The organism is Devosia equisanguinis (assembly GCF_900631955.1).
GTDB lineage: Bacteria > Pseudomonadota > Alphaproteobacteria > Rhizobiales > Devosiaceae > Devosia > Devosia equisanguinis.
On sequence record NZ_UZWD01000018.1, the window covers coordinates 1 to 57,671 of the forward strand.

At 61.8% G+C, this 57,671-nt stretch carries 48 protein-coding genes and 2 tRNA genes (1 of these 50 running past the window's edge); 32 read left to right on the forward strand and 18 right to left on the reverse strand.

What is annotated here, in order from left to right:
- The 3 genes from DEVEQU_RS05490 to DEVEQU_RS05500 form a co-directional block, all read right to left on the reverse strand.
- Positions 1-271: hypothetical protein (locus DEVEQU_RS05490; protein WP_164550267.1), on the reverse strand; the 271-nt coding region annotated here is incomplete at its 3' end.
- Positions 272-359: 88 nt separating this feature from the next.
- On the reverse strand, positions 360-1,163 hold the full coding sequence (locus DEVEQU_RS05495; RefSeq protein ID WP_126149580.1) for a SapC family protein: 804 nt from the start codon (positions 1,161-1,163) through the stop codon (positions 360-362).
- A gap of 112 nt (positions 1,164-1,275) precedes the next feature.
- Positions 1,276-4,185: a DUF4214 domain-containing protein gene (locus DEVEQU_RS05500; RefSeq protein ID WP_126149581.1), complete on the reverse strand. Its 2,910-nt coding sequence runs from the start codon at positions 4,183-4,185 to the stop codon at positions 1,276-1,278.
- A gap of 393 nt (positions 4,186-4,578) precedes the next feature.
- Here DEVEQU_RS05500 and DEVEQU_RS05505 point away from each other — a divergent pair, with 393 nt between their 5' ends.
- The 18 genes from DEVEQU_RS05505 (at position 4,579) to DEVEQU_RS05590 (ending at position 31,860) form a co-directional block, all read left to right on the forward strand.
- Positions 4,579-4,905: a helix-turn-helix domain-containing protein gene (locus DEVEQU_RS05505; RefSeq protein ID WP_126149582.1), complete on the forward strand. Its 327-nt coding sequence runs from the start codon at positions 4,579-4,581 to the stop codon at positions 4,903-4,905.
- Complete coding sequence (locus DEVEQU_RS05510; RefSeq protein ID WP_126149583.1) at positions 4,905-6,599, forward strand: hypothetical protein; 1,695 nt, start codon at positions 4,905-4,907, stop codon at positions 6,597-6,599. Before DEVEQU_RS05505 ends, DEVEQU_RS05510 begins: the two co-directional genes overlap by 1 nt.
- Before the next feature lie 94 nt (positions 6,600-6,693).
- Positions 6,694-8,313, forward strand: a complete 1,620-nt coding sequence (locus tag DEVEQU_RS05515) for a DUF6311 domain-containing protein (RefSeq protein ID WP_164550268.1) — start codon at positions 6,694-6,696, stop codon at positions 8,311-8,313.
- A complete protein-coding gene (locus DEVEQU_RS05520; protein WP_126149585.1) occupies positions 8,310-9,245 on the forward strand; it encodes a glycosyltransferase family 2 protein in 936 nt (311 codons plus the stop codon). Before DEVEQU_RS05515 ends, DEVEQU_RS05520 begins: the two co-directional genes overlap by 4 nt.
- Before the next feature lies 1 nt (position 9,246).
- A complete protein-coding gene (locus DEVEQU_RS05525; protein WP_126149586.1) occupies positions 9,247-9,672 on the forward strand; it encodes a GtrA family protein in 426 nt (141 codons plus the stop codon).
- Positions 9,673-10,011: 339 nt separating this feature from the next.
- Positions 10,012-11,733, forward strand: coding sequence for a type I secretion system permease/ATPase (locus DEVEQU_RS05530; RefSeq protein ID WP_126149587.1), 1,722 nt, complete (start codon positions 10,012-10,014; stop codon positions 11,731-11,733).
- Positions 11,734-11,742: 9 nt separating this feature from the next.
- Positions 11,743-13,095, forward strand: coding sequence for an HlyD family type I secretion periplasmic adaptor subunit (locus tag DEVEQU_RS05535; protein ID WP_126149588.1), 1,353 nt, complete (start codon positions 11,743-11,745; stop codon positions 13,093-13,095).
- A gap of 201 nt (positions 13,096-13,296) precedes the next feature.
- Positions 13,297-14,721, forward strand: a complete 1,425-nt coding sequence (locus tag DEVEQU_RS05540) for a mannose-1-phosphate guanylyltransferase/mannose-6-phosphate isomerase (protein ID WP_126149589.1) — start codon at positions 13,297-13,299, stop codon at positions 14,719-14,721.
- 58 nt (positions 14,722-14,779) lie between these two features.
- Positions 14,780-15,871 carry a glycosyltransferase gene (locus DEVEQU_RS05545; RefSeq protein WP_126149590.1) on the forward strand — a complete coding sequence of 364 codons (1,092 nt, stop codon included), beginning with the start codon at positions 14,780-14,782 and terminating at the stop codon, positions 15,869-15,871.
- 71 nt (positions 15,872-15,942) lie between these two features.
- Positions 15,943-16,737 carry an ABC transporter permease gene (locus DEVEQU_RS05550; RefSeq protein ID WP_126149591.1) on the forward strand — a complete coding sequence of 265 codons (795 nt, stop codon included), beginning with the start codon at positions 15,943-15,945 and terminating at the stop codon, positions 16,735-16,737.
- Positions 16,734-17,951 (forward strand): ABC transporter ATP-binding protein, encoded by a 1,218-nt coding sequence (locus tag DEVEQU_RS05555; protein ID WP_126149592.1) that lies wholly within the window; start codon positions 16,734-16,736, stop codon positions 17,949-17,951. The genes DEVEQU_RS05550 and DEVEQU_RS05555 overlap by 4 nt, the downstream gene beginning before the upstream one ends.
- Positions 17,948-19,207, forward strand: a complete 1,260-nt coding sequence (locus DEVEQU_RS05560; RefSeq protein ID WP_164550269.1) for a class I SAM-dependent methyltransferase — start codon at positions 17,948-17,950, stop codon at positions 19,205-19,207. The genes DEVEQU_RS05555 and DEVEQU_RS05560 overlap by 4 nt, the downstream gene beginning before the upstream one ends.
- The gene (locus tag DEVEQU_RS05565) at positions 19,204-22,842 is read left to right on the forward strand and encodes a glycosyltransferase (protein ID WP_126149594.1); all 3,639 of its coding nucleotides are present in this window, start codon (positions 19,204-19,206) and stop codon (positions 22,840-22,842) included. The genes DEVEQU_RS05560 and DEVEQU_RS05565 overlap by 4 nt, the downstream gene beginning before the upstream one ends.
- The gene (locus DEVEQU_RS05570; RefSeq protein WP_164550270.1) at positions 22,842-23,966 is read left to right on the forward strand and encodes a glycosyltransferase; all 1,125 of its coding nucleotides are present in this window, start codon (positions 22,842-22,844) and stop codon (positions 23,964-23,966) included. The genes DEVEQU_RS05565 and DEVEQU_RS05570 overlap by 1 nt, the downstream gene beginning before the upstream one ends.
- A 426-nt stretch (positions 23,967-24,392) precedes the next feature.
- A complete protein-coding gene (locus DEVEQU_RS05575; protein WP_126149596.1) occupies positions 24,393-26,528 on the forward strand; it encodes a DUF4214 domain-containing protein in 2,136 nt (711 codons plus the stop codon).
- Between the two features lie 173 nt (positions 26,529-26,701).
- On the forward strand, positions 26,702-27,991 hold the full coding sequence (locus DEVEQU_RS05580) for a sugar transferase (RefSeq protein WP_126149597.1): 1,290 nt from the start codon (positions 26,702-26,704) through the stop codon (positions 27,989-27,991).
- Positions 27,992-28,079: 88 nt separating this feature from the next.
- Entirely contained in the window at positions 28,080-29,444 is a 1,365-nt protein-coding gene (locus DEVEQU_RS05585; protein WP_164550271.1) for a DUF4214 domain-containing protein, read from the forward strand.
- A gap of 526 nt (positions 29,445-29,970) precedes the next feature.
- Positions 29,971-31,860 carry a DUF4214 domain-containing protein gene (locus DEVEQU_RS05590; protein WP_126149599.1) on the forward strand — a complete coding sequence of 630 codons (1,890 nt, stop codon included), beginning with the start codon at positions 29,971-29,973 and terminating at the stop codon, positions 31,858-31,860.
- 58 nt (positions 31,861-31,918) lie between these two features.
- On the opposite strand, the gene DEVEQU_RS05595 is transcribed toward DEVEQU_RS05590, so the two are convergent.
- A tRNA-Pro gene (locus tag DEVEQU_RS05595) sits at positions 31,919-31,995 on the reverse strand.
- A 171-nt stretch (positions 31,996-32,166) separates the two neighbouring features.
- Here DEVEQU_RS05595 and DEVEQU_RS05600 point away from each other — a divergent pair.
- Positions 32,167-32,241: transfer RNA gene (locus tag DEVEQU_RS05600), tRNA-Gln, on the forward strand.
- 27 nt (positions 32,242-32,268) lie between these two features.
- Here the strand turns inward: DEVEQU_RS05600 and DEVEQU_RS05605 are convergent.
- From DEVEQU_RS05605 to DEVEQU_RS05625, 5 genes are all read right to left on the reverse strand, one after another.
- Entirely contained in the window at positions 32,269-33,081 is an 813-nt protein-coding gene (locus DEVEQU_RS05605) for an ABC transporter ATP-binding protein (protein WP_126149600.1), read from the reverse strand.
- On the reverse strand, positions 33,078-34,079 hold the full coding sequence (locus DEVEQU_RS05610; protein WP_126149601.1) for a FecCD family ABC transporter permease: 1,002 nt from the start codon (positions 34,077-34,079) through the stop codon (positions 33,078-33,080). The genes DEVEQU_RS05605 and DEVEQU_RS05610 overlap by 4 nt, the downstream gene beginning before the upstream one ends.
- Before the next feature lie 2 nt (positions 34,080-34,081).
- Complete coding sequence (locus DEVEQU_RS05615; RefSeq protein ID WP_126149602.1) at positions 34,082-35,068, reverse strand: FecCD family ABC transporter permease; 987 nt, start codon at positions 35,066-35,068, stop codon at positions 34,082-34,084.
- 3 nt (positions 35,069-35,071) lie between these two features.
- The gene (locus DEVEQU_RS05620; RefSeq protein WP_164550272.1) at positions 35,072-35,968 is read right to left on the reverse strand and encodes an ABC transporter substrate-binding protein; all 897 of its coding nucleotides are present in this window, start codon (positions 35,966-35,968) and stop codon (positions 35,072-35,074) included.
- A gap of 193 nt (positions 35,969-36,161) precedes the next feature.
- Positions 36,162-36,776, reverse strand: a complete 615-nt coding sequence (locus DEVEQU_RS05625; protein WP_126149604.1) for a biotin transporter BioY — start codon at positions 36,774-36,776, stop codon at positions 36,162-36,164.
- 150 nt (positions 36,777-36,926) lie between these two features.
- Here DEVEQU_RS05625 and DEVEQU_RS05630 point away from each other — a divergent pair, with 150 nt between their 5' ends.
- Complete coding sequence (locus DEVEQU_RS05630) at positions 36,927-37,790, forward strand: MBL fold metallo-hydrolase (RefSeq protein WP_164550273.1); 864 nt, start codon at positions 36,927-36,929, stop codon at positions 37,788-37,790.
- A 3-nt stretch (positions 37,791-37,793) separates the two neighbouring features.
- Here the strand turns inward: DEVEQU_RS05630 and DEVEQU_RS05635 are convergent, their stop codons facing one another.
- Positions 37,794-39,353, reverse strand: coding sequence for a methyltransferase regulatory domain-containing protein (locus DEVEQU_RS05635; RefSeq protein WP_126149606.1), 1,560 nt, complete (start codon positions 39,351-39,353; stop codon positions 37,794-37,796).
- Positions 39,354-39,723: 370 nt separating this feature from the next.
- Here DEVEQU_RS05635 and DEVEQU_RS05640 point away from each other — a divergent pair, with 370 nt between their 5' ends.
- Complete coding sequence (locus tag DEVEQU_RS05640; protein WP_126149607.1) at positions 39,724-40,821, forward strand: cell wall hydrolase; 1,098 nt, start codon at positions 39,724-39,726, stop codon at positions 40,819-40,821.
- A 4-nt stretch (positions 40,822-40,825) separates the two neighbouring features.
- On the opposite strand, the gene DEVEQU_RS05645 is transcribed toward DEVEQU_RS05640, so the two are convergent.
- The 3 genes from DEVEQU_RS05645 to DEVEQU_RS05655 form a co-directional block, all read right to left on the reverse strand.
- Positions 40,826-41,275: a hypothetical protein gene (locus tag DEVEQU_RS05645; protein ID WP_126149608.1), complete on the reverse strand. Its 450-nt coding sequence runs from the start codon at positions 41,273-41,275 to the stop codon at positions 40,826-40,828.
- Between the two features lie 111 nt (positions 41,276-41,386).
- Positions 41,387-42,001: an HD domain-containing protein gene (locus DEVEQU_RS05650; protein ID WP_126149609.1), complete on the reverse strand. Its 615-nt coding sequence runs from the start codon at positions 41,999-42,001 to the stop codon at positions 41,387-41,389.
- Between the two features lie 170 nt (positions 42,002-42,171).
- Positions 42,172-42,900 (reverse strand): SOS response-associated peptidase, encoded by a 729-nt coding sequence (locus tag DEVEQU_RS05655; RefSeq protein ID WP_126149610.1) that lies wholly within the window; start codon positions 42,898-42,900, stop codon positions 42,172-42,174.
- Between the two features lie 67 nt (positions 42,901-42,967).
- Between DEVEQU_RS05655 and DEVEQU_RS05660 the strand changes: the two genes are divergently transcribed.
- The 5 genes from DEVEQU_RS05660 to DEVEQU_RS05680 all read left to right on the forward strand — a co-directional run bounded on the left by DEVEQU_RS05660 (position 42,968) and on the right by DEVEQU_RS05680 (position 45,531).
- The gene (locus DEVEQU_RS05660) at positions 42,968-43,369 is read left to right on the forward strand and encodes an NUDIX hydrolase (protein ID WP_164550274.1); all 402 of its coding nucleotides are present in this window, start codon (positions 42,968-42,970) and stop codon (positions 43,367-43,369) included.
- A 279-nt stretch (positions 43,370-43,648) separates the two neighbouring features.
- Positions 43,649-44,050, forward strand: a complete 402-nt coding sequence (locus DEVEQU_RS19845; protein ID WP_164550275.1) for a TIGR02301 family protein — start codon at positions 43,649-43,651, stop codon at positions 44,048-44,050.
- A gap of 73 nt (positions 44,051-44,123) precedes the next feature.
- On the forward strand, positions 44,124-44,423 hold the full coding sequence (locus DEVEQU_RS05670) for a hypothetical protein (RefSeq protein WP_223214112.1): 300 nt from the start codon (positions 44,124-44,126) through the stop codon (positions 44,421-44,423).
- A gap of 65 nt (positions 44,424-44,488) precedes the next feature.
- Positions 44,489-45,037: a hypothetical protein gene (locus tag DEVEQU_RS05675; RefSeq protein ID WP_126149613.1), complete on the forward strand. Its 549-nt coding sequence runs from the start codon at positions 44,489-44,491 to the stop codon at positions 45,035-45,037.
- Between the two features lie 80 nt (positions 45,038-45,117).
- The gene (locus DEVEQU_RS05680) at positions 45,118-45,531 is read left to right on the forward strand and encodes a lysozyme inhibitor LprI family protein (protein WP_126149614.1); all 414 of its coding nucleotides are present in this window, start codon (positions 45,118-45,120) and stop codon (positions 45,529-45,531) included.
- A gap of 65 nt (positions 45,532-45,596) precedes the next feature.
- Here DEVEQU_RS05680 and DEVEQU_RS05685 read toward each other — a convergent pair whose 3' ends face one another.
- On the reverse strand, positions 45,597-46,925 hold the full coding sequence (locus DEVEQU_RS05685) for a dihydroorotase (protein ID WP_126149615.1): 1,329 nt from the start codon (positions 46,923-46,925) through the stop codon (positions 45,597-45,599).
- Between the two features lie 65 nt (positions 46,926-46,990).
- Here DEVEQU_RS05685 and ygfZ point away from each other — a divergent pair, with 65 nt between their 5' ends.
- The gene (gene ygfZ / locus DEVEQU_RS05690; protein WP_126149616.1) at positions 46,991-47,818 is read left to right on the forward strand and encodes a CAF17-like 4Fe-4S cluster assembly/insertion protein YgfZ; all 828 of its coding nucleotides are present in this window, start codon (positions 46,991-46,993) and stop codon (positions 47,816-47,818) included.
- An 85-nt stretch (positions 47,819-47,903) separates the two neighbouring features.
- Here the strand turns inward: ygfZ and DEVEQU_RS05695 are convergent, their stop codons facing one another.
- A complete protein-coding gene (locus DEVEQU_RS05695) occupies positions 47,904-48,467 on the reverse strand; it encodes a hemerythrin domain-containing protein (protein WP_126149617.1) in 564 nt (187 codons plus the stop codon).
- A gap of 142 nt (positions 48,468-48,609) precedes the next feature.
- Positions 48,610-50,034, reverse strand: a complete 1,425-nt coding sequence (locus DEVEQU_RS05700) for an FAD-binding oxidoreductase (RefSeq protein WP_126149618.1) — start codon at positions 50,032-50,034, stop codon at positions 48,610-48,612.
- Between the two features lie 103 nt (positions 50,035-50,137).
- On the opposite strand from DEVEQU_RS05700, the gene DEVEQU_RS05705 reads away from it, so the two are divergent.
- From DEVEQU_RS05705 to aroC, 4 genes are all read left to right on the forward strand, one after another.
- Entirely contained in the window at positions 50,138-50,947 is an 810-nt protein-coding gene (locus tag DEVEQU_RS05705; protein WP_126149619.1) for an enoyl-ACP reductase FabI, read from the forward strand.
- A 54-nt stretch (positions 50,948-51,001) separates the two neighbouring features.
- A complete protein-coding gene (locus DEVEQU_RS05710; RefSeq protein ID WP_223214117.1) occupies positions 51,002-51,622 on the forward strand; it encodes a histidine phosphatase family protein in 621 nt (206 codons plus the stop codon).
- 146 nt (positions 51,623-51,768) lie between these two features.
- Complete coding sequence (locus tag DEVEQU_RS05715; RefSeq protein ID WP_126149621.1) at positions 51,769-52,665, forward strand: hypothetical protein; 897 nt, start codon at positions 51,769-51,771, stop codon at positions 52,663-52,665.
- Positions 52,666-52,739: 74 nt separating this feature from the next.
- On the forward strand, positions 52,740-53,855 hold the full coding sequence (gene aroC, locus DEVEQU_RS05720) for a chorismate synthase (protein WP_126149622.1): 1,116 nt from the start codon (positions 52,740-52,742) through the stop codon (positions 53,853-53,855).
- Positions 53,856-53,943: 88 nt separating this feature from the next.
- Here aroC and DEVEQU_RS05725 read toward each other — a convergent pair whose 3' ends face one another.
- A complete protein-coding gene (locus DEVEQU_RS05725) occupies positions 53,944-54,492 on the reverse strand; it encodes a hypothetical protein (protein WP_126149623.1) in 549 nt (182 codons plus the stop codon).
- 85 nt (positions 54,493-54,577) lie between these two features.
- Entirely contained in the window at positions 54,578-56,848 is a 2,271-nt protein-coding gene (locus tag DEVEQU_RS05730) for a putative PEP-binding protein (protein ID WP_126149624.1), read from the reverse strand.
- Positions 56,849-56,966: 118 nt separating this feature from the next.
- Between DEVEQU_RS05730 and ispH the strand changes: the two genes are divergently transcribed.
- A protein-coding gene (gene ispH, locus DEVEQU_RS05735) for a 4-hydroxy-3-methylbut-2-enyl diphosphate reductase (protein ID WP_126149625.1) crosses the window boundary here: on the forward strand, positions 56,967-57,671 show its 5' portion. It continues 267 nt past the right edge of the window; 705 of the gene's 972 nt are visible here — the first part of the coding sequence; its start codon is at positions 56,967-56,969; the stop codon falls past the right edge of the window.

Below are 57,671 nucleotides of genomic sequence, written 5' to 3' on the forward strand. Positions count from 1 at the left end.
GGGCGGCGTCGGGGGTGGGCGCGGCGGATTGGGCCATGGCCCCCTGATGCTCCATGAGGATGACATCATCGCGCAAAGCGGCCGGCGCCTGGGCGGCGGCGGGGCTCGACCGGGCGAGAATGCCCGCCAAACCATTGATCAACAAGGCAGAAAGCCGACGGGTGAAGAGCAGCGGCACCAGCTGCTGCTCCTGCCCGCGCAGCCAGACGACCAGGCGATCCTCAACCGCGCTATAGGCAATGGTGAGCCCGGATACAGGCAGAATCGGCACCGAATCAGTCAAAAGTCTCTTGCCTCATTTCGAACACAAGCCCTGCCGCGATATGAACGGAGTATGAATGGATGTTCATGTCGCCGGTTCAGTCGGTCTTAAGAACCTCATCCCAATCGATATCGTCGTCCGCTTTAGCCGATGCAAACATCGACGCAACATCTTCATGCTGCGACCTGCTTCTCTCCGCATACTGGGCATGGGCATTTGCCAGGCGCCCCAGCTTTGCCAAATTGGCCATAGAGATAAGCTGAGCGTATGCCACAGCCAAGGTACCACCCTCGCGCAAAGCTGCGAATGATACCGCGTCCAATTGTGTCAGCGCGCTTTCACTGACGCGCAACAGGCCATTTATGGGCACCTTGTTCTCACCGTCCTGTATCACAAGCGGCCAAGGTTCAAGAAGTCCCCGTTCCTTTAGGCGTCCTATGGCTTCGTTCGTGGTGCGAATTCCTCTATGCAGATTCACCAGAAACTGCAGAATTTTGCTAACTCGCTCCGTGGGCCTTTCCTGATCATCGAAAAAGGCCTCTGCCTCTCCCGCTGATGCCAGGAGGCCGCTGCCTTCGTCGAAGGCGAGCGCAAATTCACCTGATTCAGCTGGGATGAGCTTGAAAGGATAGCTGCGCATTACCGCGGGCACATAGTCACCCAACCAGCGGCCATCAGGTCCGACAAAAAGGTTTGTGCCAGGGGTCAGCGACAGCAGAGCCACCATCGATGGTATTTCGCCATCTATCACGCCGAGCACGTACTGCGTTGCCATAAGGCCCAACTCTTCGCCAGCGATCTGAGTGACGTTGGAGGTGGAGGCAAATGCGTAGCCCGAACTTGGCTTCCAGGCCAATTCGCGATGAGTAGCCAGACGTACAGGCCGAATTTCGCTATGCATTTTTACCCCTTCATCAAATTACATCTAGCGACACATAGCAAAACTGGTCGTCGTAAAAAACAAAAAACCCCCGGCGAGGTGCCGGGGGTTCGATACGTCAGATGATGACGTCTTAGGCGGTAAAGACGCCCCAAGTAGCGGAAAAGTCCACGAGACCAACGATCTTGGCAGCATGATCGTTAGCGTCAAGAACATTATTGGCAGTGGCGTTGGAGAAGAGATACGTGTTGCCTTCGAACTGGAAGAACTTGGTACCTGCGCCAGTAGCCGCAGCTTCAACGAAAGCCAGATCAAGCGTGGTGGCGCTTGCGGTCAAGGCTACCTTCACCGCCTGATTAGCAACCAGACCGTTAAGGGCGACACCGTTGAAGTTAAGAACGTCAGTCGTAGACTTGGCGTCGTTCGTCTCCTTCACCGCATCGAAACCAATGATAGTATCGAGCTTATCGTAGGTGGAACGAATGTTCACGGTGTCCTTGCCAGCACCGAGGGTGATGGACTCGACCAGATCAGCTTTACCGGTATAGGTCAGACCATTGCCAATTTCACCGGCATTGGCACCAAAGGACTGTACGTTGGTCAAGCCAGACGCATCAACAGTCGTCAGCTTGCTGCCAAGAGTATTGTCAATGGTAGCCGAACCATTACCCGAGAGCGTAACACTGTTCAGGTAGGCATTACCAACCACCGGAGAGACTGCAACGTCGGCCGTTGTAATAGATACAGACGCAAGCTGATCGTCGTTGGCAGCATTACCACCGCTCTTCAGTACGATATTGGCCGTAAGTACGTCACCGGACAAGACCACAGCAGTCGGAGCAGTATTCGAAGCGTTAACGTTCAGCGTCAAATCGGCGCCAAAAGCCTTAACGCTGCCGGAACCAGTCGAAGTGAGGTTGAGGTTGCCGCCCTGCGCATCAGCTTCAGTGCCTGCATCCGCACCATCGGCCTTGTAGCCAGTGGCGTATGCCTCGATGCTTGCCTTAGTGGTGACGGCAACAGCAGATGCTTCGGTGATCTTGTCTCCGGCATTACCAGCAAAGGTATAAGCAGTGAAAGCAAGCTTTGACGCATCAACAACCGCATCAGAGTTGCCGGTAAACTCGACTTGCTCAACATTTTTGATGGCATTGTTGAACAGGACATAGTCTTCAGCAATCAGAGACTTGCCAGCCAGAGACAGCGTGTCAACGCCTTCGCCACCATCGATGGAGGTGCGAGTGTTCAAAGTGCCAGTGAAGATGATCTTGTCATCACCAGCACCTGCGTTGATAGTAGTCGTACCGGTGCCCGTGGTCTGCACCGTGATCTCGTCATTGCCTGCGCCAGTATTGACGAGAGCAGAGACGGTTGCACTTGTAACTGTGTTGATCGTCACCTTGTCTGCACCGGACCCGGTAGTGACAGTTTTCACATTCGTACCAGCGGTGGTGAAAGTTACAGCACCAGTGCTTGCAGCTGCTTCAATTGCGGTAACATTCTTCGTGCTGGCACCATCCTGAGTAAACGTCAAAGTAGTGGTGACGGCAGAATTAACGGAGATGGTTTCCACGTCCTTACCAGCGGCAACAGCAAGAGCCAGCGACTGATCCGGGACAGCCACACCCTGCTGCGTGATAGCGACGACAGGAGCTGCAACGGCACCAGTAACCGCAAAATTAGCAGCGGTCACATCCGGCACGCTGGTATTAGCGGACTTCGACACAAAAGTAACAACCCCGCCTGGACCAGCAGTTGCGGTCCAGTTTGCTGCCGCTCCGTTATAAGCGGTAACAAATGCAGCAGCTTGGGCGTCGGCATTCGCCAGTGGCGCACTGGCTACCGTGTAAACGCGACCATCAAACGTAACAGTATCGCCATCCGCACCGGCTGCAGTGAAAGTAGCAGTAAAAGTCTCTGTCGCACCGGCTGCGCCAGCGACGGATGCGTTCGCAACAGCACCCGAAACGATCACAGAAGAAACGGCCTTACCGCCAACACTGAGGTTAACGACGTTATCTGTCGCGTCCTTGACGCCGTCAAGATTCACAGCGACTGAGGCGGCGGCATCAGCAGCAGTGACGGACAAAGTACCGCTGGTATCAATGTTCTTGAAACCAGCCGTGGAAGTATCTGCAAGCTTGGTAACAGCAGACGCCTTACCAATCTGGTTCACAACTTCAACGCCAGCAAACTTGGACGCATCGACAGCAGAACCAGCACCCGCGTGACCAGCAGCAGAAGCGGCAACGGTGTTGTCGATGTTGATGGTTTCGATATTCGACGTGCTGTACAGCGTCTGATTAAAGCCAGTCTTGACTTCAACATTCAGCGTATCACGACCACCAGCACCATCGAAGGAATCCGAGGAATTCCAAGTGGTAGCATCAGCGCCCGACACATTGTTAGTTGCAATGACCTTGAACAGATCATTAGCAGAGGTGCCGATAAAATTGTCGATACCAACAGTGGTTTCGAAGGTGTCGCCGGTGACGACGTTGTCGAAGAAGGTGTCGACCTTTGCATTGGCCGCGACAACCGATGCATCAGACGCATCGACATTAGCAAGCACGCTGCCAGCAGACGACTTGGCGGCAGCATTGAACTCGAAGCTCGGCGTATTGGCGGCCTGATCAACCCAGTTGGACGCAACAGCAACCTTGTTAGCCAGAACCTGGCCATCGGTGTTGTTGGGGTTGGTGTTGGCGTTTGCCTGGATCTCGGCAATGATCTGACCCGGGGTGGTTGCACCCGAAGCGAGCTTGCCAGCGTAGTAAGCAAGGCCTTCAGCATCCGGAGCGCGATTGAACAGGTTCTGGTAAACCTGGTTCAGGAAGTTCTGAGCGCTGGCGACGTTCGGCAGGGCCAGGTAGGGATAGGCGGCCAGGGCTTCCGGGGAAGCAGCAAAGGAGTCAGCGATGTCAGCGAGCGAAACGCCAGCGTTGACACGGCCGATCCAGTAGTTCAGGCCTTCCGGATCGGGGGCGCGGTTGTAGTAACCAACATAGAGCTGAGTGATCAGCTGTGCTGTGGTGAGTGCCATTGGATCGATATCCTCTTTATCAATGACGGTTGCTCAAACGCGCGGGACGCCCCGACACGCAGATTCCTTCTCACCGACCTAGCTTAAGGTTCTCTAAAGAACAATGCCAAGTCGATGTATTTCCCCTGAAAGACCGAAGTAACCTCCCCCAGTCCCCAAGCCGCAAATGACAGTACCGACATGAATCACAGATCAGCCCGGCATTTGACATGGCGAATTGTGTACTCGCTCAATCGAGCCGCCGCAAGAGGGGTGTGCAGTAAAATTCATACCAAGGGGAATTGACGGAAAAGCTGGGGTTTGAGAGAACGGGGGCACGAAATAAATGTGACCCCCAGGCCACAGGCGAGAGACAATCATTTCGCCACCGGCCAGAGAGCGGAGAGCGGCGCCATGTTGGCGAAGATGGGCCAGGCCCAGAGCAGCGAAACCACTGAACTGCGGCAGGCCGCCGGCGCGTGGATGCGCGAGGCGCGCGAGGCGCGCGGCATTTCGCAGCGCGAATTGGCCAAACTCTTGCAGCTGGACTATTATACCTTCATCTCGCAGCTGGAAAACGGTCGCGGCCGCATTCCGCCGAACCGCTATCGCGACTGGGCGGAAGCGCTGGGGATGGACCACAAAATATTCGCCAAGCAATTGCTGATGTATTACGATCCCGTCACGTACGAGATCCTGTTCGCTGACGATGTGACCGCGGCGGGCCATCAGGAGGGCTGATGTCCACAGTGCTGAGCTTTCCGGCGGCGGGTGAGGCCCGGTCCGGTTCCGGCGGCGATTGGAGCCGGCAGGAACTGGCCGATCTTTATCGCGTCGAGGCTCTGCTCATCCAGGCAAATATGCGCATCGAGACCGAGCGCGGCACATCCGACGAGGGTGAGCCGTGGTTCGTGTTTTGCCGCCCGGATGGCGACGTGTTCGTGCACCTCTGCCGAATCGACGGGCTGTACCTGCTCGATAGCCCGGGGCTCGACACGCCGCTGCGCGGGAGCGATTTCGCGGGGCTGATCGATCAGTTCGTGCGCGGGGTGGCGGCGCGGGCGGCCACCAGCAATGTGGTGCAGCTGCGCAAGGCGCGGCATGACAGCGTGGTGCGGTTGCATCCGGGCGTGATGATGGCGGCGCTGATCTGGTCGCTGTATCTGGCCAGCGATCACCTGATGGAAGCCGCGCATGCGGCGGAGGCGTCGCTGGATGGTGTCGACGATGCGCCGATGGGGCCGGTGGCGCTGAGCGATACCGACGCATTGCAGATCATTCAGGCCATCGAGGCGCAGCTGCGGGCCGAAGAGGCCGGGGAACAGCCGTCCGGGGATGGCGCAGCGCATGGCGTGCAGGCGCGGGCCGGCGTCGAGGTGGCGCGCGATCACCATGGCGAAAGCGGGCGCAGCGGTTTTGGCGGGCATGTGGCCACGGGCAGCCTGGCGGCGACGCTGACGGCGATTGCGGCTACCTATGGATTGCACCTGGCGACACAGACCGATGGCGAGAGCGAAAAGTCGAGCGAGGTTGCGCAGGCCGAAACGATCCGCCTGGCAGTCTTGCCGGAGCATGAGGTCGTGGTTGCCGCAGTGGTGCGCGAAGAGAGCACCGAGCCGGTGCGGTTCGTGCACGAGGCGGCAGACCGGGTGGTGGTGAGCGGGCCGCAGGTGGCGAGCGTCGCGGATCTGGTCGTGGTTTCGCACTATGTGCCGATCGAAGAGCCGAATTTCGAGCATTGGGCCGGAAATGTACTGGCGGCTCCCACAAAATTCGCGCCGGCGGCACCGGTATTCGTGGCGATGCCCGAACAGGTGGCGGTAGCGGCGCGGAGCACGAGCGAGTCGGTGGGCAATCAGAAGAGCGCCGACGTCAAGGCGCTGCTGGCGGCGGCCGAGCAGCATCTGGGTGTGCTCAAGACGTTTTCGCTTGGCGGAACGGTGGTTTCGGCGACGTTTGAACTGCTGACGCCGATCGTTGCGAGCAAGGATGGGACCGGACTGCTGACGGCGACCGACCTGGTGGCGGCCATCAATGCGGAAGCCCCCCCTGCCCCCTATGATGCGCCCTCGCTGGCCCCCAAGGACAGCGACATCATCATGCTGCCCAGCCTGCCGGTTCCGGTGGTTGGCGGCACGTCGCCGAATGGCGGGGGAGGCACGACACAGCCGAACAAGCCCTCGGTCAATGGCAATAATAGCGGCTTTGCGGACTATGATGCCCGCGCGCAGTCGTTCATCCTCGATTTCATGATGAAGTCTGACAAGATCGAGATGATCAAGATGGACACGGCATTGGTGCTGATCGACCTGACGGCGATCGACCAGCCGACGGACCGCTATGTGTCCAAGAGCTGGGTGGTGGACGACATCATGACCATCACCGCTATCGGCCATTACGCCGATTTCTACGCCAGCGGCATGCTTTTCGCGTGATATCGGCCGCTGGCCGTTGCGAAAGGTGAAGGACGGGGATAGAGCCGTCCGCCTCCGCTCAACAACCGGCGATAGAGCTATGAATAGAATTTCCATGAGTTCCGTGCGCGCGCACTGGCTCAACATTGCCGGTTTTGTCGCGTCCTGCCTCGTCGGCGCGCTGTTTCTCTGGATTATTACGCCCGATGATTTCATCAAGGGCTATTCCAGCTACTGGCAGTCCCAGGTCGAGGACGTATCCCAGTACATATCCGGCTATCGGGCCTATCTCGCGGCGCCATGGCAGTGGCCGCTGCTCGGCATTCCGTCGCTGAACTGGCCGCATGGCACGACATTGACTTTCGTCGATGCGATTCCCGCCTTTTCCTTCGTGCTCAAGCTGCTCAACACGGTCATCCATGTCCCGCTCAATCCGCTCGGGTACTGGATGCTGGTCTGTTATGGCATGCAGGGCGGGGCGGCCTGGCTGCTCGGGCGGCAGCTGGCCGGCTCGGACCTGCTGCGCGTCGGGCTGGTCGTCGCGCTCTGCATCCTCATGCCGTCGCTGACGGCACGCATGGGTCATTCCAGCCTGCAGGCGCATTTCCTGCTGCTGCTGGCGCTGACCCTCTACTTCCGCGGACGCGCGGCGGCCCGGCCCGACATCGTCTTGTGGACCGTGCTGCTGCTGGTTTCGTTCTACGTCAATTTCTACATTACCGCGATGGTCGCGGCGGTGATGGTGGCAAGCACCGGCGACCGCTGGCTCAAGACGCGCAAGGCTGGGGAAGTGCTGGCGAGCGTCGTGCCTGTCATTGCGGTTGTGGCCAGCGTGCCAATCATGTTGGGCACGGCGTTCGGTCAGGCGGTGCCCGATACCGGCTTCGGCTTCTACTCGATGAATGTCCTGTCGCCGATCGGCCACGGCTTCCTGGTCCGGCTGCCCTTCTACGTGCCCGGCACGGGCGGACAATATGAAGGCTATAACTATCTCGGTCTTGGACTGATCGCGCTCCTTGCCCTCAGTGTCTGGCTGCGACAGCGGCAGGGCAAGACCGAGCCAGCCGGGGCTGCTTCATACTTCGGACCGGTGCTGGTCTGCATTTTGGCGCTCTGCGTCATCTATGCGCTGTCCAATCATGTCTATGTCAGCGACGTGCAGGTGCTCGAGTGGCAAATTCCGTCATTCCTGACCGGATTGTTCGAAGCCTTCCGGTCTTCGGGTCGATTCTTCTGGGTGGTCTCCTATGCCCTTGTTGCCGTTGCGGCGCTTAGCCTTGGTCGTGTCGCGCTGCCGCTCCGCGCGATATTGGTGGTTGTCGCCCTGGTCATCCAGCTGGCAGACATGATCCCGACCTATCGCGAGGTGGGACATAGTCTGGAGCGCGAGCCGCATATTCTTGCCGATATGGATGAGTGGCGGGCGGAACTGGCGGGGGTAACCACCATTCATGCTTTCCCGAAGTTCAAATGCCCCGGGGGCTATGCGCGGGAAGTGCTACCCCTGCAGTCGGTGGCGGCCGAGGGTGGCTATAATCTGACTACCGGCTTTATTTCGCGCTATGGCGCCGATTGCGAGGCCATTGCATCCGAGATCGATGCCTCTGACCCGGCGACATCGGCTTATGTCTTTGCGACGACGCATTTCACGCCAGAGCAGATTGCCAGTTACATGCCGGAAAATGCCCAGTGCAAGACGCTGGAGATCTGGTCGATTTGCAGAGTCACGCCATGACCGAGGATATCGAATTTTCCATTGTCGTGCCCTGCTACAACGAGGCGGACGGTATCGCCGCTTTCTGGGCACGGCTGCAGGACGTGATGGCGACGACGGGGTCGCGGTGGGAAGCCATATTCGTCAATGACGGCAGCGGCGACGAAACATTGACGCGCCTCAACGCGCTCAGCACCGAAGCAGCCCATATCCGCATCGTCGATTTCAGCCGCAATTTCGGCAAGGAGGCGGCCATCACCGCTGGGCTCGACAATGTGCGCGGCAAGGCGTGCATCGTCATAGACGCCGACCTGCAGCATCCGCCCGAGACCATCCTGTTGATGATCAAGTTGTGGCGCGACGGCGCGGAGGTGGTGCTGGGCAAGCGCAAGACGCGTGATACCGATTCTGCCCTGCGCAAATGGTTCAGCAGCCGTTTCTACGACCTGGCCGCCAGGCTGTTCGAAGTGCCTATTCCCAAGGACGTGGGTGATTTTCGACTGATGGACCGCAAGGTGGTCGAGGCGCTCAAGCAGGTGCGCGAGAACCAGCGCTTCATGAAAGGGCTGTTTGCCTGGGTGGGTTTTCGGACCCAGGTGGTCGAGTTCGAAGTGGCGGAGCGAGAGTTCGGCACGTCGAGCTTCAACCTGTGGCGGCTGATGAACTTTGCCGTCGATGGCATAACCAGCTTCACCACAGCCCCACTGCGCCTCTGGTTCTATGTAGGTTCGACCATCTCGCTGTGTGCCCTGCTCTACGGCCTCTATATCGTGGTCACCGCCATCGCCTTCGGCAATTCGGTGGCGGGCTATCCTTCGCTGGCCGCCTTGCTGTCCTTCATCGGCGGCGTACAACTGATCGGCATCGGCGTGCTTGGCGAGTATATCGGGCGCATCTACAAGGAAGCCAAATATCGACCGATCTATATCGTCCGCGACATCATCGACAAATAGCATGATGGACAACTGGATCGCCCGGACACTGCGCAAGTACCGGAAATTCCTGATTTTCGGGACTATTGGCGCCGCCAATACGGTCGTGCATGCCGGCGGGGTGATCCTGCTGGTCGAGCTGTTCCACGCCAATCCCACAGTGGCCAATTTCTGCGCCTTCATGGTGGCGAACGTGTCTTCCTACGTGCTCAATTCGCTGATCACCTTCAAGGCATCACTGCATGTCTATCGCTACGTAAAATTCTTCTTCTCGTCTTTGTTCACGCTTGGCATGACATTGACGATTTCTCAGATCGGACAGTTTTTCAACGTCCACTATCTGTATTCGCTGGCCGCGATCATTGTGCTGACGCCCGTGGTCAGCTTTCTTATTTTAAACAAATTCGTCTTCAACAAACCTGCCCCAATTCGGAGCGAGGCGGAGTGATTTGCCGGCGGCCGGATGCTCCGCTACGTGGATGCCCGACCCAGATGCGCCCCTGCCCAAGCAATGACCCAAATGGCCGGAACAAGACCGCTACGCGCAGCGCGCCATTGCGCTCCCCGCCGCCTGCCAATTGCGCCGCCGGAGGCGCTGCGAACAGGCTGCAGAAGACGTCACCAAACAGTGTGATGAGGTCGCACCAATTGGCGATGTTTCTGCCTGCAATTTCCGATAATGGGCTGTTATATGTTGGCGTGGCACTGTATTGGAGACTGCCGTTCATGACCGGCATTTTTCCGCGGCGACCTTTTGCGCCCTCAGGGAATGAGTGAAAGCAACATTATGGCGACACAGAATCCGTTCAAAGCGGCTCTTCAGACCTATCGTACGATCCTGGTGGCAACGATCGTGTTCAGCGTTGCCATCAATCTGCTGATGTTCGTGTCGCCCTTGTATATGCTGCAGGTCTACGATCGCGTGCTGCACAGCCGCAGCGAGACGACGCTGTTGATGATCACTTTCATCGCACTGGCGCTGCTCGGCATTTACGCCATTCTCGAATGGATCCGCTCGCGCGTGCTGGTTCGCGCCGGCATGCGGTTCGACGAAATGATCGCCAAGGCGCTGTTCAACCGCGTGGTGACCAGCACGATCCGCCAGCCCAACGGCAAATCCGAATTCGTGCTCGCCGACGTCGACCGGCTGCGCGAGTTCCTTACCGGCTCGGGCCTGATTGCCTTGTGCGACGTGCCGTGGGTGCCGATCTTCCTGCTCGTCTGCTTCCTCTTCCATCCTATGGTGGGCTGGGTGGCTCTTTGTGGTGCAGTCATTGTGCTGGCGCTGGCGCTGGCCAACGAATTCTTGACCAAGAAGACGCTGAATGAGGCTTCGGGCATGGGCCAGTCGGCCCAGCACTTCGCCAATACTACGCTGCAGAATGTGGAAGCCATCCGTGCCCTTGGCATGGAAGGCAGCCTGCGCAGCCGCTGGCACGACATGCATCGGGGCATGTTGGTCAAGCAGGCGATCGCCAGCGATCGGGCGGGCGCCATCCAGTCTCTCTCCAAATTCGTACGCATGGGCCTGCAGACGGCGATCCTGGGCGTCGGCGCCTACTTGGTGCTCGAGGGCGAAATCTCGCCCGGCTCGATGATCGCCTGTTCGATCCTCATGGGCCGCGCGCTACAGCCGGTTGATCAGGTCGTCGGCCAGTGGAAGCAGTTCGTTGGCGCTCGCCAGGCCTATGGCCGTTTGTCGAACCTGTTCAAGCAGATGCCCGAACAGGAAGAAAAAACCGCCCTGCCCGCGCCGTCCGGTCGGCTTTCGATCAATGGCCTGGCGGTAGTGGCACCCGGCGCCCGCACCGCCCTCTTGCAGGGCGTCACTTTCGACGTGCAGCCTGGCGAGGCCGTGGCCCTGGTGGGCCCGAGCGGCGCAGGCAAGTCGAGCCTGATGCGCGCCCTGGTCGGCATCTGGCCGGCCTTTTCCGGCAGCATCCGCCTCGACGGCGCCGAGTTGCAGCACTGGGATCCGGACGTGCTGGGCAAGCATCTGGGCTATCTGCCGCAGTCGGTTGAGCTGTTCAACGGCACAGTGGCCGAGAACATTGCCCGCTTCCAGGCTGACGCCGACGACAAGGACGTGCTGGCTGCCGCCACCCAGGCGCGCGTGCACCAGATGATCCAGAACCTGCCGGACGGCTACAACACCCAGATCGGCATTGGCGGTCGCTCGCTTTCGGGCGGGCAGCGGCAGCGTATCGGTCTGGCCCGCGCGCTCTATGGCAACCCTTCGCTGATCATTCTGGACGAACCCAACGCCAATCTCGACAGTGAAGGCGAAGAGTCGCTATTCCAGATCGTCCAGGAGCTCAAAGCCCAGGGCAAGGCAATCCTGTTCGTCAGCCACAAGATGAGCCTCGTAAGTCTGGCCGAAAAGGCGCTGATCCTGGCCGAAGGCCGCATGCGCTCCTTCGGCCCGACGCAGGAACTGCTCAAGATCAAGCCGGCACTGAAACCCGTGCAGCCACCGACCGACCCCACTCCGACCCGCAGCATTGCTTAAGGAACGGCCATGTCCCTCGCTACCCTCTCAGGCGACGACTCCCAGGACCTTGCCTATGGCAAGAGCGTGCGCAATCAGGAGTTTTCTCCGCGCCGCTATGTGGTCCTCGGCTATATCACGCTGGTATTGACCTTTGGCGTGTTCGGCGTCTGGGCCTTCACCGCTCCGCTGGCCAGCGGCGTGGTGGCCGGTGGCACGGTGTCGGTGGAATCGAGCCGCAAGACCGTTCAGCATCTTGAGGGCGGTATCGTCGCTGAGATCCTGGCGCGCGAAGGCGAGATCGTGGAGGCCGGCCAGGCGGTTTTGCGGCTGGAATCGACCCAGGCGCAGAGCAATTACGCCTTCCTCAGCTCGCGGCTTTCCATGCTGCAGGCACAGGAAGCCCGGCTGATCGCGGAAAGCACCAATGCGCCGACGCTGGTCATTCCCGATGCACTGCGCAATTCCACGAGCCCGGAAGTGCAGCAGCAGGTGGCGTTGCAGGAAACGCTGTTCGAGGATCGCACCACAAGCCGCGACGGGCAGATCGCCATCTTCACTTCGCGTGTCGGGCAGGTGAACGAGGCCATCAACGGGCTGCTGCTGCAGCGCGACGCCATCGAAGGGCAGATGACGTCTCTGACCGACGAAATCACCCGCATGACGCGGGGCCAGGAAAGCGGCATCGTTGCCACCAACCAATTGTCGTCGATGAACCGCTCGCGCCTCGAATTGCAGGGTGAGCTGGGCCGACTGACCTCGGAAATCGCCAAGCTGCGGCAGACAATCTCGGAGACGGAACTGCAGATCGTGCAGTTGCGGCAGGAATTCGTGGAGCGCGCCAGCGGCGAATTGCGCGATCTGCGCGAAATGCTGAACGAAACCACCGAGCGGGCCAATGTGGCGCGGGACGTGCTGGACCGCACCGTGGTGCGGGCGCCGGTGCGCGGCAAGCTGCAGAACATCCGCGTGCACACGGTAGGCGGCGTGATCCGTCCCGCCGAGCCGGTGATGGACATCATCCCGCTCGACGACGACCTGATCATCTCGGCGCAGGTGCGCCCGATCGACATCGACAGCGTCTCGGTGGGCCAGCAGGCGGAAGTCCGCTTCCCGGCTTTTTCGTCCAAAACCACGCCGGCGATCTTCGGCACCATTTCGGTGGTGTCGCAGGACGTAATCGAGCCGACCAATCCCAATATGGCGCCCTATTACAGCGCCCGTATCGAGGTGCGGGATTCGGAAGTGCCGCAGGATATTCGCGAGCGGCTGTTGCCGGGCATGCCGGTGGACGTGATCGTCTCCACTGGCGAGCGCACCCTGGCCGAATATTTCATCCGCCCGATGTCGGACATGTTCCACAAGGGCATGCGAGAGAAATAGGCGCCCGTTGCTGCGATCAAGCCGCCGGACCCGGGTCCGGCGGTTTTTCATTTGGGCATGCGCTTTCCATCTCGCCCGGTAGGGGTGAGAACGATTGGTGCGGCGCGGCTCCCTACCCCGTTCAAAACAATGCCTCGCCACGGTGACAAAGCGCGGATGACCGGCTATCACCCGAGGCAAGACAATCAACATTCGACGCAGATGACCCAGACAATCGTTCCCGTGATCCTCGCCGGTGGCCAAGGCACCCGTCTTTGGCCCATGTCCCGCTCGGCCCGGCCGAAGCAGTTCATCGATCTGGTGGGAGACAAGTCGCTGTTTCAGCAGACTCTGGATCGGATTTCGGACACCTCGCGCTATAGCGCGCCGATCGTGCTGACCAATACCGACTACCGGTTCCTGGTGGCCGAACAGGCGCAGGAAGGCGGCGTCGCGCTGGCATCGATCCTGCTCGAGCCAGTGGCGCGCAACACAGCTGTCGCCATCGCGGCAGCTGCCGTCGTGGCCATGGCCGATGACGCTGATGCCGTGCTGCATATTCTGGCTTCCGATCACGCCATTACCGCCGACAGCAGTTATTTCAGCGCTGTCGACGCCGCTGCTGCTGCCGCGCGCGAAGGGAAGCTCGTGACGTTCGGCATCAAGCCGAGCCATCCGGAAACCGGCTATGGCTATATCGCGGTGGGCGAAGGGCTGTCCCATGGCGTGCGCAAGGTCGAGCGTTTCGTAGAAAAGCCAGACCTGGCCGGTGCGGAAGCCATGCTGGCCCAGGGCGGGTTCGTCTGGAATTCGGGCATGTTCATGTTCTCGGCCAAGGCTTTCCTGGCCGAATGCGAGCGACTGGCCCCCGAGACCTACGCCGCAGCCCGCGGTGCGGTGGAACAGGGCCATAGCGACCTCGACTTCACACGTCTCGATGCCGCCGCTTTCGAGACGGCACCCAATATCTCGGTCGACTATGCCATTTTCGAAAAGACCGACAAGGCGGCAGTGCTGCCGGTCGACTTCAAGTGGTCGGACCTGGGCGCCTGGGATGCGGTGTGGAATGCCCACGAGGCCGACAGTGCCGGCAATGTGGTGATCGGCCCGGCCATGATGTCGAATACACGCAACAGCATGGTGATGTCGGACAAGGCCCATGTGGTGGTGGACGGGCTGGAAGACGTTGCCGTGATCGTCAGCGAGGACGCGGTATTCGTGGGTCGGCTGTCGCAGGCCCAGAATGTCGGCAAGCTGGTCAAGGCGCTCAAGGCTGACGAGACGACGCGCAGCCTGACCGAAATCCACAAGACCGCCTATCGCCCCTGGGGCGGCTATTCCTCGGTGCTGAGCGGAGAGCGTTTCCAGGTGAAGCGCCTGTTCGTGCAGCCGGGCAAGAAGCTGTCGCTGCAAAAGCACCATCACCGCTCCGAACACTGGGTGGTGGTGAGCGGCACGGCCGAGGTAACCGTCGATGGCAAGGTGACGATGCTCACCGAAAACCAGTCGATCTACCTGCCGCTGGGTTGCGTGCATCGACTCGCCAATCCCGGCAAGATCCTGTTGGAACTGGTGGAGGTCCAGACGGGGTCGTATCTGGGCGAAGACGACATCATCCGCATCGAGGACGAATTCGGGCGCGCATGATGCGCCCGCTTGCTTGCTCCGGCACAATGAACGCGGCCATTGCCCGCGAGGCGGCGCAATGAACGTCCTGCATGTCTATAAAACCTATTTGCCGGAGGACTTTACCGGTGTGCCGCGCGTGATCCACGCGCTGGCCGAGGGCATGGCGGAACAGGGCGTGCGCTCACAGGTGCTGGCTCTGGGCCCCGGCAAGACCGGCACCGAGATCCCAATCGACCACCATACGGTGCATATCGCACATCGTGATCTCGACATCGCCTCGACCGGCATGTCGTTTTCGGCCCTCGGACTGTTTCGCAGACTCAGCAAAAGCGCGGATGTGGTGCACTACCACTTTCCCTGGCCGTTTGCGGACCTGCTGCACTTTTCGGCACGGCCGAATTGCCCGACCGTGGTCACCTACCACTCTGACATCGTCAAGCAGAAGCGGCTGCTGGCGGCCTATGCGCCGCTGCGCGACCGCTTCCTGCGCGACTTGGATGCGGTGGTGGCAACCTCGCCCAATTATGTGCAATCGAGCGCCGTGCTGAAGGCTCTGGATGATGTGCAGGTCATTCCCATCGGCATTCCCGACGTGCCTGAGCCGCAACCAGATCTCGTGGCGCAATGGCGCGAACGGGTGGGGCAGGACTTTTTTCTCTTTGTCGGGGCGCTGCGCTATTACAAGGGCCTGTCGTTCCTCGCGGATGCCGCAGGCAAGACGCAGGCGCGTATCGTGGTCGCCGGAGCCGGAGACAGCAGCGAATGGCCGGGGCTCGACCGTGACAATGTCAGCTATGTCGGGCCGATTTCGGACGAGGACAAAATCGCGCTTTTGAGCCTCTGCCGCGCCTTCGTCTTTCCCTCGCATCTGCGCTCCGAAGCTTTCGGCATCGCGCTTCTGGAAGCCGCGCGCGCCGGCAAGGCGATGATCTCGTGCGAGATGGGCACGGGGACTACCTATATCAATCTCGACAATGTGACCGGCCTGACCGTGCCGCCTGCGGACGCCATGGCACTGGCCGCGGCGATCGATACGCTGGAGGCAGCGCCCGAGCGCGCCGCAGCCATGGGCGCAGCGGCCCGGCAACGCTATCTGTCGCTGTTTCGCGCAGAAATGCAGACAGCCGCCTATCTTGAGCTTTATCGCCAAGTCGGGGTTGGCTCGTAGCCGGACCGCGACTTGCAAGTTAGGCCTTTGGGGCCTAGAAACCGGGCTCGATTGCGCCCCTGGAGACCTGCATGCAGGGCATTTTCCGCAGCCTCTGGCTCTATAGGTTCTTTATCTGGACCTCGATCAAGAACGACTTTCGGGCGCGGTTCGTCCGCAGCAAGCTGGGTGGCCTATGGGTTATCCTGCAACCGCTGTCGCAAGTGATGATCTATGCCTTCATTCTCTCCAACCTATTGTCCAACCGCCTGCCGGGTATAGACAGCACCTATGGCTATGCGGTGTACCTGATGGCGGGCCTGCTGGCATGGAACCTGTTCACCGAGATCGTCGACAGGTGCCTCAAGATCTTCATCAACAACGCCAATACTCTGAAGAAAGTGAATTTCCCGCGCATCACCCTGCCGGTGATCGCCATCGGTTCGGCGCTGGTCAACAATCTGGCGCTGTTCCTGGTGATGAACGTCATCTTTCTGCTGCTGGGCCACTGGGTGAGCGGATACCTGCTCTACTACTTCCTCCTGGCGCCCATCGTGGCGGCATTTGCCGCGGGGATCGGGCTTCTGCTGGGCGTGATAAACGTCTTCGTGCGCGACACCGAACAGGTGGTGCCCATCGTTTTGCAGGTGCTGTTCTGGTTCACGCCCATCGTCTACCCGGCCAATGTGGTGCCGGAAGCCTATCAGGGACTTCTGGGATTGAGCCCGCTCTATGTGCTGGTGGAGGCCTACCACAATATCGTGCTCTATCATCAGCCACCGCATCTGATGCCGATTGCCGTCATCGCGGTAATGTCGGCGCTGCTCTGCGGCTTTGCCCTGGTGCTGTTCCGCAAGGCCGGTCCTGACATGGTGGATGCGCTATGAGTGCCATCAGCGTACAGAACGTCCACAAGAGCTTTTATACCTATAGCAGCGAATGGGCGCGCTTTGCCGCCTGGTTCGGCGCGCCCCCAAAGCTCAAGAGCCAGACCGATATTCTCAAGGGGATCGACTTTTCCATCGCGCCGGGCGAGGCCGTTGGCCTGGTCGGGCAGAACGGCGCCGGCAAGAGCACGCTGCTCAAGATCATCACCGGCACCATGCAGCCGACCAAGGGCAGCGTAACGGTCAATGGCCGCATCGCCGCCCTGCTCGAATTGGGCATGGGGTTCAATCCCGACATGACGGGCCGACAGAATGTCTACAATTCCGCCGGCCTGATGGGGTTCACCCAGGACGATATCGATGGGCTGATCAAAAGCATCGAGGACTTTGCCGAGATCGGCGCCTATTTTGACCAGCCGATCCGGGTCTATTCGAGCGGCATGCAGGTGCGCCTGGCCTTTGCAGTGGCCACCGCAGTGCGCCCGGAAATCCTGATCGTCGACGAGGCGCTGTCAGTGGGCGACGCCTATTTCCAGCACAAGAGTTTCAGCCGCATCCGCGAATTCCGCGAGGCAGGCACGACCCTGCTGCTGGTGTCGCATGATCGCTCTTCGATCATCGCCATCTGCGACCGGGCGATCCTGCTCGACGACGGCCATGTGCGCAAGGATGGGGCGCCCGAAGAGGTGCTCGATCTCTACAATGCGCTGATCGCTGAAAAGGAAGGGCATCTGCTCGAGCAGATCACCGATGCCAGCGGAAGGGTGCAGACGCGCTCGGGCTCGGGCGAGGCGACACTGGAAACGGTGCGCCTGCTCGATGAAACCGGCAAACCCACCGAACTGGTGCGGGTTGGAAGCCGCGTCACACTCGAGATCGTAGCCAAGGTCAACACGGACATCGACCAGCTGGTGGCCGGCTACATGATCAAGGATCGCCTGGGCCAGGCGGTTTTCGGCACCAATACGCATCAGCTCGGGCAGGTGCAGCAGGGGCTCAAAGCCGGCGACATCGTGCGCTTCCGTTTCGCCTTCGACGCCAATATCGGCTATGGCAATTTTTCGATTGCGGCAGCGCTGCATGGGCACGAAACCCATGTGGAGCAGAATTACGAGTGGCGCGACCTCGCGGTGACCTTCAGCGTGGTCAATGCCGACCACCCCGAATTCGTCGGCATGGCATGGGTGCCGCCGGTGCTCGAGGTAGAGCGATGAGCGACGCGAACTTCTACCACGAATTCGAGCGCAATTTCCGCGGCAGCCGCGAGGAAATCCATGGCCGGCTGGAGCGCGGCTATGCCGATTTCCTGTCGGTGCTGGTGCGCCACATGCCCGAGCCCAAGGCGCTCGACCTGGGCTGCGGGCGCGGCGAATGGCTGGAACTGGCACAATCCATGGGCTTTTCTGCCCATGGCGTCGATCTCGATGCGGGCATGCTGGCGGACTGCATCGAGCGGGGCCTGTCGGTGACCCATGGCGATGCCATCGATTATCTTGCCAACGAGCCCGATAACAGCCTGGCGGTGGTGTCGGGCTTTCACATCGCCGAGCATCTGCCGTTCGATGTGTTGCAGAAGCTGATCAGCGAAGCGGCGCGGGCCCTGCGGCCGGGCGGGTTGTTGATCCTCGAAACGCCGAATGCGGAAAATATCAGCGTCGGCACACTGAGCTTTCACATGGACCCCACCCATAACAAGCCGTTGCCGCCGGGGCTGTTGTCCTTTCTGCCGCGGCATCACGGTTTTGAGCGGGCCGAGGTCTTGCGACTGCAGGAGAATGCGCTCCTGCGGGATGGCGGGGATGTGGGGCTGATCAATGTGTTCACCGGCGTCAGCCCCGATTATTCGGTGGTGGCGCAGAAGGCCGGCCCGGACGACATCACCGCCGAGATGGCCGAAGTCTATGCACGCGATCGCGGGCTGACGCTGGAAACGCTGGCCGGGCGGTTCGAGGGGACGCTGGAGCAGAAGAGCGCGGCGCGGGTCGACGCGGCCCGGGCGGAGCTCGAGGCGCGGATGGAGGCCCGCATCGGCGAACTCATGGAGATCAATCGCCGTCAGGACCAGGCGCTCGGCGACTTGCGCGGACTGGTTGAGCAGCAGCACCGGCGGCTGGACGAGCAATGGGCGCAGATCGGCGCCATCTATACCAGCACGTCCTGGCGCCTCACCTGGCCGGTGCGGTTTGCCGGCAAGGCCTTGAAGCGCGCCCGCGCCATGCTGGTGCGGATCGCCAAGGCGATGTTGCGCCGTCTGATCAAGGTGCCGGCGGTGCGGCAATTGTCCAAATGGGCGGAACCGCGCTTTCCGGCGCTGGCCAACCGGGCGAGGCAGGCGCTGCATGGCACGGCGGCGTCGGCCGGTGTGGACGCTGCCGGCTTTCGCCAGGAGTTGGGCGACCGACTATTGTCGCCACGCGCCCGGATGATCTACGCCCAACTTGCAGACCGCGCTGAGGATAGCCAAAAATGACCCGCATCCTGATCGACCTGCAAGCCTGCCAGAACGAGAGCAGGTTTCGCGGGCTGGGCCGCTATGTGAAGAATATGGCGCGCGAGATCGCCAAGATCGCCGCGCCGGGCAGCGTGCACCTGTTGCTCAACAGCAGGTTCGGACACACTATCCTGCCGCTGCGACAGTATTTTTCGGACTTCGTGCCGGATGCGAACATCCATGTAGTGGAATTGCTCGACCAGGCGGACGACCGCTCGGAGCGTGGGCGGTGGCGCAATGATGCCTCGGCCCTGCTGCGCGAAGCCTATATCGAAATGCTGGCGCCCGACGTCGTGTTCATGCCCAGCTTCTTCGAAGGCTTTATCGACGACGTGGTGCTGAGCGTGCACCGGCTGTCGCGTGTGCCGGTGGTGGCGACGGTGCATGACCTGATCCCGCTGATCCTCGAAGAGCGCTATCTCAAGCCGGATCAGAACTATTCCCGCTTCTATCGCGGCAAACTGGCAGAGTTCGTTGGTGCCGACGGGTTAATCGCCATTTCCGAGCAGTCGTTCAAGGAAGCGGTGGAACTGCTGCATTATCCGGCCGAGAAGGCGGTAAATGCTTCGGAAGGCGCCGAGCCGGAGTTTCGGCCGCTGGGCCTGTCGGACGAGCAAAAGGCGGCCGCGCGCGCGCGGTTCGGGGTGGGTGACCAGTTCATCTTTTACACCGGCGGCGCAGACTCGCGCAAAAACCTCGATCGGCTGATGGCAGCCTTTGCGCGCCTGCCGCAAGCGCTGCGGCGCGAGCACCAACTGGTTCTGGCCGGCAGTATTTCGCCGGGCGAGCGGCAGCATTTGCTGGAAAAAGCCGATGCAGTTGGTCTCGATCGCAGCGAATACAAGCTGCTCGGCTTCGTCAGCGATGCTGACCTGGTCGAGCTCTACAATCTCTGCGAAGTCTTCGTCTTTCCGTCGCTGCATGAAGGATTTGGGCTGCCGTGCCTCGAGGCCATGCAATGCGGGGCAGCGGTGATCGGCTCCAATGTCTCGAGCATCCCCGAAGTGATGGGCAATGACGACGCCATGTTCGATCCTCATTCGGTGGATGACATGGCGCGGCTGCTCGACCGGGTCCTGACCGACGACGCCTTTCGCGCCGCGCTGGTGGCCAAGGGCGCTGTGCAGGCAGCCAAGTTCTCCTGGAGCAAGAGCGCCGAAATAGCTTTGGCCACGTTGCTGGAAACCGCGCAGCCGAATGAACCCGGCTCTGACTGGACTGCAACCAGGCTCCGCCTTGACGCGGTAGAACAGCAATTGATCGCGGCGCTCAAGACCCTGCCGGGCCAGTTCGGCCACCCCAGCGCGTCCGATCTCGCCCAGATTGCTCAGGCCATGGCGATCAACCGCGTGAGAGTGGCCAATCTCTTACGATCCTATGACTTGCCCGAAGTCATCGACTGGCGCATCGAGGGCCCGTTCGACAGCAGCTACAGTCTGGCGCTGGTCAATCGCGAGTTGGCGCTGGGCTTGGAACAGACGGGGGCCCGCGCGGCACTGCATGCCTCCGAGGGGCCCGGTGATTACGAGGCGGACAAGGGGTTCCTAAAGGCCAATCCGCAAATAGCCGCCCTGCATGCTCGCTCGAGCGATAGCGCTGCTGCACAGGTCGTCAGTCGCAACATGTATCCGCCCCGAGCGGTGGACATGGACAGCCAGATCAATGGATTATCTTGCTACGCTTGGGAGGAGACTGGCTTTCCGTTCGCCTATGCCGAAGGCATCAACGAGGGTGCGCAATTCGTCACAGTGACGGCAGAGCACGTCAAGAAGGTGCTGATCGATGCCGGCGTGTCGGTGCCTGTGACCGTTGTGGGCAATGGCGTCGACCATTGGTTGGCGGTGGAGGCAGACAAGAGCTACCGCGTCGAGACCGCGGGACACACTTTTTTGCACGTCTCGTCCTGCTTTCCGCGCAAGGGCGCCGATGTGCTGCTCAAGAGCTATGGCGCGGCGTTCCGCAAGGACGACGATGTGCTGCTGGTGATCAAGACTTTTGCCAACCCGCACAACACCATCGAGCAGCAATTGGCGGCACTGCGCGCCACCAATCCGGACTTTCCAGCGGTGACGATCATCATGGATGATCTCTCGGACGGTGCGCTGAAGGCGCTTTACGAACAGTGCGACACGCTGGTGGCGCCGAGCCGCGCAGAAGGTTTTGGCCTGCCGATCGCGGAAGCCATGCTGAGCGGGCTGCATGTGATCACCACCGGCTGGAGCGGGCAGATGGATTTCTGCACGCCCGAAAACAGCGCGCTGATCGATTTTACCTTTGCCTCGGCCTCAACTCACGAAGCCAGCAAGCCACTCAGCGCCTGGGCCGAGCCGGACGGCGAGCACCTGACGCAATTGCTGCGCGAGGCGCTGGAGCGCAAGGCCGGCGATGCCACCAAGACGCTATTGCCCCGCTGGAGCTGGGCCGAAGTGGCCCGTCGCAACCAGCAGGCGGCGCGCGCACTCAGCGTCGAGGCGCTGACCGCGGAGCCGAGGCTGGGCTGGGTGTCGACCTATCGCAAACGTTGCGGCATCGCCACCTATTCGGAGCATCTGCTCGATGTCTTGGGCATGCCCGCGATCATCCTCGCCGACGCCCCGGACGACTTGCCCACCGGCGAGCCCGAAAATATCGTCCGATGCTGGCGCGAGGGCAAGGTCGACGATTTTTCCAACCTGCTAGCCGCCGTAAAACGGCACCAGCTGGATATGGTCGTTATCCAGTTCAACTACGGATTTTTCGACTTCGCTGCGTTCGGCAAGCTGCTCCACAGCCTGTGCGACGCCGGTACGCGGGTTGTGGTGACCATGCACGCGACCATTGACCCCGCACATGATCCCGACCGCAAGCTGGCCCATATCGCTGACGCCCTGGCGCGCTGCGATCGCCTGCTGGTGCACTCGATCACGGATCTCAACCGGCTGAAGGCGCTGGGCCTCGTCGACAATGTCGGGCTGTTTCCCCATGGCGTGCTCGCTTCGCCCGCCGGCAACACGTCGCGGCCTGTCGCCCATGCACCGGTGCACCTGGCCAGCTATGGCTTCTTCCTGCCCAATAAGGGGCTGATCGAACTGGTCGAGGCCGCCCGTCTGCTCAAGGCGGAAAACTTTGCCTTCAAGCTCGATATGGTCAATGCGGCCTTCCCGGCCGAAGTCTCACAAAAGCTGATCGAACAGGCGCGTGGATTGATCGACCGCTATGGGCTCGGCAGCGAGGTCAAGCTGCATACCGATTTCCTGCCCGACGCGGAGAGCCTGAGGCTGCTGTCACAGGCCGAAATCGTGGTCTATCCCTATCAAAGCACGGGTGAATCGGCGAGCGGCGCAGTGCGCTACGGCCTGGCGGCGGGCAAGGCCGTGGCGGTGACGCCGCTGCCGATTTTCGACGATGTGGCCGGCAGCGTCTTCGCCCTGCCGGGCATTTCCCCGGCCGATATCGCGACTGGACTCAAGCAATTGTCGCGCGACCTGCGTGCCAATGCCGCTGAAAGCCAGGCCGTGCTCGAGCGGGCGCAGCAATGGCGAGACGTGCATGCCTATCCGGTGCTCGGCCGCAAGCTGGCCGGTACGTTACGCGGCATTTTCCGCAACAGCCTCGACAAGGAAACCATGCACTGATGGCGCAAGTGCCGGCCGGCTCAAGGCATTTGCAGGTCTATCACGACTATTTCGCCATTCGCGGTGGCGGTGAACGGCTGGTGCTGGAATTGGCCAATGCCATCTCGGCAGAGCTGATCTATGGCTACCGCACTGCGGAGAGCTATGACGAGGCCGCTTTTCCACCGGCGCACAAGGATCTCAACCTTTCCGGCATTCGCAAGGTACGCGGCGCAGCCTCCATTGCCTTGTCAACAGCCTTTGCACAGCAGCGTGGCCACGCCGCCCAGGCGGATCTGCGCATCTATAGCGGCGTGGCGGCGCCTTTCGCCGCGCCAGCCCGCGACAAGCCGGGCGTCAACGTCTTTTACTGCCACACGCCGCCGCGTTTTCTCTACGACCAGAAGGCATTTTTCCGGGAGCAGAGCGGGCCATTGCGCAAGCTGGGCCTCGACGTGGTGGGGCCGCTATTCCAGCGCGCCTATGAACACGCCGTCGGGCGGATGCATGTGATCGTCGCCAATTCGGTCAATATCCAGAAGCGTATTCGCGAGCATCTGGGGCGTGAGAGCATCGTGGTCTATCCGCCGGTGGATACCTGTGGCTTCGCCTGGGAACCCCAGCAAGGCTATTATCTGTCAACCGCGCGCCTGACCCCGCTCAAGCGCATCGCTACCATCATCGACGCATTCCTCGCCATGCCCGACAAACGGCTGATCATCGCCTCGGGTGGCGACCAGGAGGCGGAATTGCGGGCGCGTGCCGCCGGTGCCGCCAATATTGAATTTGCGGGTTGGACCAGCGACGAGCAGCTGCGCAGCCTGATCGCCGGGGCCATTGCCACCATCTATATTCCGGTGGAAGAGGATTTCGGCATGTCGCCGGTGGAATCCATGGCCGCCGGCAAGCCTGTGATCGGCGTGGCCGAAGGCGGGCTGCTGGAGACCGTGCTCCCCGGCGAAACCGGACTGCTGCTTCCCCCTGCCCCATCGGCCAGCGACCTTATCGGTGCGATCAATTCCCTGCCCCCCGAGCGAGCACTCGCCATGCGGCCGGCCTGCGAAACTCAAGCGCTCAGGTTCGGTCGCGCACAGTTCATCGACAACATGCGCGCCGTGATCGACCAGGCGCTGGCGCGAAGCTGAATTGGCGGATCGCGGGCCAGAACCCTTCGCCCTGCGATGACGCTTTGGCGAGCCCGCGAAAATCGTGGGACGCGGCGGACTTCTGTCCGGGACCGCACAGTTCATCAGCAAGCGCAAAACGAAACGAGCCCCTTCGCCCCCGCGCAAGTGCCGTGGCGTATGCACAGCGCGAAGCGCAACCATCGACCGGCCCTTCGTATACTTACGTATAGATGGTGAGCAGCAAGCATCGCAAAGGCGAAATTCTGTCCACAATCAGACATTTTTCCGGCATCCGTGAAAAAATGGTTAATTCTTTGTTACAAAAGAGTCTTTTACAGAATCCGAAGGAATAGGGCACAGGCACTACAATTGCCCGCAATTGACGCCCCATGAATTGTCAGATTAACAATTCGTTAATCGATTTAATCCCTGGGGAGTTGAGTGATGGATTTCGATATCAGCGTGGAAGTGTCGCGCCTCTATGTGTCGTTCTTCAACCGTGCCGCCGATCCGGAAGGCCTGCAATATTGGGTGAAGCGCTATAACGACGAGGTTGCTGCCGGTCGCGACGGCAAGATGTTCCTCGAAGACATGGCGGACTCGTTCGCCCAGAGCCCGGAAGCCAAGGCGATCTATGAGACGACCGCCTCCCCAACCGACGCCGAGATCAAGGCCTATATTTCCGAGGCCTATATGAACATGTTCGGGCGCACGCCCGACGACGAAGGGCTCGACTACTGGGCCGGCCGCTGGAAGACCGAGATGGACCAGGGCAAGCCCGGTGTCCGCGTGCTGTTCGAAATTGAAAATGCTGCTCGCAACAGCACCAACCAGAACGATGTTGACGCGCTGAAGAACAAGGCGGAAGTGGCCGCCAAGTTCACTAGTGATTTCGTGGCTTCGGGCGCCGACTGGAAGAGCGAAGACATGGCCTCGGCCAAGTCCATCGTCGATAAGGTCGACCACACGCCGGCTTCCGTGCAGAGCGCCAATGACGAGATCGCCAAGTTCATCGAGGAAAAGACCAATCCCGATGGCGGCCAGGAGCCGGGCGGCGGTGACCCCGATGGCGGCAATGGCGGGGGCCCGGTGGTACCCGATCCGCTGCCGGCGGCGTCAATTGCAAATGGCGTGATTTCGATCGCTGCTGGTACCGAAGTGACGCTGTCGGAAAACAATGGTGTGCTGACGCTCAGCCGACCGGGCTATTACAGCGTGGCTTTCAATGATGCGAGCGTCACCGAAATCAACGTTGCCGCCGGCGGCAAGGTGAACGTGGCGTCGACGGGGTCGTTTGCCAAATTTGGTGGCGATGGCGTGGTAAATGTGACCGGGGTGGTGATTGCGGAGGCGACCCTCGGCCAATCCATCAACTACGCAACGTATATCGAGACGATTTACAATCTTGGTCACAACAACCAAGGCGGCCAGACAGGCATCGATGTCTCGGTGAATGGCTCAGAGGGCGACACGATCAAGGCGCTCTGGGACATTTGGGACGACGTCTATACGTCGACTGAGAATGCGTATTACAATAAAAACATCAATACTGCGACATTGGAGCTGGCGCTTAGATATGTGGAATATCTGAAAGACGGTGGAATTCCATTCTCCGACTTCTCCGCAAAGGTTGAGGCGGGTCGCGATCAGAGCCTTCACGACAATCTTCTTGGAAATTTCCACGTTGGCACGATTCAAGATCGGTGGCCGACCGACGAAGCCGCTGAGCTGATTCAGCGGATCAAGGACGAAGCAGGCGAAGGCTATGTGGCACGCGGAGTCTTCAGTGGGCGCAGCACTGATGTGGGCAGCGACGCCCACAAGGTCGTTCTTGCATTCGACTACGCGATGGGCTGGAACCGTTCGGATTATTCCGGCCCGGTCAACGAATTTGGAAAGCTCGACGCAAGTGCGATCTACAACAATAAGGAAATGTGGAACGGAAACGGCATTGACGCTCTTTCGAATTTCACAATTTCTACCAACGAAGAGGCAGGTATTGAACTGGCGCTGAGAGCGCGCGGTCGAGACAACGCAAATTCAGTAACGTACGATAGCACAGATAAGCAGTATGACGCCGCCGGTGGCATATTTGGTGACAAGGCCAAGTGGAACTTTGATCTGTCCATTACGTCTGGTCTGAACGGCTCGCCGCTTTCGATGAAAGACTTCGACATTTTCCTCAAGGTAGACATCGACCCGACCGAGAAAAACGACTTCATCACTCTAAAGCTGACAGATGGCCCGACCATTGATGGAGCGTTCGAGTCCTTCTTGCTGACTGGCTCCCAGACCGTGGGTTTCTCGGACAATGTCGGCGGACATCATGCTACTGAACTGGGTTCTAACAATCGCCCGCTTGATATTGCTGGTGACAAGATTGCTCAGAACTCCCAAAACTTCCATTTTGGATGGATCAAGCACCTCATCGACGCAAATCACCCTAATTGGGATTTCCAAGACGGTCAGTTTGAAATTGAACTACTGGCTGAACGGAATGGGGATTTGGTTGCCTCGACCGAGATTACTGTGATCGTAGGCCAAGGCGGCGCGTTCGCTTTTGATATCGGCCCCCAGTAGCAGAGCTGTCTAGTTTAGCTGTTTCGTACGAACTGTGGCGCCCGATAACCCTATCGGGCGCCATTTTTCGCTTGGTGTCACGTCCTGGGCAACTCACCCTTGACGCCGACACCGTCTGCGACAACAACAGCACTCACGCTTTTGCGCCCTGCCCTCAACCCCCGTGAGTATTCATGAGCCAAACTCGCCAAAGCCAGAATGGCCTGCAGGCGGTGATCGATCTGGGGGCGCGGCGGCGGGCGCATAATAATGTGCTGCTGATCAAGGCCGCACTGCCGGCGACGATCAGCGCCGCGCTTTTGGCCTTTGCCATCTATGTGCTGGTGATGGTCAGCGCCGACCGGGTCGACTGGCACAATATCCTGCCTGTCGGACTGGTCGTGGCCATGGTCCCCGCCATTGCCGTCAGCCTGCTGGTCATTGCCAGCCGCCGCAATCACCCCTTCAGCATGGCCGTGGCCGTGACGGTCTTTGCGCTGAGCTTTGCCATCTCCATCCTGGCGGCGACGCGTATTCCGGTGAGTTTCGTGGGTATCGCGCTGACCATTCCCTCAACCCTGCTCTGCGTCACGCTGGCGAACCTGGCCATGGCGCGGTCCCTCTCGCGCCGGGCGTGCCTCCTCGACTTTCCCGGCGCCGCGGCGGTGGCGCAAAAGCTCGATGGACGGGTGCAGGTGGTGTCGCCCGAAGAAATTGGGCCCGATATCCGGCGGGTGCTGATCGATCCGGCCTTTCACCACAGCGCCGAATGGGCGCCGGTCCTTGCGCGCCTCTATACGCGCGGGCTCGAAATGGAAGCCTGGCCGCGCTATCTGGAAACCTATGCCGGCCGCGTCGACATCGACAGTTTCGAGCTGGCCGATGTGTCCTACAGCCCGAGCCAGATTTTCTACTATCGCTTCAAGCGGGTGGTCGATCTGGTCGGCGTGCTGGTGCTGGCCGTGCCGGTGCTGGTCGTGGGCGGTCTGCTCTGGCTCTATATCCGCCTCGTCGATGGCGGCCCATCCTTCTTCATCCAGGAGCGACGGGGTTATGGCGGTGGTACGTTCCGCCTCTACAAATTCCGCACCATGTACAAGAATGCCGATGGCGCCTCGACCTCGGCCAATGATAGCCGCGTATTGCCGGGATGCCATCTGGTGCGGCAATTGCGCCTCGACGAGCTACCGCAACTGATCAATATCGCGCGCGGCGAAATGAGCTTTATCGGGCCTCGCCCGGTCTCGGTGGCGATTGCAGAGGCGCTGGAAGCCCGTATTCCGCAATATATCAACCGATCTATCCTTCTGCCCGGGCTCACCGGCTGGGCGCAGGTATCCCATGGCTATGCCGAAACGCAGGACGAGGAGATCGAAAAGCTCTCCTACGACCTCTACTATCTCAAGCACGTCTCCTTCGATCTCGACGTGATCATCTCCGTGCGCACGATCAAGACGCTTTTGTTGCGGAAAGGTGCGCGCTGAGGCGATTTTGGCTCGGTTTTTATTGGCAGAAACACTTGCGACATGATTAGAGCGCTAAAGTGCGTCGGCAGCCGCGATGGAGATGAAGATGGCCACTTACGTCCGCGACTATACCGCGCTTGTCAGCGCCGACTCGACCTGGAACCAGGCGGTTGGCGGGGCGCTGAAGCCCACCCCGGTTTTCGTCAGCTATTCCTTCACCGCGACACGGCCCGAGGGGATCAACGACCGCATGGGCTTTGCCGACCCCAACTTTTTCCGGCAGCTGAGCGCGGCCGAGCAGCAGCTGGTGCGCGATGCCTTCAAGACCTGGGACGATGTCTCGGGGATTACCTTCTTCGAAGTCCCAGCCGGCATGGGCGACATCGATATCGGCGTCTACGACCTTGCGACCGGTATTGCCGGCTATGGCAGCATGCCGAGCTCGAAGTTTTTCCTGCGCGATGGTCAGTTCAAGATCTATGGTCCGGGCGACAATCCGCACCAGGGCCTCTACCTCGACTATCAGAGCGGGCTTGATCGGCATGTCATCCTGCACGAGATCGGGCATGCCCTTGGTCTTGAGCACCCGCATGAGGGCGATCGCCGGCTGCCTGCCGATCTCGACAATGGCAATGTCACGGTCATGAGCTACAAGGATTACTTCCCCAAGCTCGGTACCATGGACCTGCAGGCGATCCAGGCGCTTTATGGCACCGATGCCCAGGACGGCACGCAGGTGGCGAACTGGAGCTGGAACGACCAGACACACACGCTGACCCAATGGGGCACCGCGGCCTCCGAGACCTTCAAGGGCACCAATTCCGACGACATCATCTATGGCGGCGGTGGACGCGATATCATCATCGCCCGCGCCGGCAACGACACCATTTATGTGTCGGGCAAGTCCTTCGAGATTTCGGCCGGGCCCGGCTTCGACGTCATTCACACCGATTTCGCGTATTCCGAGATCGGCTGGACCAGCCTCAAGGACAATTATCTCAGCTTCTATCTCACGGGCGGCAGCGGCTGGGACATGGTCATCTCCGAAGGTGAGCGCGTTGTGTTCACCGACGGCATGCTGGCCACCGATATCGATGGCAATGCGGGGCAGATGTACCGGCTTTACCAGGCGGCCTTCGACCGCACGCCTGACCATAGCGGGCTGGGCTACTGGATCCGCGAACTGGACAAGGGCATCAAGGTCGCCGCCATCGCCGAGAGCTTCCTGGCGTCCGACGAATTCCAGAAAACCTTCGGCACTCAGGACACGGTGACCAATAGCCGGTTCATCGACCTGCTTTATACCAACACGCTGGGGCGCCAATACGATCAGGGCGGTTTCAATTACTGGGTGGGCAAGCTCAACGCCAACGAGACCAACCGCAGTGATCTGCTGGCGTTCTTTTCCAACAGCGACGAGAACAAGCTCAAGGTTGCCGCACAGGTGGAAGACGGCATCTGGTACGTCTGACCCGGCGGTTTGCGACGCGCGCCCCGCAATGGGCGCGTGTTCCCCTGGGCGGGTTAGGTCCGTTCATGCCGCGCTGAGTTCACTCATGCACGCCTTGGTGGCTGGCAAGGAAGGTCCGTCGCCTGCCGACGGTCCCTCGGGTCAAGCCCGAGGGCGGAACTGTGGATGTGCAACGCCGTGCGATATGACGCGCCAAGTCGCGCTTCCGCTCGTGTGGGATCAGGACTCAAACATATATGCGATAGCCCTCGCCTCGCGCGTACTGACGCGAAGCGTATCGGGTATTCGCCAGACTATATCCCGGCACACCTCACGCCTCCAAGCCGGCGCGGATTTCAGCGCAGGGTAAACGAATTACCGCCATCGCCTGCGCAAAATTATGCATCAATTTCAATGATGACCCTAGTCATGGTTAGCGGATGATTTCCCGCATGCTGACAATTTGAAGCCATTTTCCAACGGAGCCTGAAAGTCTGTTCTCTAGCACTGCAGTCAACCCACAACGCATCCTGGGATTGGCGCAGTTATGTCGACGATTACTCTGACGACGTCTTCCGGTGACAAATATGTCGACGACCTGCTTGGCTCCCGGAAGTGGACCAGCGACAGCGTAAGCTTCGGCTTTTCGCAGTCGGCCTCTGTTTATGGGGCCAAATATGGACGCGGCGAGAGCGCAAGCTTTGCAGCGCTCAACACTGCGCAGCAGAAGGCCACCCTCGACGCCATGAAGATGTGGGGGGAGTTGATTGACCTCGACATCATCCAGACGACTGCGAACAATGCGGAGATCCGAATCGGCGTTTCCAGCATGCCATCGACGGCTTGGGCCTATACGCCATCAGCAATGGCACAAGGTGGTGATGTCTGGCTCGGCACGAAATATCTGGCCGCACCCGAGAAGGGCAACTATGCCCACTTCACCATCATGCATGAAATCGGCCATGCGCTGGGACTGAGCCACCCCCATGAAGCCGCGGCCAAGCAGGCCGGCGGGACGCCAGATGGCGGGCTCTGCCCCTGCTGCGCCGGCACCCTGCACGGCCAGAGCACGACCACACCTCTCACCACTGCCGTCGAAGTTGCATCGCCGGTGGATGCCATGGCGTGGTCGGTGATGAGCTATCGCTCCTATGAGGGCCAGGCGATTTCCAATGGCTATAGCAACGAGAAATTCGGCTATGCACAGACGCCGATGGCGCGCGATATCGCGGCGCTGCAACATCTGTACGGCGCCAATTACCAGACGCGCGCCGAGGACACCGTCTATCGCTGGAGCGAGACGACGGGCGAAAAATTCATCGATGGCATTGGCCAAGGCAAGCCGGGCGCCAACAAGGTGTTCGAGACCGTTTGGGACGGTGGCGGGCGCGATACGTTCGATCTGTCCAACAATGCCACCAACCTGAGCGTCGATCTCAGCCCGGGTGGCTGGACCAATTTTGGCAACAAACAGCTGGCGAATCTTGGAAACGGGCAGATGGCTCCGGGTAATGTGGCCGTGGCCATGCTGCATGAGGACAATCCGCTGGCGCTGATCGAGAACGCCATCGGCGGTGCCGGCGATGACAGGATCAGCGGCAATATTGCCGACAATGTGCTGATCGGCGGTGCCGGGAACGATGTGCTCGAGGGTGTGGCCGGTCGCAATATTCTGGTGGGCGACAGCATCGGGGGCGAGCTCATGCTTGTCGGCCTCGACATCGCCGATTTCATCACTGCGACCCTGCCCCCGGCACCGGCCAAGGCCGGCAACGATATTCTTCTCGGCGGCACCGGCAATGACATCTTCGTTCCGGGCCTGGGCAGCAATACCATCGAGGGCGGCGAGGGCTATGACACGCTCGTGCTCGACTTCGTGCTCGATATGCTCACCATTTCCTTCGACGCCAACGATCTTGTCAGCATCCTCTATGAGGGCGGCTCGGTCATTGCCAGCAGCCTGGAATTCCTGGCGGTTCGCGACGGCATTTTCTCGCTGATCGGGGCAATCGTGCCGGAGAGCAACCACGCGATGGCAGACGACGTGATCCTGCTCTATCGCGCCGGACTTGGGTTTGGTCCAAGCAACGAGAGTCTCAATTTCTGGACCTCCGAATTCGACCAGGGTCAGGACCTGGCCAGCCTCGCGACCGAACTGACAACCGATGCGGGTTTCGCGGAGCGCTTTGGTGCGGCGGACAGCACAGCCAACGGGGACTTTGTCCAGGCGCTCTATCACAACATCCTGGGCCGCGATGGCGACGCCGAGGGTGTGCAGTACTGGCAGGATCAGCTCTCTTTGGGCGCATCGCGCCAGGACCTGCTGGTGGCATTTGCGCTCAGCCAGGAGCACCGCAATGACGTGTTTGCGCCAGCAGGAAACGAGACTGGCTTGGTCGCGGTATCGCAGAGCCAGTGGGCCGAGCTCTGGGCGTAGGGTTTTATCGCCCCAAGGACAAACAAAAACCCCGGCCTCTCGCGAGACCGGGGTTGATTGGTCGGAGTAGAGTGATTCGAACACTCGACCCCCTGCTCCCGAAGCAGGTGCGCTACCAGGCTGCGCTATACTCCGTCAGGATTCATCGAGAGGGTCGTAAGCCGGCGTCGGGGCGCCGCGACGTCATCGCGATTGGCGGCTTTATAACTGCGAGGCTTGCTGTGTTCAAGCTGTTCCGACATAGTTTTCTACCGCTGTTTCACCGTGTTGCGAAGCACGGGCAAACCGTGTAGGAACCGCGCCAGTTGGGGTGTCGCCAAGTGGTAAGGCACCGGTTTTTGGTACCGGCATTCCTAGGTTCGAATCCTAGCACCCCAGCCATTTTCCCTTGATTTCAGCATTTTGGACTCACGCCGGCGCGCGTGCGGCGTCGTGCTGGGCCGCGGCGAGGCCATAGGGTACGCAGAGGAGCTTGCCGCTGCGCGGGTCGCGGAGCATGTCGGCGAGGATACCGAAGGCGGCCGCGAGGGTCTGGGGCGTCAACACGGTCTCGGGATCGCCGGCACTCATGATCTTGCCGGCGCGCACCAGGATCACATGATGGGCGAAGCGCAGGGCGTGATTGATGTCGTGCACTACCATGACGATGGTGCGCCCTTCCTCCCGATTGAGCCGCTCGAGCAGGTTCAGCACTTCGAGCTGGTGGGCCATGTCTAGGAAGGTGGTGGGCTCGTCGAGCAGCAGCACCGGGCTGGTCTGGGCGAGCGCCATGGCAATCCACACCCGCTGCCGCTGGCCGCCCGAGAGCGTACCGACCGGTCGATTGGCGAAGGCAGTGAGGCCGGTGAGGCGGAGCGCGGTATCGATGGCGGCGCGATCCTCGGCGCTCATGGCGGCGAGCGGCTTTTGCCAAGGGAAGCGGCCATAGCCGACCAGCTCGCGCACCAGAAGGCCGGCCGGGGCCTCGGGGCTCTGCGGCAGCACGGCCATGCGGCGGGCTATGGCCTTGGTGGAGAGGTCGGCGAGGGCGTGACGGTCGAGATAGACCGCGCCATGGCTGGGCTTGAGAATGCGGGCCAGGTTCTTGAGGATGGTGCTCTTGCCCGAACCATTAGGACCGACCAGGGCGGTGATGCGGCCCTCGGGGATTTCGAGATCGAGGCCTTCGAGCACCGTACCCTCGCCATAGGCGAAGCCGAGATTGTGGGTCTGCAGGATCATGCTGAAAGCGCCCGCTGGTTGGACCTGACGAGCAGGTAAAGAAAATAGGGCGCGCCGATCACCGCGACGACGACGCCGACGGGGATTTCGATGGGCGCGAGCAGGGTGCGGCCGATGAGATCGGCGATGACCACCAGCGTGGCGCCGACCAGGGCTGCCGCGGGCAAGAGGGCATGGTGACGGGGGCCCACCATCAGCCGCGCGATGTGCGGACCGAGCAGTCCGACAAAGCCGATGGCCCCGGCCAGCGCCACGGCGGCGCCGGCAAAGGCCACGGCGATGGCCAGCAGCGCCAGCCGCGACGCCTCGACCCGCACACCGACGCCCGTGGCAGCCTCGTCGCCGACGCCGAGAATGTCGAGTGAACGGACAAGGGCGATGAGCATGGGAACCAGCAGGATAAACCAGGGCAGGATTGCCATGACATCGGCCCATTTGGAGCCCGACAGGCTGCCGGCCAGCCAGACGGCGGCAGCATCATAGACCCGACGGTCGAGCCGCATGGAGAGGACCAGCATGGCGGCGGAGAAGCCGGCATTGATGGCGATGCCGGCCAGAAGCATGCGGGCCGGATCCACCTGACCGCGGCGCTGCGCCAATAGGTAGATGCTGATGGCGCCGATCATGGCGCCGACAAAGGCGACCGCCGGCCAGACTATCCCGGGCACATCGAGAATGGCTTGCTGATGCAGGTAGAGCAGCGCGACGATGGTGAGCCCGGCGCCGGAATTGAGCCCCAAAATGCCCGGATCGGCGAGGCCGTTGCGGGACACGCCCTGCAGGATGGCGCCGGAAAGGGCGAGACCGGCGCCGACCAGCATGGCCATGACGAGGCGCGGCAGGCGAATGGCGTAAAGCGCCAGTTCCTGCTTGGGGGTGCCCTGCCCCAATATGGTCGCCATGAGATCTGACGGGCTGATGGCGAAGGAACCGAGATTGAGGCTGACCAGTGCGGCAATGGCGAGCAGGCCGGCCAGCAGTAGGAAGCGGATGGCCATGGCTACATGCCCCTTTCGTCGCGGCGGACCAGCCACAGGAAAAACGGCACGCCGATCAGGGCAGTGATCAGTCCGAGCGGGGTTTCGAACGGCGGATTGACCATGCGGGCGAGGAGATCGGCCACCACCAAGAGGCAGGCCCCGCCTACGGCCGAGCAGGGAATGATCCAGCGATAGTCGAGCCCGACGAGAAAGCGGGAGAAATGCGGGATGATTAGGCCGACAAAGCCGACGCCGCCTGCCACCGCCACGGCGCTGCCGGCGAGGAACAGCGTGGCGAGAATGCCGCCGGCGCGCACCAGGCCGGTGCGCTGCCCAAGGCCGGTGGCGACATCCTGGCCCAGGCTCAACAGCGAAATGCCGCGCGAGAGCAGCAGCGCCAGCACGAGCCCTGCCCCCATCCAGGGCAGCGCCAGCAGCAGGTGGGGCCATCGAATGCCCTGCACGCCGCCCGCTGTGTAGAACAGCACGTCCTGGGCGATGCCGGTGACGATGACGATGCCAGTGGTCAAGGCGCCGAGCAGCGCCGAAACGGCGGCACCGGCCAGCGCCAGGCGAACGGGTGTCAGGCCGCCACGCTGCAGCGCGCCGAGACCGAAGACGAGGGCTGCACCGAGGCCAGCACCGAGAAAGCTGAGAACGATGAGGCCGGTGAAATCGAGCCAAGGAAGGAGCACCATGCCGATGACCAGCATGAAACCTGCGCCGGCATTGAGGCCCATCAGGGAGGGGCTGGCCAGGGGATTTCGGGTCATGCCTTGCATGACGGCACCGGCGACGCCCAAGCACGCGCCCACCGCTGCCGATGCGAGCACACGCGGCAGGCGGAATTCCTGGATGACGAGATGGTTGGGCTGGGTCGAGTCGAACTGGACCATGGCCTGCCAGATGGTGAAAGGATCGATCTCCGCCGCACCGGCAGAGATCGATCCCACAATGGCCACGAGCAGGCAGATTGCGGCAGCGCCCAGAACGAGGCTAGCGCGCAAAAGTCAGTCCGCCTTGCCCATATGGTCAGCGACGTCTTCGACGATGCGGCCGAAGCTGATCGGGCCTGTCGACTGGTTCCAGGGCTGGATATCGACGCGATAGACGTGGCCGGCCTTGACTGCCGGCAGTCCTTGCCAGAGCGCAGTGGCTTCGATGCCCGACATCTTCGCCTCGTCCTCGACCATGAGGAAAATATGGTCGGCGGTCAGCTGCGGGATGATTTCGTTGGAGACGGTCTCGTGCTCGACCTCGAGCGGCACCAGCGGATGCGGGGTCAGCCCCAAGTCCTGGTAGAGCACGGGGCCAGACCGGCGCGAGCCGCCATAGACGCGAATATCCTTTTCGCGCACGCGCAGCAGCAGCACAGTTTCGTCGGGATGAAGATCTGCGACCTCGGCCTTTACCTCGGCGGCGCGGGCATCGTAGGCGGCGATGGCGGCATCGGCCTGCTCGGCGTGGCCGAGCGCTTCGCCTAGGCCATGCAGCCACTCCCGCCACGGCCCCTCGGGTTCGTCGAGCAGCAAGGTGGGCGCGATGGCGCTCAGCAGCTCGTAATTGTCACCGATCTTGTCGGCCTGGGCGAGGATAAGGTCGGGCTCGAGGCCGAGAATGGCCTCGAAATCGGGGGCGGACTGGTCGCCGACGGGCTGGGTATCCTTGAGCGCATCCTGCAGCTGACCGGGCATGCCATTCACCCGCGCCACGGCACCAACGGGAGCAATGCCCATGGCAACAAGCGCTTCGGAGAACATGTTGTGCAGCGCCACGATGCGATGCGGTGCGAGCGGCACTTCCACTTCGCCGCGCGCGTCCTTGACGATGCGGGCCGTGGCCGTGGTGTCGAGAATTTCGGCAACCTGTGCCATGGCCGGCGCCAGCGGCGCGCAGGCGAGGAGCAAGGCAAGCCCCATAGACGCGGATTGACGGAGGAGAGAGAGCCCCATGAGATTTAACCTGACCATAATTGTCCTGTTTAGGAGCTAACAGACGGCGGAACGGCCGTCAACGCGCATTGCACAGGACCAATCAGGGCATGAAAAAGGGCCGGTGCTGCCACCGGCCCTCATAGAACTCGTGTCAGTCGGAAAACCCTTAGCGCTTGGCGCCAAACAGCTTCCAGGCACCGGTGACGGTCAGGGTGGCGAAAGCCATCTTGAGGATGTCCCAGACGATGAAGGGCTGGACGGCCTTGGCGAAGGCGGAGCCCACGACATTGGCCTGATCGACCCACTGGGCCTGACCGGCCATGGCCACGAGCCAGGCGAAACCGAAGGCAAACATGACGCTGCCGCCGACGAGCATCGAGGCGAACAGCACGGCCGGACGCGAAGAGGCGCCACGATCGGCCGCGGCGCCGATAATGGCGGCCATGGCAAGGAAACCGATGAGGAAGCCGCCCGTGGGGCCGACGAGGTAAGCCATGCCGCCGCCAGTGGCGAATACGGGCAGGCCCATGGCACCTTCGAGCAGGTAAAGGGCGACAGTGGCGGTGGCAATGCGCATGCCGAAGGCTGCGGCAAGCGCGGCAATGGCAAAGGACTGCAGGGTCACCGGAACGGGCCAGACCGGGACATTGACCTTGGCGGCTGCCGTGATCAACAGGGTCCCGAGGACGACGGTGGCCAGATTGGTCGCCAGCTTGGCAACATTGCCCTTGGGCTGGAACACGCCGAGCAGCGTGTTGGGCGTGGTCAAAGTCACTGCCATTTCATACCTTCCATGCTAGGTAGAACCGCCCGCCCATGAGAGCATCGCGCGGTTCACTCCCCTGCTTCTTACTTTCTCGTTCATGACCGCGCAATGGCCAGCCCACTTTCCGCCCCCCGCTTCAGCACCGACTTTCGTCCGGATACCGGCATGCCGGTAAGCGAATCGCCCGGCGTGGTGCGGGTCACGGCGCCCAATGCTTCGGCCTATACCTTTACCGGCACCAACAGCTTTCTGCTCGGACATGAGCGGTTGGCACTGGTCGATCCGGGGCCGGCTGATGCAGCGCATGCCGCAGCCTTGCGCGCCGCCATTGGCGGCAGGCCAGTTTCGGCCATTCTGCTCACCCACACGCATCGCGACCACAGCGCCTCGGCAGCGGCCTGGGCAAAGGAGCTGGCCGCCCCACTATGGTTCGGCGGCCCACATCGGCTATCGCGACCGCTGCGGCGATTCGAGCTCAATCCCATCCGCAACTCCTGCGATTGGGATCTTGTGCCGGACCGCACGCTCTCGGATGGGGAGGGCATCATGGCCGGCGACCTTGCCATCACCGTATATGCGACGCCCGGCCATTGCGCCAACCATCTGGCCTTCGGTGTTGCAGGCACAGAGGTGTTGTTGTCGGGCGACCATGTGATGGGGTGGAATTCAACGCTGGTTTCAGTGCCGGACGGCTCGATGGCGGATTACTTAGCGTCGCTGGACAGGCTGATCGCCCTGCCCTATCGCCGCTATCTGCCGGCACATGGCGGCCCCATCGCCGATGGCCCGACCCATGCCAGCGCCCTCAAGGCGCATCGGCGGCTGCGCAATAGCCAGGTGATCGCGGCGGTGCGGGACGGTGCCCGCCGCATCGGCCAGGTGGTCGGCTGCATCTACCCCCAGCAGCCAGCCAAGGTGCGCTTCGCAGCGCGCCTGACCATCACCGCCCATATCGAATATCTCGAAGCCAGCGGCGATTTAACGGTGCACCGCCGGCTGTTCGGCACGCGACTTTCCCTGCCGCGCTGAGTTTCAGACGATACCGAGGGCGCGGAAGATCGGCAGGCGCGCTTCGAATGCGGCGTGACGCTGACGCAGCTCACTGATGTTTTCCTCGGCGGTTTGCAGCATGGAGCCGTCCTTGAGGAGGCGTTGCCCCTGCGCATCCAGCATGCGCCAGGCGAAGGCCGCCGGATCGGCTTCATTGCTCAGTTGGGCCAGAAGGAACAATTGCTGGAAGCGATCGACGGTGATGCCGCCGCCGGTCGTCGGGGTGGCGAGATAACCAAGATCGGCGCTGTAACGCGCCTTTTCGAGCACCACGCGATTGAAGCGGGTCGCCGACTCGGCCCATACAGCATCGTCGTCCGCATTGCCATGGGGACAGGGCTGCAGGTGGCCGGCACCGACGAGAACGAGGATTGCCTGTTGTATGCGGCCCCAGCCCAGTTCGCCCAGGTTCGGATTGTCGGCCAGCACTTGCCTGAGGCTGATGGCTGCAGACCGGCCCGCCTCCACTGGCCGCGCGAAAGCCTCCACAATCGGTGCATAGACCTCTTCCTGGAGATTGGCTTCACCCAAGGCGCCATTGACCTTCATGGTTATCTCGCTGCGCGGGGAGGACAGGGCAAAGCGGGTTTCGAGCCAGATCGCCTGTGCCTCGCCCGCCGAAAGGGCGACGCTGCCGCGGGCAAAGATATCGCGGCGGAACTGCTGGTTGATCATGTAGTCGCGATAGGTTTCGCGCAGCACGGGGTCGGCCGTTTCGTTGAGAATGGCCTGCTGGTCGGCGGTGAGATTGACGGCGTCGACATGGTCGAGCAGATGCGCCGAGCCCAGATAGGACAGGCGGGCATGCGACAGCTCGCGCGCAACGTCGGAATGGTAGAACAGCGTCCAATCCGCGTTCATATATTCATGCGCGAGATAGTTGCGGTTCTGCGCCTTGATGCGCTCGATGCGTTCGGTGATGCCGGGCACTGTGGCAAAGTAGCGGGCATTGGCCGCTTTCATGCGGTCGATGAAGGCGAGGCCGGCATCGATCTTCTGCAGCATATGGCCGGGAGCGGCGCCACCGGCGAGCAGCATCAACTGGCGGACCGGCGACGGCCCAGCCCAGCCCGGCAGGCAATTGTAGGAAATGTAGACGAGGCCACCCGGCTTCAGCCGCTTGTCGATGAAGCGGACGATGGTGTCGCGGTGCTCGGCCGCGATCCAGCTATAGATGCCGTGCAAGGCGATGATGTCGAACTGCGGTAGGTCGGTGCGCGCCTCGAACTGGGCGAAACTGTCGTCGAAAAAATGCACATTCTCCGTTCCGGCCTGATCCGCCAGTTGGCGGGCGCCCGCAATTTGCGCGGGATTGAAGTCGGTGGCGTAAAAATCGATCTCCGGATTGGCCGCTGCCAAGAGATTGGTGGAGAAGCCCTGCCCGCAGCCCAATTCGCAAAATGCGAGGCGCTCGCGCGATGATTTCGAGGTGGACACGCCTTTGGTCAGGCCGCTGAATTGCAGGATTTGCGGGGTGAGTTCGCGGTAAAAGCCATAGGTATAGCCAAGCTCGGCCACATAACCCGAAGTCCAGTCGAACATTTGTTTCTCCGTGCATCCGGCAACTTTTTGACCATATCGATCCGCAGCGTGCAAAGAAAAATGACCTCGAATATGCCAGGCGAGAAGAATTGTGACCGGAGGGCAAGGCCGCAGGAGATGGACTTGCGCCAGGCGCCGGCGGCCCGAAGACCGTCATGCGAATACGGTCTGCCGTCCGCGAAAACCTAACACCGCCGATCACGATGCTGTCAGACCGCACGCTGCCCCTTTGGCGCCACAGGGACGCCTTGGGGTGGGCTTGTTGGCGATTTACTCCCTGCTAACCCTAATGAGAGATGATCCGGATCAGCGGCATTTGAGCGTCACATTTGTCGGCTTTGAGTTGTGTTAGTAGCGTTGAGTAGAGTTTATGGCCCAGTCCCACCAGCCGGTGGTGCGTTCGCGCCCGGCTAGAGCGGTCCGCCTTCTTGTTCCTGCCGCCCGTGTGGTGGTGGCAGGCTTGGCGCTTTCCCTCTCCTATATCGGTCTTGCAACCGGCGCCTTCGGGCCCGGGACGGAACTTGCCGCGGATGTCGGTATCGGCACGGCCGCCACGCCGGCGGAAGTGGCGAGCCTGAGCTATTTCGGCGTTGATCCGGTGATTACCGGGTCGGTCGACCATCTTTTCGAAACGGCCAGCTTCACCGGTCCCAACCGCGCTGCCAAAACCGACCGTTTTCGGCCTGAAGTGGATGCCTTGGCAATTTCGCGCAGCTTCGAGGAAGCGCGCATTCAGATCGCGGCGCTGCGCGGCACGCCGCTTGATCCCACCGATCTCGGCCAGACGCGCATAGCCGATCTCGACACGCCGGCCGCAGTTCAGGGCAGCCAGGACGGTCCGCGCATGTCGGTGGCCTCGATCGATCCCTCGACTGCTGCAGCTCTGGACGCCATTGCCGGCATTGCCCCGCAAATGGCCTCGCTCGGCGCGCCGCCCGCTTTCGGAACGCCGCAGGGCATGCCCATGCCGGCCATCGCCTCCGAGCAATTGGCCTATGCCCGCGCCAATGCCCCGGTGACCGGCGCATTCGACAGCGGCCCCATCACTGCGGCATCGGACAAGGAATTGTGGTGCCTCGCCACCGCCATCTATTTCGAAGCGCGCGGCGAGACCTATCGCGGCCAGGTCGGGGTGGCGCAGGTGGTGCTGAACCGGGTCAAGGATCACCGTTATCCCAACACCATCTGCGGCGTCGTGTTCCAGAACCAGCACCGCCGCAATGCCTGCCAGTTCTCCTTTGCCTGCGACGGCATTGCCGATGTGGTGACCGAGCGCAAGCCTTGGGAACAGGCTGAGGAAATCGCCAAGAAGACGACCAGTGGCGAGCTTTACCTAACCGAAGTGGGCGATGCGACGCACTACCACGCCACCTATGTTCGCCCCGCCTGGGCGCCGCGCATGACCAAGGTGACCCAGATCGGCCTGCATGTCTTCTACAAGTTCAAGCCCGGCTGGTTGTTCGGCTGACGCCTCAGCAATAGGTGAAGCTGGCGGTGGAGATGCAGGTGCGTGCCGGGGTGCTGACAATGGTCGTGCCCCGGTTGCGCAGATAGACAAAGGAATTGCCGCTATAGCTCAGCACCGCGACGCGGTTGGGCTGGGTGGTGACCGCCTCGACGGCAATGCCGGGATAGAGCACGTTTGGCGAGGTCATGCCGTCGGTCGAATACGTGCCGGTGGCGGTCTGGGTGACGGTCACGTAACTCACCCTGCCCCCCTCGACCTTCTTGATGCGGCTGGCGCTCAGCGGCTCGGTCGAGACCCAATCCTCATAGTCGACCAGATAGTCGCGGTCCGCGAACTTGACGAGACGGCTGGTATCGAAGCCGGACGGCATTTCATCGGCCATGATCGGGGCAGCGGTGGTGCAGAGCAGGCCCGAAAGCAGGCTCAGGGCGACAAGACGGTGCGGCAGGTTCATGGCTATTGTCCCGATTTGATCCAAGGCGGCATGACGCCTTAACCAATCAGTAACCATAAGGCAGCAGATCAGGCGAATTTTATCTTTCGTTAAGGTTAATTTGCCTGACGATCAGCCGACGAGCGTCGCGGCGGCAGTTTCGAAGACTTCGACGAAGCGAGCATGGGCCTGCTGGGTCGGCCAGGGCCGGATCAGACGATCGAAAGCCTCGACGTCGAAGGCAGGCTGGTTGGGTTCGCCGAAAAACTTGCGCGCCTCGTCGGGATCGAAGCCAGCCAGATGGGTAGCCTCGAAATAGGCGGCTTCCCGATCAGCCTTCTTGACCTGCTTGGTGAGGGCCACGCTCATGGTGGCGGGCAGCGAAAAGCGCAGGAAGATTGCCGAAAGCAGGCGGTTTTCGACGTCCTTGTAATTGCCGCCCATCGCCGCCTTGAAGGGCGAGATGATGTCGCCCATGACATATTCGGGGGCGTCATGCAGGAGCGCCTGCAAGAGCGCGGCAGCCGAGGCATCCGGATTGGCCTGGCGGAATAGCTCGAACACCAGCACCGAATGTTGCGCCACCGAAAAGGGATAATCGCCCTGGGTCTGGCCGTTCCAGCGGGCCACGCGGGCCAGGCCATGGGCGATATCGGAGAGTTCGACATCGACGGGCGAGGGATCGAGAATATCGAGGCGGCGACCGGACAGCATACGCTGCCAGGCACGGGAACTGTTGCGGGACATGAGCGAGATCGCGTTTGCGGACTGTTGCCGAAAGACTAGCAGAGACAGCCGATTCGAGAATGATGGCTGTGTGACGGAGGGTAAATTGCCAGCAGGGCATGGGTCATCAGACCCTCGGATCAAGTCCGAGGGCGGCGCTGTGCAAGCGGGTATGTTTCCGCGCGGGCGGACTAAAAGAGATCCAGCTGGCCCCCGGCGGCTTTTTTGAGCACTGGGGCGGGCTTTTCGAGGGTGATGGGTTCGATCAGACCGGAATCGTCGTCGCGGGCGGAATTGACGCGCGTGGAGACCGGATGGAATTTGAGCACACCATCTTCGAGCGGCAGGGCCATTTGCGCGGCTTCGGCGGCGTGGACCTCGCGCACATTGAGCCACTCGTCCTGCTGCTGCCGATCCATGAGAATGGCCGGCATGCGATCGTGGATTTCCGACAGTTGTGCATTGGCCGCCACGGTAATGGTAGCGACGCTGTCGATCTCCTCGCCATTGGGACCGGACCAGGTGGCATAGAGGCCGGCCAGCGCCATGGGCTGCCCATCGGCGCGGGTAATGTAATAAGGCTGTTTCTTCTTGTCGGGCCCAGTGTGCCATTCATAGTAGCCGCTGGCCGGGACGATGCAGCGGCCATGCTTGAGCGGATCGCGAAAGGCCGGTTTCTCAGCCATGCTTTCGGCACGCGCATTGACCAGAAGCGGAAACTCGCGCGGGTCCTTGACCCAGCCGGGGACCAGTCCCCAGCGGGCAAAATGTGCCTCGCGCTGGCCCTGGGCTTCCCAGATGGCGACAATGGGCTGAGTGGGCGCGATATTGAAGCGCGGGATGATATCGAGCCCTTTGATGAGCTTGAACAGTTCCACCATCATTTCGGGCGGCAAAGTCGAGGCATAACGCCCACACATGGCATGTCTCCTTCACCTGTTGGGAGATAAGCTCATCGGAAACGAATCGCAAACCAACCCAAGGGCTATGACAGATCTTCCTAACGCCGCCAGCGTCGGCATCGTTCGCCATGGCAAGATCCTGCTGATCAAGCGTGCCTTCGCGCCGTATCAGAATTTGTGGACCTTTCCCGGCGGCCGGATGGATGATGGCGAGACCATAGAGCAATGCGCCATCCGCGAAGTACAGGAGGAGCTGGGCCTGACCGTGCGCAATCCGCGCCATGTCATCACCCAGGAACTCGGCCGCGACGGCACCTACCGGCTGGCCGTGTTCACTACAACCGACTATGTCGGCACCATACGGCCCAGCAACGAGATCTCGGACTATAAATGGGCCGATCCGGGCATGCTGCTGGCCCTGCGCACCACCTCGCGGCTCGACGATGTGATCCGGGAATGCTTCTCCGTTCTGGGGCAGAGCTGGTAAGGGAGGCGGATGAGGTTGCCCGTGCATCAGCAAATCCCCAACCCCACTGTGTGCTCCTCGCACCCCGATGGTCTTGATGACGGTGTTGCTGGCATCACTGCGGTCTCGGGCTCCCATCCCCCCCTGGGGTGGCGGTTCTGCAGGCTTGGAAAACTCCCATTTCCGAACGGATTCGGGGAAGGTTCAGCACCCCCACCCTCAATCCCTCCCCTCAAGGGGGAGGGAGGAGAAAGAGCGCTGACATCGGTTATTGATAAGCCTGCCCTAGACATTGCCGTATTGAAGGTCGCAAAGCGCGCGGCTGCTTGGCGAAAGCGCGTCCTGTATCCACTATTTGCCATCCTGCTGCTGCTACCGCTCGCCGCCCCTGCCCTCGCCATCGACCCGCCCTATCAGCGGCAGATGGAGCGGTTGTCGGAGATCATGGGGAGCCTCTATTTCCTGCAGCCACTATGCAAGGCGGGGACCGAGGACTGGCGGGCACAGATGGCGGATCTGATCGCGCTGGATGAGCCGGATGAAGATCGGCGGCAGCGTTTGGCCGGGGCGTTCAATTCCGGCTATGAGGCTTTTGCCCGTTTCCATCACCAGTGTACGCCGGCTTCGCGGGAAGCGTTGCGGCGGCTGCTCGGCGAAGCGCAAAAGCTGGCGCGGGAAATCCACACGCGTTTTGCCGAATAGGCGCGGGGCCCGGTCGGTAGAATTGCCTACCGGGCGTTAACCTTCGGGTTACTTCTCACGCGCGGCGTGGTTCGTGGCGTGCTATGCCGCCATGATGAGCACGACCAAGTCCTTATTTTCCGCATCGTCGGGTCAAGGCCCGTTTGACCGCAGCCAGGCCGAACGCCAGCTGGCGCTCGAATATCTGGCCGAAGCCTGGAATTCGGCCGAAGAAGACGGGCTGGAAAGCGCCTCGCTGGCCCATGCGTCGCTGTTCGCTGCCTTGGCCACCTTTGTGCGCATGCATGGCGACGAGGCCACCGCGGACCTGGTGGCGCAATTGCCTGACCGTATCCGCAACGGCGAGTACAATCTCGAGCGGATCCTGCAATAGGCCTGCCTTGCCTTAGTGAGGGCACGGAGTGATCCTAGGCTTCCTCGCAAAAGGGAGACCGATCCATGCGCCTTGCCCCACTGTTGTGCACCGCCATGCTGTTGTCGACGCCGGTCCTGGCGCAGGAGGCGGCGGAATGGGACTGGCCGGAACCCCAGATCAGCAGCGATATCTCGGCCCTGCCCCCAGCGGTGCAGGAAAAGCGCGCGGCGCTGATCGAAGCGGCCCGGAGCGGCGACATCGAGGCGCTGCGCCCCATCATCGACGCTCAGAAATCCCGGCCCAATGTCAGCTTCGGCGCGCCCGACGACCCGGTGGCCTTTCTCAAGGACGTGTCGGAGGATGACGAGGGCAGGCAGATATTGGGGCTGATGCTGGACCTGTTCGACCAGCCTTATGCCTATTATCCCGATAGTGGCGGGGAGACCTATTACATCTGGCCCTATCTCTCCGAACTCGATCCCAACAACCTGACCGCCGAGCAGACGGTGGACGCCTATCGGCTGATCGACAGCGAGGGCATAGAGGAGCTCAAGCAATTCGGAGGCTGGTATTACTGGCGTCTCCATATCAGCGAGAGCGGGGAATGGTCGGCTTTCGTGGCCGGGGATTGAGCCCCTGCCCCATCGGGAATGCGGGCGTTTTCTCGCCCAACGCCCCGATGTAGAATGGTACCAATTCAAAGGAGAGCCTCATGCTGAAACGCTATCTTTTCGTCCTGCCGATGCTTTTGCTGATCAGCCCAGGCCAGGCCGACGATGTGCTCGACGAGCTTTCCGCGCGCAGCCACGTGCCGGTGGGCGAGCTCGAGGATATCCTGGCCGATTGCGAGACCACGCAGATGGCGATGAATCTGTGCGCGTTCTACGATTTCGTCGAAGCGGACATGAACCTGGAAAAGATCGTGCAAGACAATGCCGAAGGCATGAGCAAGACCGAGACCAAGGCCCATCTCGATGAAATTGCTGCCTGGCGCAGCGAGGCGGAAGGTGAATGCAACGCCGCTGCCGACGAGGAAGCCGAGGGCGGCAGCATGCGACCGATGGTCTATTCGTATTGCATGCAGGAAAAGCTGGACCAGCGCGCCACCGAGGAGGTGGAGGGATAGCGTAGAGCCAGGGCCCTCGGGTCAGGCCCGAGGGTGACGATCGGGTAGGCGATCGCTGCAGGACACTAACCCTGCGGCAGGGCTTCGAGGAAGCGCATGGGTTGGCCCTTGTTGGGGGTGAGCAATTCGCCCTGCCACATGACCTTGTGACCACGCACCACGGCGCCTACCGGCCAGCCGGTGACAGTGACACCGTCATAGGGGGTCCAGCCGGCACGGCTCCTGATCCAGTCATTGGTGATGGTCTCGCGGCGCTTCATGTCGACGATGGTGAGGTCGGCGTCATAGCCGACGGCGATGCGGCCCTTGTTGGCGATACCGAAGAGGCGATTGGAGCCATGGCTGGTCATGTCGACGAAGCGTTGCAGGCTCAGCCGCCCGGCATTGACGTGATCGAGCATGGTCGGGACCAGCGTCTGCACGCCAGTCATGCCGGAATGGCTCTGCGGATAGGGATGGTCCTTTTCTTCGCGCGTATGCGGCGCGTGGTCTGAGCCCAGAATGTCGGCGACGCCATTGGCGACGCCCTTCCAGATGCCCTCGCGATGCGCCTTGTCGCGCACCGGCGGGTTCATCTGGGCATAGGTGCCGAGACGTGTGTAAGCGGTTTCGTCGAGGGTCAGGTGGTGCGGGGTGACCTCGACCGAGGCCACGTCCTTGTGGTCGGCGAGATAGGCGATTTCTTCCCTGGTCGAGATATGCAGAACGTGGATGCGTTTGCCGGTCTTGCGGGCGAGGTTGACGAGGCGCGTGGTGCAGCTCATCGCCACTTCGGGCGAGCGCCAGACGGGATGGCTGGAGGGATCGCCTGGGACGCGTAGATGCTTGCGCTCCTCGAGCATATATTCGTCTTCGGAATGGAAGGCAGCGCGGCGGGAAATCGCCTGCAAAATGGCCTCGACGCCGGCATCGTCCTGGACCAGCAGCGATCCGGTGGAAGAGCCCATAAACACCTTTACGCCAGCGCAGCCGGGGAGCTTTTCGAGCATGGGCAGTTCGGCGACATTGTCGTGAGTGCCGCCGATATAGAAAGCGAAATCGCAGTGCATGCGGTTGGTGCCGGCGGCGATCTTGGCTTCAAAGGTCTCGCGCGTGGTGGTCAGCGGATTGGTATTGGGCATTTCGAAGACGCCGGTGACGCCGCCCATAACGGCGCCGAGCGAGCCGGTTTCGAGGTCTTCCTTGTGGGTGAGGCCGGGCTCGCGGAAGTGGACCTGGGTGTCGATGACGCCGGGGAGGATATGCAGGCCCTTGCAGTCGACGATTTCGGCGGCACTGCCGTCGATGGCGCCCAGCGCCACGATGCGACCGTCCTTCACCGCAATGTCGGCCAGCCCCTCGCCATCGTGATTGACCAGGGTGGCGTTCTTGAAAATCGTGTCGTACTGCGCCATGTCTTCGGTCCTGCTGCTGGTCACCTCCGGCCGGTTTAGCATGGGTGTTCCGAGAGGCAAGCCAGATGACCACCTATCTTCGCGCCGACCGCGCCGTCTTCCGCTTTTCGGGGCCCGAGGCCCATCGCCTGCTGAACGATGTAGTGACAGGGCAAATTCCGGATAGCGGCGAGGTCGCGGCGGCATGGGCGCTGCTATCGCCGCAGGGCAAGATCCTGGCCGAGGGGTTGGCGGGCCATGCCGAGGAGGCGCTGTGGCTGGATGTGCACCAGTCGGTGGCCGACGATTTTTTCAAGCGCATGCGCATGTACAAGCTGCGCGCCAAGGTCGAAATCGAGGATTTGCGCGCTACACATCGCGCGGGTTTTGCGCAGGAGGCCGGACTGGAGGGGGTACGCCATACTGACCGGCTTGGTCCTGTGGACCTGGGGTGGCGCGTGATTGCGCCGGTGGAGGATACCACAGGCTGGGTGCAGGATGACGGCGTCTACCAAAAAGAGCGCATCGCTGCCGGCATCCTGCATCAGGGCAATGACTTCCCCGCCAATGACGCCTTTGCCCACGATATCGGTCTCGACATTCTCGACGGCATCGACTTCGCCAAGGGGTGTTATGTCGGGCAGGAAGTGGTCAGCCGCATGAAGCATCGCGGCACGGCGCGGCGGCGGCCGGTGATCGTTTCGGGCATTGACGCGCCGGCGGGCAGCGCAGTGGTCGCGGGCGGGCGCGAGGCGGGCACGATCGGCCAGGTGGTCGATGGACAGGCCGTCGCCATTTTGCGGCTCGACCGGATCAGCGATGCTGGTGCGGCGACGGTGGATGGCAAGCCGGTGAGTTTGGAACTGCCGGTCTGGGCAAGCTACACTTTTGGCGAGGCCGGCGCGGAGGAGTAGGGCTGGCGGTTGAAGCCCTCGGGTCGAGCCCTAGGGCGGAATGGGGCACGGGGAGGCAGTTTGCCAGAGGCCAAGCTGGCTGGCCTTAAACCCCGATGTCGAAATAGCCCAGGGCGTCGCCAATGGCGTCTTCTTCGTAGCCGAGATGGCTGAGGAGGACGGTTTCGAGGGCGCGGAAAACGCTGACGGCGGCATCAAAATTGTCACGACCGGGCGCATCGGCGAGGGCAATCAGCCCATCGATCAGCTTTTCGAGCAGGGTGTGCACCACCACATGCTCAGCCTGCAGGCGATCGGCAATCGCCTTGAAGGCGGGGCTCTGATCGGCCAGCGCCGGGAAGATGGCCACGTCCTCGATGGAGTGATGGCCATGGACGAACTGGCAATATTGGCCACACAGCGTGCCGAAGCGCCGATAGTTCGAGACCATGACGAGGTCGGCGGTTTCTGTCTTGACTTCGGCGACGCTGGCCTTGCCTTCACCGGCGCGCTCGATCAGGCGGCCAAGCACGACCATGTTGTCGCGCAGATGGTCATGGATCATGCGCAGGTGCTGGCCGGGCAGCTTTTGCACTTCGGTTATGCCCGGAAGATCGGGAATGGCAGGGCGCGTGGCGTCGTCGAGAAATTGGATATCTTTGAGTAGCATGTAGCAGAGATGGTGCTGCCGGAGTGCCGTCGCAAGAAGGCACAGTGGGAGAACCGGGAAGAAAGAAGTCCCCGACTTCGTGCCATTCGAGCGTAGCTCTCATGGCCTTCTCAGTTAAAAACGCGCCACTGGCGCGTTTGCCCTATGGCACAGTTCGAAGCATTTTTCCCGGATTGAGAATGCCATTGGGGTCTAGGGCGAACTTGATGGCGCGCATCATTTCGAGGGCGACGGGATCTTTGACGCGCTGCAGCAGGTCGACCTTGAGCTGGCCGATGCCGTGTTCGGCAGAAACCGAGCCGCCATGGCGCAGCACCACCTCATAGATCACCTCGTGCATGGCCTCGTCATATTGGGCCATGAAGGCCTTGGGGTCGGCGCCGAGCGGCATGGAGAAGTTGAAGTGGATATTGCCGTCGCCCATATGGCCGAACGGCACCGGGCGAATGCCCGGCACCAGCTTTTCGGCGGCGGCGCTGCCCTCGCGGATCAGCGCGGGAATGGCGGCGATGGGCACCGAGACGTCGTGCTTGATCGAGGCGCCCTCGCGCGACTGGCACTCGCTCATCTGCTCGCGGAAGGCCCACATGCGGGTGCGGTCGGCCAGCGATTCGGCGATTGTGGCGTCGGCGATGAGGTTTTCCTCGAAGGCGGCTTCCAGAGCCGATTGCAACGCGCCGGGAGCGGAACCGGCCATGCGGCTCATTTCGATCAGCGCATACCAGGGAGAGGCACTGGCGGTGGGATCGGCATCGAGCATGCCGTGACGCAGCTGGATGTCGAGGCCGATATGGGGGATGAGCTCGAAGGCGTTGAGGCGGCCGCCGGCGCGCTGGCGCATCAGCTGAAACAGATCGAGCGCCGCATCGGGCGAGGCGACATTGACCAGCGCGGTCTCATAATCCTCGGGCAAGGGATAAAGCTTCAGCGATGCCGCGGTGATGATGCCCAGCGTGCCTTCGGCGCCGACAAGCAGGTCCTTGAGATCATAGCCGGTATTGTCCTTTTTGAGGGCGTTGAGCCCATGATAGAGCCGGCCGTCGGCGAGGACTGCCTCGACACCCATGGTCAGTTCGCGGGCATTGCCATAGGCGAGGACGTTGACGCCACCGGCATTGGAGGAGAGCACGCCGCCAATGCGGGCCGAACCCTGCGAGGCCAGCCATAGCGGGAAAATCGTCCCGGCGGCTTCGGCGGCCTTATGGGCGTTTTCGAGGATGACGCCGGCTTCGGCGACCATGACACCGGCGGCACTGTCGACAGAGCGGATGCGGTCGAGCCGGGCAAGGCTCATAATGACCTCATCGCCCCGCAGCGGCACCTGGGCACCCACAAGGCCAGTATTGCCGCCTTGTGGGATGATAGCCACGCGGTTCTGGTTGGCCCAGCGCAGCACTGCCTGCACCGCCGCGACATCGGGCGGTGTGACCACGGCAGCAGCCGTCGTGTGGAAGCGCTTGCGCGGCTCGTTGAGCCAGGCGCCCATTTTCTCGACCTCACCGACGACATGGGCGCTGCCGACGATATCGGCGAGGGCAGAGACGATCTGGGCGGCGGAAAGGGACATGGAAAACCCCGGAAACAGGAGAGACGCGCGGCAGGCAACCTTGCCCGCCCCTGCCCCCATGTGCCACAACCGGACAAACGACTCCAGCAAGGGAAATCCAACAATGGCCACTGGATTGATGGCAGGCAAGCGCGGACTGATCATGGGCCTCGCCAACAACCGCTCGATCGCCTGGGGCATTGCCAAGCAATTGCACGCACAGGGCGCCGAGCTGGCGTTTTCCTATCAGGGCGAGGCGCTGAAGCGCCGCGTCGAGCCTTTGGCTGCCGAGGTCGGCTCGGACTTCCTCGTGGAATGCGACGTGTCCGACGAAGCCGCGATGGACGAGACCTTCCGCCAGATCAAGGACAAGTGGGGCTCGATCGATTTCGTGGTGCACGCCATCGGCTTTTCCAACAAGGAAGAACTCGAAGGCCGCTATATCGAGACCAGCCGCGACAATTTTGCGCTGACCATGGACATCTCGGTCTATTCCTTCACCGCCGTCGCCAAGCGCGCCGAACCGCTGATGAACCCGGGCGGGGCGCTGTTGACGCTGACCTATTACGGCGCGGTCAAATATGTGCCGAACTACAATGTGATGGGCGTGGCCAAGGCGGCGCTGGAAGCTTCGGTGCGCTACCTGGCGGTCGATCTCGGCAAGAAGGGCATTCGCGTCAACGGCATTTCGGCCGGGGCCATCAAGACCCTGGCCGCCTCTGGCATTTCCGGCCTGCGCGACATGCTGCACTGGCAGGAAGCCAATTCGGCGCTGCGCAAGAACGTCTCGATCGACGATGTGGGCGGCGCGGCCACCTATCTGCTGTCGGACCTGGCGGGCGGCGTGACCGGCGAAATCCACTATGTCGATGCCGGTTTCAATGTCGTCGGCATGAAACTTCTGGATGATAATTCCACCGAAGCCGAAGCCTAGACCCGTTCATAGGCCCAACGAAAGGGGCGCGCCGGTGGCGGCGCGCATGTGACCATGGTTGCCCTTGTCTGGCCGGAAATCTACTTCATCCGGCATGGCGAAACGCCCTGGAACGCCGAACGGCGCTATCAGGGCCGCCGCGACATTCCGCTCAATGACAAGGGCCGTGGCCAGGCGAGCCAGAACGGCAAGACGCTGGCCGCCCTTTTCAAGGCGCGCGGGCTCGACCCGCTTGCCTTCGAGTGGCATGCCTCGCCTTTGGGACGCACCCGCGAAACCATGGATCGCGTCCGCGCCGGTTTCGACCAGCACCTGCCTGACGTACAGTACGATGTGCGGCTGATGGAAATTTCCTTCGGCGTGCTCGAGGGCAGCCTTCATGACGAGCTGCCGGAACATATGGCGGTGGCCCCTGGCGATCGTGATGAAAGCTATTGGGAATTCCGCCCCGAGGCCGGCGAAAACTATCGCGACGTCGAGGCCCGGCTGGTGGAATTTGCTGGCGTGCTCAAGGGGCCCTCGGTGGTGGTTTCCCATGGCGGCATTGCCCGGACGCTGCGCGCACTGATCGAACGCGCACCCATTGTCGAAGTGATCAACTGGGCCCCGCCGCAGGACGTGATCATGCATTTCACGCCCGGCAAGATGGAATTGCTCACGGCTGCAGACGTCTAGTGCGGTGCGTGAGGGGACACGCGCTCGGGCGCTTGCTTGCTGCACTGGGCTTTGCGGTAGCACTATCGGCCTCCTGTGCGCCTTCGTGGGCGCAGGGCGAGGGTGACGACTACATTGTCGAATTCGGAGTGCTCGAGAGAGGTGGCATGAAGCGTCTCGCGGCCGTGCTCAACGATATGGATAGCCTGCTCGCAGACGGCCCGACATCCACAGCGCAACTGCGTCCGCTTGCCGATCTCGATCCGGATGCGCTCTATACCAACGCCACGGGCAAGCTGCCCGGCATTTTCGAGGTGCAGCGCGACATCAATGACGGCTCGCCCCATCAGGTGAAGCTGTCGGTAATTTTTGGCTCGACGCAGAACCGGGACAGTTTCGAGGCGCTGCTGACACGTCGATTTGGAGCGCCTGACGACGCCTGCAGCATCAGCGGCTACCAGCATTGGCAGCTTGCCCGAGACCGGTCGATGCGCTGGCAGCAACTCGACTACAATAGCAACCATGTCGAAATCGCAGTGCGCGCTTCTCCTCCGCTTGACGCCAATTGCGTGCCCAGCGCCACCGATAGCGCACAGCTTCTCGTGCCCGAGCAATTGATGGAATTCATGCAGCGCCTCCGCGACGAGCTGGTGCCGTTCGGCGACGAACATGCCTTTCGCGCGTGGATGAGCCGCTATGGCAAGGCGGAGGAAAACAGATCGGACGAGTGCACGCTCAGTATCAGCATGCCGGCTCCGTCGCTGGATGCGCCTGTCATTGAAGGGCTCAACGGCTTTGTGTTCCTGCATGGCCAGGCGGATATCTGCAGCGGCGAAGCGTTGTCCGCCCTCATCCTCTCCTCACAGGTGGAAGCCGATATGTTTGCCATGGACAAGTTTACTGCTGCAGCGGAAGCCGTTCTTGGTTCCTCAATCCCTGGTTGCAGCGATGCATCCCAGACCGTCTGGCCATTGGGCGAGGACCGGAGCTTTGTTCTGGCCAAGACCTATATGTCGGTCTCAGCCTATGTCTATAACCAGCCGCCGAACGATATCGGCTGCTAGGGGCCGCGCGATGAAAGCGGTTTCCCTCGCGCCGCAAAAGGCTTTATGAAGGCGCCAATACGAGGCGAGCATCCATGTCTTTCAATACGTTCGGGCATCTTTTCCGTTTTACCACCTGGGGCGAAAGCCATGGGCCGGCGCTTGGCGTGGTGGTGGATGGCTGCCCGCCGGGTATTGCCCTCACCCCCGAAATGATCCAGCGGGACCTCGATCGCCGCAAGCCGGGGCAATCCAAGTTTACCACCCAGCGCCGCGAAGCGGACGAGGTGAAAATTCTCTCCGGCGTGTTCGAGGACGAGCGCACGGATGGGCCGCGTACCACGGGCACGCCGATTTCGCTGGTGATCGAGAATACCGACCAGCGTTCCAAGGACTATTCGGATATCCGCGACAAATATCGTCCGGGCCATGCCGACTACACCTATGACCAGAAATACGGCATTCGCGACTATCGCGGTGGCGGCCGCACCTCGGCGCGCGAAACGGCGGCGCGCGTGGCGGCGGGGGCCATTGCCCGGCAGGTTCTCTCGGGCGTCACCATTCGCGCCAGCCTCGTGCAAGTGGGGCCGCACAAGATCGACTACAACAATTTCGACTGGGACCAGGTCGACCAGAACCCGCTATTCTGTGCCGATGCCCAGGCGGCGGCGCTGTGGGCCGACTATCTCGATGGCATCCGCAAGGACGGCAACTCGGTGGGCGCGGTGATTGAGGTGGTCGCCGAAGGCGTGCCCGCCGGCTGGGGCGCGCCGATCTATGGCAAGCTGAGCGCGGATCTGGCCTCGGCGATGATGAGCATCAATGCGGTCAAAGCTGTCGAAATCGGCGATGGGTTCGATGCGGCTGGTCTCACCGGTGTGGAGAACGCCGACCAAATGCGCGCGGGGACGGACCGACCCTATTTCCTCTCCAATCATGCCGGCGGCATTCTCGGCGGGATTTCCAACGGCGATCCCATCGTCTGCCGCTTTGCGGTCAAGCCGACATCCTCGATCATCACCCCGCGCCAGACGGTGACGACGGGCAATGAGGATACCGACATCATCACCAAGGGTCGCCATGACCCCTGCGTCGGCATCCGCGCCGTGCCGGTGGGCGAGGCGATGATGGCGCTGGTCCTGGCCGATCACATGCTGCGCCACCGCGGCCAGACCGGGCGCGAAGGCGCGGTGGGTTTTCAGCGGAACTGAATTTTTCCCAGGTTTTAGCGCAGTGAGCGCCATCCTCTCCCGCGAAGGGAAGAGGGAAGGCCACGCGGCGCGCAGACGGCAATCACGCTTAGGGGCAGGTGGCGACGACCGGCTCGGCGGCTTGCAGAATGGCGTCGACCTGGAAGCGCACCGAGAGCGTCCTGGTATTGGCCGGGGTCATGCGCAGGGTCAGGTTGGTGACGCCGGCCAGGCTATCGACGAAGGCGCGAGCGTCGCGCGGGTTATCGATGAGGATGGCCGTATTGTCGGGATTGACCGGCAGGGTGCTGGAGCGGCGTTGCAGATCGTATTGTAGCGTCAGGCCCGCATCGCGTCCGAGCGCGGAAATGTTGTTTCCGGCAAAGCCGAAAGCGATCTGCAGGCCTTTTGCTTCGCAGGAAATGGTGATCGTTGCCGGGGCACGGCCGCTGGGGCGTGCCGGGATCAACTGTTCCGATTCGACCACTGCGCTGCTGGTGGCAACGGCACCGGGATCGGGGCGGAAAACGGCGTCATAGCAGGCGAGCCGTTCTTCGGCTGATGCAATGGGTGCGCACTGGGCGCCGCTTTGGGCGAAGGCGGGTGCCGATGGCACGACGAGCAGTGGCAGAACAAGCAGTGCCGTCAGACTTTTCACGGGCGCAATTTTCCTTCCCTTGCGTCCGGCCTTGTTGCGGCCGGATCGAACGCTTTGTCCTATATAGGCATAATGTCCCGCAAATTTAAGCAGATGCTTGCGCCAGGGTCAGCCGGGCCACCGGAACACGATAGGGTGAGCAGGAGACGTAATCGACGCCGAGGCCGGCAAAGAAGCGCAGTGAGGCAGGATCGCCCGCATGTTCGCCGCAAATGCCGATCTTGAGGCGGGGATTGGCCGCCCTGCCCCGGGCAATGGCAATCTCGATCATTTCGCCGACGCCCTTTTCGTCGATGGTGACGAAGGGGTCGCGCTCATAGACGCCCTTACGCTGATAGGCGGCGAGGAAGGTGGGCGCGTCATCGCGCGAAATGCCGAAGGTGGTCTGCGTCAGATCATTGGTGCCGAAGGAGATGAAGTCGACCATGCCGGCAATGTCGCCGGCACGCAGGCAGGCGCGCGGCAATTCGATCATGGTGCCGAAGGCAAATTTGACGCGGTCCGAGCGCACAAGGCCGGAATTATTCAGGATATTAAACACCCGCTCGCGCACCCACGAGACCTCGGTGGCCGTAGACACGAAGGGGACCATGACCTCGACCGGAATGGTGAGGTTGAGGGCCTCGCTGGCCGCCCTGGCGCCGGCCAGCACCGCCTGCATCTGCATTTGCAGGATTTCGGGATAGGTAATCGCGAGCCGCACGCCGCGATGGCCCAACATGGGATTGATCTCGGCGATGCGCTCGAGGCGCAGGCGCAGGGCGCGGACGGCAAGACCCAGCGAAGCGGCGGTTTCCTCGATCTCCTCGTCGGTGCGCGGCAGGAATTCGTGCAAGGGCGGATCGAAGAGGCGCACGTTGACCGGCAGGCCGCGCATGGCGGAGAACAGCGCGGAATAGTCGCCGGTCTGAAAGTCGACCAGACCATTGATGGCGAGGCTGCGCTGGTCCTCATCTTCGGAGAGAATCATGCGGCGCAGCGCCACCATGCGCTCGGGCGAGAAGAACATGTGTTCGGAACGGGCGAGGCCGATGCCTTCGGCACCGAAGCTCAGTGCGGTGGCGGCGGAATCGACGGTTTCGACATTGGTGCGCACAGCGATGGTGCGGCTGCTGTCGGACCAGCCGAGCAGCGTGCCTATGGCGCCGCCGATCTGTGGCTGGGCCAGCGGCAACGTTCCCACATAGACCGAGCCGTCGCCGCCATCGATGGTCAGCCGATCGCCGGATCGGAATTCGCGGTCGCCGATGCGGGCGACCATTTCGGTAGTGTCGACCGAAAGATTGCGCACCCCAGCCACGCAGGGCTTGCCGGTAATGCGTGCGATGACGCCGGCATGGCTCGACATGCCGCCGCGGGCGGTGAGGATGCCGGTGGCGGCCTTCATGCCCTCGATGTCGGCGGGGCCGGTTTCGTTGACGACGAGGATGCAATGCTTGCCGCGCGCCCGCAGGCGGGCCGCATCCTCGGCATTGAAGACGATGGCGCCGCTGGCGGCACCCGGGGACACGCCAAGGCCCATGGCGATGGGCGAGACGCCTTCAGAGGATTTCAACCGCGGATGCAGCATCAGCGCCAGGCGGTTGGGATCGACGCGGGTGACGGCGCCCTGCGGCGTCCACACCTTGCGGTGCACCCGGTCCACCGCGGCGTTGAGATCGGCATCGCCACTGGCCTGGACCGGACGGGCAGACAGGAATAGGACCTTGCCCTTATCCACCGACACCAGGCACGCCATGTGGCGGCCGGCCTTGGCATCGAGCAAGGAGACCAGTGCACCAACGCTTTCCGGCAAGCGGGGCAGCGGGCTGCCGGGTAAGGCGGCCGGGCCGAGCGCCCCGGTGGTGGCGTGGCGGGTGAGGAATTGTTCGACCTCGCCGCCGGCCACGGCCTGCACCAAAACGATCTGGCGGGCGCGTTCCTCGTCGCTGCGCGAGGCGCCCCAGCCGGCGCCTGAAAATCCATAGCTTTCGAAGGCCTGCTTGATGGCACGGGCCAGCGGACGCGCGGGATCCACGGAGTCTTCCGGAGCTCCCGGCGCGGGAATGCCCACCTTGGCCGGCATCAGCCCGCCATTATGGCTGGCGGCGGAGGTGCGGACCACCAGCATGGGCGGCTTGCCGTCCTTGTCGACGAGCTTATAGAGGCAGGCCACCCAATGGGCGCGCAGGCGCATGTCGCGACGGCCGCGTTCGGCCTGCAACTCATCCCAGCAGGCGCGGGTGAGAACGATGGTGGGAACAGTGGGAAAACCGGCCTCGCAGACGCGGAAAATCCAGCGCGCCTTGCCGGCCAGCAATTTGAGTTGCCCAGCACTCAGGTTCGCCTTCCCCATTGCCGGGGCAATCGCAAACATTTCCTGGGTTAAACTCACTGACCGACCGTCCCCGCCAAACTGGCATCATATTGCCCGTGCCCTGTGTCTGCTGCAACAGCACTTGACTTGCAGGAGCGCGGAAAGCATCTGATCTGGCATGGAAAAAAGGCCGCACCTCGACATTCTTCTCTGCGCCCCGCGTGGATTCTGCGCCGGGGTAGACCGCGCCATCCAGATCGTGGAGCTGGCGCTGCAAAAATACGGGGCGCCGGTGTATGTCCGGCACGCCATCGTGCACAACAAATATGTGGTGCAGAGCCTGGAGGCAAAGGGCGCGATCTTTGTCGAGGAACTCGACGAAATCCCCGAGACCGAGGCGCCGGTGGTGTTTTCGGCCCATGGCGTGCCCAAGAGCGTGCCGGCCGATGCCAAGGCACGCAACATGTTCTTTCTCGACGCCACCTGCCCGCTCGTATCCAAGGTGCATGTGGAGGCGCAGCGCCATTTCGAGGAAGGCCACGAGATCGTGCTGATCGGCCACCAGGGCCACCCGGAAGTGATCGGGACCATGGGGCAATTGCCGCAAGGGGCGGTGACGCTGATCGAAACAGTTGCCGACGCCAAGGCCTTTACGCCCAAGCATCCGGAAACGCTGGCCTTTGTGACCCAGACCACGCTCAGCGTCGATGACACGCGCGAAATCGTCGCGGCGCTGCGGGCGCGCTTCCCGGCTATCAATGGGCCGCACAAGGAAGACATCTGCTACGCCACCACCAACCGGCAGGAATCGATCAAGGCGGTGGCACCCCTTGTCGATGCGATGATTGTTGTGGGGTCGCCCCATTCGTCCAATTCGCAGCGC

Bases quoted from the DNA above. Each gene is read 5' to 3' on its own strand.
- DEVEQU_RS05705 (WP_126149619.1), top strand. From the start codon at position 50,138: ATGGCCACTGGATTGATGGCAGGCAAGCGCGGACTGATCATGGGCCTC.
- DEVEQU_RS05560 (WP_164550269.1), top strand. From the start codon at position 17,948: ATGAGCGACGCGAACTTCTACCACGAATTCGAGCGCAATTTCCGCGGC.
- DEVEQU_RS05625 (WP_126149604.1), bottom strand. From the start codon at position 36,776: ATGGCAGTGACTTTGACCACGCCCAACACGCTGCTCGGCGTGTTCCAG.
- DEVEQU_RS05630 (WP_164550273.1), top strand. From the start codon at position 36,927: ATGCCGGTAAGCGAATCGCCCGGCGTGGTGCGGGTCACGGCGCCCAAT.
- DEVEQU_RS05550 (WP_126149591.1), top strand. From the start codon at position 15,943: ATGCAGGGCATTTTCCGCAGCCTCTGGCTCTATAGGTTCTTTATCTGG.
- DEVEQU_RS05655 (WP_126149610.1), bottom strand. From the start codon at position 42,900: ATGTGTGGGCGTTATGCCTCGACTTTGCCGCCCGAAATGATGGTGGAA.
- DEVEQU_RS05495 (WP_126149580.1), bottom strand. From the start codon at position 1,163: ATGCATAGCGAAATTCGGCCTGTACGTCTGGCTACTCATCGCGAATTG.
- DEVEQU_RS05730 (WP_126149624.1), bottom strand. From the start codon at position 56,848: ATGTTTGCGATTGCCCCGGCAATGGGGAAGGCGAACCTGAGTGCTGGG.
- DEVEQU_RS05710 (WP_223214117.1), top strand. From the start codon at position 51,002: ATGGTTGCCCTTGTCTGGCCGGAAATCTACTTCATCCGGCATGGCGAA.
- DEVEQU_RS05610 (WP_126149601.1), bottom strand. From the start codon at position 34,079: ATGGCCATCCGCTTCCTACTGCTGGCCGGCCTGCTCGCCATTGCCGCA.
- DEVEQU_RS05640 (WP_126149607.1), top strand. From the start codon at position 39,724: ATGGCCCAGTCCCACCAGCCGGTGGTGCGTTCGCGCCCGGCTAGAGCG.
- DEVEQU_RS05680 (WP_126149614.1), top strand. From the start codon at position 45,118: ATGCTGAAACGCTATCTTTTCGTCCTGCCGATGCTTTTGCTGATCAGC.
- DEVEQU_RS05565 (WP_126149594.1), top strand. From the start codon at position 19,204: ATGACCCGCATCCTGATCGACCTGCAAGCCTGCCAGAACGAGAGCAGG.
- DEVEQU_RS05590 (WP_126149599.1), top strand. From the start codon at position 29,971: ATGTCGACGATTACTCTGACGACGTCTTCCGGTGACAAATATGTCGAC.
- DEVEQU_RS05675 (WP_126149613.1), top strand. From the start codon at position 44,489: ATGCGCCTTGCCCCACTGTTGTGCACCGCCATGCTGTTGTCGACGCCG.
- DEVEQU_RS05510 (WP_126149583.1), top strand. From the start codon at position 4,905: ATGTCCACAGTGCTGAGCTTTCCGGCGGCGGGTGAGGCCCGGTCCGGT.
- DEVEQU_RS05515 (WP_164550268.1), top strand. From the start codon at position 6,694: ATGAGTTCCGTGCGCGCGCACTGGCTCAACATTGCCGGTTTTGTCGCG.
- DEVEQU_RS05645 (WP_126149608.1), bottom strand. From the start codon at position 41,275: ATGAACCTGCCGCACCGTCTTGTCGCCCTGAGCCTGCTTTCGGGCCTG.
- DEVEQU_RS05695 (WP_126149617.1), bottom strand. From the start codon at position 48,467: ATGCTACTCAAAGATATCCAATTTCTCGACGACGCCACGCGCCCTGCC.
- DEVEQU_RS05535 (WP_126149588.1), top strand. From the start codon at position 11,743: ATGTCCCTCGCTACCCTCTCAGGCGACGACTCCCAGGACCTTGCCTAT.
- DEVEQU_RS05500 (WP_126149581.1), bottom strand. From the start codon at position 4,185: ATGGCACTCACCACAGCACAGCTGATCACTCAGCTCTATGTTGGTTAC.
- DEVEQU_RS05585 (WP_164550271.1), top strand. From the start codon at position 28,080: ATGGCCACTTACGTCCGCGACTATACCGCGCTTGTCAGCGCCGACTCG.
- DEVEQU_RS05635 (WP_126149606.1), bottom strand. From the start codon at position 39,353: ATGTTCGACTGGACTTCGGGTTATGTGGCCGAGCTTGGCTATACCTAT.
- DEVEQU_RS05505 (WP_126149582.1), top strand. From the start codon at position 4,579: ATGTTGGCGAAGATGGGCCAGGCCCAGAGCAGCGAAACCACTGAACTG.
- DEVEQU_RS05575 (WP_126149596.1), top strand. From the start codon at position 24,393: ATGGATTTCGATATCAGCGTGGAAGTGTCGCGCCTCTATGTGTCGTTC.
- DEVEQU_RS05580 (WP_126149597.1), top strand. From the start codon at position 26,702: ATGAGCCAAACTCGCCAAAGCCAGAATGGCCTGCAGGCGGTGATCGAT.
- DEVEQU_RS05650 (WP_126149609.1), bottom strand. From the start codon at position 42,001: ATGTCCCGCAACAGTTCCCGTGCCTGGCAGCGTATGCTGTCCGGTCGC.
- DEVEQU_RS05660 (WP_164550274.1), top strand. From the start codon at position 42,968: ATGACAGATCTTCCTAACGCCGCCAGCGTCGGCATCGTTCGCCATGGC.
- DEVEQU_RS05520 (WP_126149585.1), top strand. From the start codon at position 8,310: ATGACCGAGGATATCGAATTTTCCATTGTCGTGCCCTGCTACAACGAG.
- DEVEQU_RS05685 (WP_126149615.1), bottom strand. From the start codon at position 46,925: ATGGCGCAGTACGACACGATTTTCAAGAACGCCACCCTGGTCAATCAC.
- ygfZ (WP_126149616.1), top strand. From the start codon at position 46,991: ATGACCACCTATCTTCGCGCCGACCGCGCCGTCTTCCGCTTTTCGGGG.
- DEVEQU_RS05700 (WP_126149618.1), bottom strand. From the start codon at position 50,034: ATGTCCCTTTCCGCCGCCCAGATCGTCTCTGCCCTCGCCGATATCGTC.
- DEVEQU_RS05605 (WP_126149600.1), bottom strand. From the start codon at position 33,081: ATGATCCTGCAGACCCACAATCTCGGCTTCGCCTATGGCGAGGGTACG.
- aroC (WP_126149622.1), top strand. From the start codon at position 52,740: ATGTCTTTCAATACGTTCGGGCATCTTTTCCGTTTTACCACCTGGGGC.
- DEVEQU_RS05530 (WP_126149587.1), top strand. From the start codon at position 10,012: ATGGCGACACAGAATCCGTTCAAAGCGGCTCTTCAGACCTATCGTACG.
- DEVEQU_RS05525 (WP_126149586.1), top strand. From the start codon at position 9,247: ATGATGGACAACTGGATCGCCCGGACACTGCGCAAGTACCGGAAATTC.
- DEVEQU_RS05540 (WP_126149589.1), top strand. From the start codon at position 13,297: ATGACCCAGACAATCGTTCCCGTGATCCTCGCCGGTGGCCAAGGCACC.
- DEVEQU_RS05715 (WP_126149621.1), top strand. From the start codon at position 51,769: ATGAAGCGTCTCGCGGCCGTGCTCAACGATATGGATAGCCTGCTCGCA.
- DEVEQU_RS05555 (WP_126149592.1), top strand. From the start codon at position 16,734: ATGAGTGCCATCAGCGTACAGAACGTCCACAAGAGCTTTTATACCTAT.
- DEVEQU_RS05545 (WP_126149590.1), top strand. From the start codon at position 14,780: ATGAACGTCCTGCATGTCTATAAAACCTATTTGCCGGAGGACTTTACC.
- DEVEQU_RS05570 (WP_164550270.1), top strand. From the start codon at position 22,842: ATGGCGCAAGTGCCGGCCGGCTCAAGGCATTTGCAGGTCTATCACGAC.